General features: G+C 66.9%; 47 protein-coding genes and 3 pseudogenes (1 of these 50 running past the window's edge). 22 read left to right on the top strand and 28 right to left on the bottom strand.

The features are described 5' to 3' along the window. Both AC3ETA_RS39240 and AC3ETA_RS39235 read left to right on the top strand, forming a co-directional pair. Positions 1 to 6, top strand: partial view of a PIN domain-containing protein gene (locus tag AC3ETA_RS39240; protein WP_432197683.1) — the final stretch only. Its footprint begins 1,560 nt before the window's first position; only the last 6 of its 1,566 coding nucleotides appear in the window; the start codon falls outside the window, past its left edge; it ends in the stop codon at positions 4 to 6. 834 nt (positions 7 to 840) lie between these two features. Beyond that, positions 841 to 1,202 (top strand): annotated as a pseudogene (locus AC3ETA_RS39235) (helix-turn-helix domain-containing protein); the annotation flags it as partial. A gap of 58 nt (positions 1,203 to 1,260) precedes the next feature. Here AC3ETA_RS39235 and AC3ETA_RS39230 read toward each other — a convergent pair. Together AC3ETA_RS39230 and AC3ETA_RS39225 are read right to left on the bottom strand one after the other, a co-directional pair. Then, on the bottom strand, positions 1,261 to 1,830 hold the full coding sequence (locus AC3ETA_RS39230) for a peptide deformylase (protein ID WP_432197682.1): 570 nt from the start codon (positions 1,828 to 1,830) through the stop codon (positions 1,261 to 1,263). Further along, positions 1,827 to 2,798, bottom strand: coding sequence for a helix-turn-helix domain-containing protein (locus tag AC3ETA_RS39225; RefSeq protein ID WP_432197681.1), 972 nt, complete (start codon positions 2,796 to 2,798; stop codon positions 1,827 to 1,829). Before AC3ETA_RS39225 ends, AC3ETA_RS39230 begins: the two co-directional genes overlap by 4 nt. 144 nt (positions 2,799 to 2,942) lie before the next feature. Between AC3ETA_RS39225 and AC3ETA_RS39220 the strand changes: the two genes are divergently transcribed. The 4 genes from AC3ETA_RS39220 to AC3ETA_RS39205 are packed head-to-tail and all read left to right on the top strand — an operon-like array spanning position 2,943 to position 6,920. Further along, a complete protein-coding gene (locus AC3ETA_RS39220; protein WP_432197680.1) occupies positions 2,943 to 4,097 on the top strand; it encodes a glycosyltransferase in 1,155 nt (384 codons plus the stop codon). Then, positions 4,094 to 4,801 (top strand): hypothetical protein, encoded by a 708-nt coding sequence (locus AC3ETA_RS39215; RefSeq protein ID WP_432197679.1) that lies wholly within the window; start codon positions 4,094 to 4,096, stop codon positions 4,799 to 4,801. The genes AC3ETA_RS39220 and AC3ETA_RS39215 overlap by 4 nt, the downstream gene beginning before the upstream one ends. Beyond that, positions 4,798 to 6,015 carry a glycosyltransferase family protein gene (locus tag AC3ETA_RS39210; protein WP_432197678.1) on the top strand — a complete coding sequence of 406 codons (1,218 nt, stop codon included), beginning with the start codon at positions 4,798 to 4,800 and terminating at the stop codon, positions 6,013 to 6,015. The genes AC3ETA_RS39215 and AC3ETA_RS39210 overlap by 4 nt, the downstream gene beginning before the upstream one ends. After that, the gene (locus AC3ETA_RS39205) at positions 6,015 to 6,920 is read left to right on the top strand and encodes a glycosyltransferase family protein (RefSeq protein WP_432197677.1); all 906 of its coding nucleotides are present in this window, start codon (positions 6,015 to 6,017) and stop codon (positions 6,918 to 6,920) included. The genes AC3ETA_RS39210 and AC3ETA_RS39205 overlap by 1 nt, the downstream gene beginning before the upstream one ends. Here the strand turns inward: AC3ETA_RS39205 and AC3ETA_RS39200 are convergent. Then, positions 6,878 to 7,390, bottom strand: coding sequence for an ATP-binding protein (locus AC3ETA_RS39200; RefSeq protein WP_432197676.1), 513 nt, complete (start codon positions 7,388 to 7,390; stop codon positions 6,878 to 6,880). The two genes, AC3ETA_RS39205 and AC3ETA_RS39200, sit on opposite strands and share 43 nt — an antisense overlap. 101 nt (positions 7,391 to 7,491) lie before the next feature. On the opposite strand from AC3ETA_RS39200, the gene AC3ETA_RS39195 reads away from it, so the two are divergent. Then, positions 7,492 to 8,406, top strand: a complete 915-nt coding sequence (locus AC3ETA_RS39195) for an FkbM family methyltransferase (protein ID WP_432197675.1) — start codon at positions 7,492 to 7,494, stop codon at positions 8,404 to 8,406. 267 nt (positions 8,407 to 8,673) lie between these two features. Here the strand turns inward: AC3ETA_RS39195 and AC3ETA_RS39190 are convergent, their stop codons facing one another. Next, complete coding sequence (locus AC3ETA_RS39190) at positions 8,674 to 8,847, bottom strand: Tn3 family transposase (protein ID WP_432197674.1); 174 nt, start codon at positions 8,845 to 8,847, stop codon at positions 8,674 to 8,676. 208 nt (positions 8,848 to 9,055) lie between these two features. Between AC3ETA_RS39190 and AC3ETA_RS39185 the strand changes: the two genes are divergently transcribed. Beyond that, positions 9,056 to 9,280: a hypothetical protein gene (locus AC3ETA_RS39185; RefSeq protein ID WP_432197673.1), complete on the top strand. Its 225-nt coding sequence runs from the start codon at positions 9,056 to 9,058 to the stop codon at positions 9,278 to 9,280. An 18-nt stretch (positions 9,281 to 9,298) separates the two neighbouring features. Here the strand turns inward: AC3ETA_RS39185 and AC3ETA_RS39180 are convergent, their stop codons facing one another. From AC3ETA_RS39180 to AC3ETA_RS39170, 3 genes are all read right to left on the bottom strand, one after another. Then, on the bottom strand, positions 9,299 to 10,528 hold the full coding sequence (locus AC3ETA_RS39180) for a hypothetical protein (RefSeq protein ID WP_432197672.1): 1,230 nt from the start codon (positions 10,526 to 10,528) through the stop codon (positions 9,299 to 9,301). 253 nt (positions 10,529 to 10,781) lie between these two features. Then, the gene (locus AC3ETA_RS39175; RefSeq protein WP_432197671.1) at positions 10,782 to 11,555 is read right to left on the bottom strand and encodes a DUF6042 family protein; all 774 of its coding nucleotides are present in this window, start codon (positions 11,553 to 11,555) and stop codon (positions 10,782 to 10,784) included. A 385-nt stretch (positions 11,556 to 11,940) separates the two neighbouring features. Next, positions 11,941 to 12,504, bottom strand: a complete 564-nt coding sequence (locus AC3ETA_RS39170; protein ID WP_488187660.1) for a hypothetical protein — start codon at positions 12,502 to 12,504, stop codon at positions 11,941 to 11,943. A gap of 239 nt (positions 12,505 to 12,743) precedes the next feature. Between AC3ETA_RS39170 and AC3ETA_RS39165 the strand changes: the two genes are divergently transcribed. From AC3ETA_RS39165 to AC3ETA_RS39155, 3 genes are all read left to right on the top strand, one after another. Further along, on the top strand, positions 12,744 to 14,699 hold the full coding sequence (locus tag AC3ETA_RS39165; RefSeq protein ID WP_488187659.1) for a phosphorylase family protein: 1,956 nt from the start codon (positions 12,744 to 12,746) through the stop codon (positions 14,697 to 14,699). A gap of 128 nt (positions 14,700 to 14,827) precedes the next feature. Continuing rightward, positions 14,828 to 16,828 (top strand): WD40 repeat domain-containing serine/threonine protein kinase, encoded by a 2,001-nt coding sequence (locus AC3ETA_RS39160; RefSeq protein ID WP_432197668.1) that lies wholly within the window; start codon positions 14,828 to 14,830, stop codon positions 16,826 to 16,828. An 84-nt stretch (positions 16,829 to 16,912) separates the two neighbouring features. Further along, a complete protein-coding gene (locus AC3ETA_RS39155) occupies positions 16,913 to 18,100 on the top strand; it encodes an integrase core domain-containing protein (protein ID WP_432197667.1) in 1,188 nt (395 codons plus the stop codon). Positions 18,101 to 18,220: 120 nt separating this feature from the next. Here AC3ETA_RS39155 and AC3ETA_RS39150 read toward each other — a convergent pair whose 3' ends face one another. Further along, a complete protein-coding gene (locus tag AC3ETA_RS39150; protein ID WP_432197666.1) occupies positions 18,221 to 19,564 on the bottom strand; it encodes a hypothetical protein in 1,344 nt (447 codons plus the stop codon). 63 nt (positions 19,565 to 19,627) lie between these two features. After that, positions 19,628 to 20,023: a hypothetical protein gene (locus AC3ETA_RS39145; protein WP_432197665.1), complete on the bottom strand. Its 396-nt coding sequence runs from the start codon at positions 20,021 to 20,023 to the stop codon at positions 19,628 to 19,630. 469 nt (positions 20,024 to 20,492) lie between these two features. Here AC3ETA_RS39145 and AC3ETA_RS39140 point away from each other — a divergent pair, with 469 nt between their 5' ends. Together AC3ETA_RS39140 and AC3ETA_RS39135 are read left to right on the top strand one after the other, a co-directional pair. Beyond that, positions 20,493 to 21,896, top strand: coding sequence for a hypothetical protein (locus AC3ETA_RS39140; protein WP_432197664.1), 1,404 nt, complete (start codon positions 20,493 to 20,495; stop codon positions 21,894 to 21,896). A gap of 203 nt (positions 21,897 to 22,099) precedes the next feature. Further along, positions 22,100 to 23,800, top strand: coding sequence for a hypothetical protein (locus tag AC3ETA_RS39135; protein ID WP_432197663.1), 1,701 nt, complete (start codon positions 22,100 to 22,102; stop codon positions 23,798 to 23,800). A 95-nt stretch (positions 23,801 to 23,895) separates the two neighbouring features. Here the strand turns inward: AC3ETA_RS39135 and AC3ETA_RS39130 are convergent. Beyond that, positions 23,896 to 24,981: pseudogene (locus AC3ETA_RS39130) on the bottom strand (integrase core domain-containing protein). Here AC3ETA_RS39130 and AC3ETA_RS39125 point away from each other — a divergent pair. The 3 genes from AC3ETA_RS39125 to AC3ETA_RS39115 all read left to right on the top strand — a co-directional run bounded on the left by AC3ETA_RS39125 (position 24,969) and on the right by AC3ETA_RS39115 (position 28,296). After that, on the top strand, positions 24,969 to 25,526 hold the full coding sequence (locus AC3ETA_RS39125; RefSeq protein ID WP_432197662.1) for a hypothetical protein: 558 nt from the start codon (positions 24,969 to 24,971) through the stop codon (positions 25,524 to 25,526). The pseudogene AC3ETA_RS39130 and the gene AC3ETA_RS39125 sit on opposite strands and share 13 nt — an antisense overlap. A gap of 421 nt (positions 25,527 to 25,947) precedes the next feature. After that, the gene (locus tag AC3ETA_RS39120; RefSeq protein ID WP_432197661.1) at positions 25,948 to 27,633 is read left to right on the top strand and encodes a carbamoyltransferase C-terminal domain-containing protein; all 1,686 of its coding nucleotides are present in this window, start codon (positions 25,948 to 25,950) and stop codon (positions 27,631 to 27,633) included. Positions 27,634 to 27,636: 3 nt separating this feature from the next. Continuing rightward, complete coding sequence (locus AC3ETA_RS39115) at positions 27,637 to 28,296, top strand: uridine kinase family protein (protein WP_432197689.1); 660 nt, start codon at positions 27,637 to 27,639, stop codon at positions 28,294 to 28,296. Here the strand turns inward: AC3ETA_RS39115 and AC3ETA_RS39110 are convergent. Continuing rightward, positions 28,255 to 29,049: an HAD family hydrolase gene (locus AC3ETA_RS39110; protein ID WP_432197660.1), complete on the bottom strand. Its 795-nt coding sequence runs from the start codon at positions 29,047 to 29,049 to the stop codon at positions 28,255 to 28,257. The genes AC3ETA_RS39115 and AC3ETA_RS39110 overlap by 42 nt on opposite strands. A 191-nt stretch (positions 29,050 to 29,240) precedes the next feature. On the opposite strand from AC3ETA_RS39110, the gene AC3ETA_RS39105 reads away from it, so the two are divergent. Continuing rightward, a complete protein-coding gene (locus tag AC3ETA_RS39105; protein WP_432197659.1) occupies positions 29,241 to 29,918 on the top strand; it encodes a uridine kinase family protein in 678 nt (225 codons plus the stop codon). 68 nt (positions 29,919 to 29,986) lie between these two features. Continuing rightward, positions 29,987 to 31,786 carry a phosphorylase family protein gene (locus AC3ETA_RS39100; protein WP_432197658.1) on the top strand — a complete coding sequence of 600 codons (1,800 nt, stop codon included), beginning with the start codon at positions 29,987 to 29,989 and terminating at the stop codon, positions 31,784 to 31,786. A gap of 152 nt (positions 31,787 to 31,938) precedes the next feature. Here the strand turns inward: AC3ETA_RS39100 and AC3ETA_RS39095 are convergent, their stop codons facing one another. Then, complete coding sequence (locus AC3ETA_RS39095; RefSeq protein ID WP_432197657.1) at positions 31,939 to 33,240, bottom strand: ISAs1 family transposase; 1,302 nt, start codon at positions 33,238 to 33,240, stop codon at positions 31,939 to 31,941. A gap of 11 nt (positions 33,241 to 33,251) precedes the next feature. Then, positions 33,252 to 33,353, bottom strand: a pseudogene (locus AC3ETA_RS39090) (hypothetical protein); the annotation flags it as partial. Positions 33,354 to 33,618: 265 nt separating this feature from the next. Between AC3ETA_RS39090 and AC3ETA_RS39085 the strand changes: the two are divergent. Further along, positions 33,619 to 34,854, top strand: coding sequence for an IS110 family RNA-guided transposase (locus AC3ETA_RS39085; protein ID WP_432197656.1), 1,236 nt, complete (start codon positions 33,619 to 33,621; stop codon positions 34,852 to 34,854). On the opposite strand, the gene AC3ETA_RS39080 is transcribed toward AC3ETA_RS39085, so the two are convergent. The 10 genes from AC3ETA_RS39080 to AC3ETA_RS39035 all read right to left on the bottom strand — a co-directional run bounded on the left by AC3ETA_RS39080 (position 34,846) and on the right by AC3ETA_RS39035 (position 50,458). After that, complete coding sequence (locus tag AC3ETA_RS39080) at positions 34,846 to 35,169, bottom strand: hypothetical protein (protein WP_432197655.1); 324 nt, start codon at positions 35,167 to 35,169, stop codon at positions 34,846 to 34,848. The two genes, AC3ETA_RS39085 and AC3ETA_RS39080, sit on opposite strands and share 9 nt — an antisense overlap. A gap of 181 nt (positions 35,170 to 35,350) precedes the next feature. Continuing rightward, the gene (locus AC3ETA_RS39075) at positions 35,351 to 38,602 is read right to left on the bottom strand and encodes a trypsin-like peptidase domain-containing protein (RefSeq protein WP_432197654.1); all 3,252 of its coding nucleotides are present in this window, start codon (positions 38,600 to 38,602) and stop codon (positions 35,351 to 35,353) included. A gap of 43 nt (positions 38,603 to 38,645) precedes the next feature. After that, positions 38,646 to 38,981, bottom strand: coding sequence for a CU044_2847 family protein (locus AC3ETA_RS39070; protein ID WP_432197653.1), 336 nt, complete (start codon positions 38,979 to 38,981; stop codon positions 38,646 to 38,648). A 968-nt stretch (positions 38,982 to 39,949) separates the two neighbouring features. After that, a complete protein-coding gene (locus AC3ETA_RS39065; protein WP_432197652.1) occupies positions 39,950 to 43,747 on the bottom strand; it encodes an SGNH/GDSL hydrolase family protein in 3,798 nt (1,265 codons plus the stop codon). Between the two features lie 241 nt (positions 43,748 to 43,988). Then, complete coding sequence (locus AC3ETA_RS39060) at positions 43,989 to 45,248, bottom strand: ABC transporter permease (RefSeq protein ID WP_432197688.1); 1,260 nt, start codon at positions 45,246 to 45,248, stop codon at positions 43,989 to 43,991. Between the two features lie 209 nt (positions 45,249 to 45,457). Next, positions 45,458 to 46,258: an ABC transporter ATP-binding protein gene (locus AC3ETA_RS39055; RefSeq protein ID WP_432197651.1), complete on the bottom strand. Its 801-nt coding sequence runs from the start codon at positions 46,256 to 46,258 to the stop codon at positions 45,458 to 45,460. Beyond that, complete coding sequence (locus tag AC3ETA_RS39050) at positions 46,255 to 47,157, bottom strand: permuted SH3 domain-containing protein (RefSeq protein WP_488187658.1); 903 nt, start codon at positions 47,155 to 47,157, stop codon at positions 46,255 to 46,257. Before AC3ETA_RS39050 ends, AC3ETA_RS39055 begins: the two co-directional genes overlap by 4 nt. Positions 47,158 to 47,242: 85 nt before the next feature. Then, positions 47,243 to 48,163, bottom strand: a complete 921-nt coding sequence (locus AC3ETA_RS39045) for an IS3 family transposase (protein ID WP_432197649.1) — start codon at positions 48,161 to 48,163, stop codon at positions 47,243 to 47,245. Further along, positions 48,151 to 48,486: a transposase gene (locus tag AC3ETA_RS39040; protein WP_432197648.1), complete on the bottom strand. Its 336-nt coding sequence runs from the start codon at positions 48,484 to 48,486 to the stop codon at positions 48,151 to 48,153. The genes AC3ETA_RS39045 and AC3ETA_RS39040 overlap by 13 nt, the downstream gene beginning before the upstream one ends. Before the next feature lie 64 nt (positions 48,487 to 48,550). Further along, entirely contained in the window at positions 48,551 to 50,458 is a 1,908-nt protein-coding gene (locus AC3ETA_RS39035; RefSeq protein ID WP_432197647.1) for a hypothetical protein, read from the bottom strand. A gap of 135 nt (positions 50,459 to 50,593) precedes the next feature. Here AC3ETA_RS39035 and AC3ETA_RS39030 point away from each other — a divergent pair, with 135 nt between their 5' ends. Then, positions 50,594 to 50,770 (top strand): hypothetical protein, encoded by a 177-nt coding sequence (locus AC3ETA_RS39030; RefSeq protein WP_432197646.1) that lies wholly within the window; start codon positions 50,594 to 50,596, stop codon positions 50,768 to 50,770. Positions 50,771 to 50,911: 141 nt separating this feature from the next. Here the strand turns inward: AC3ETA_RS39030 and AC3ETA_RS39025 are convergent, their stop codons facing one another. The 4 genes from AC3ETA_RS39025 to AC3ETA_RS39010 form a co-directional block, all read right to left on the bottom strand. Continuing rightward, positions 50,912 to 51,145: a DUF6207 family protein gene (locus tag AC3ETA_RS39025; RefSeq protein WP_432197645.1), complete on the bottom strand. Its 234-nt coding sequence runs from the start codon at positions 51,143 to 51,145 to the stop codon at positions 50,912 to 50,914. A gap of 149 nt (positions 51,146 to 51,294) precedes the next feature. Continuing rightward, entirely contained in the window at positions 51,295 to 51,798 is a 504-nt protein-coding gene (locus AC3ETA_RS39020) for a hypothetical protein (protein ID WP_432197644.1), read from the bottom strand. Then, positions 51,780 to 52,760 (bottom strand): hypothetical protein, encoded by a 981-nt coding sequence (locus tag AC3ETA_RS39015; protein ID WP_432197643.1) that lies wholly within the window; start codon positions 52,758 to 52,760, stop codon positions 51,780 to 51,782. The genes AC3ETA_RS39020 and AC3ETA_RS39015 overlap by 19 nt, the downstream gene beginning before the upstream one ends. 298 nt (positions 52,761 to 53,058) lie before the next feature. Beyond that, complete coding sequence (locus AC3ETA_RS39010) at positions 53,059 to 53,418, bottom strand: hypothetical protein (protein WP_432197642.1); 360 nt, start codon at positions 53,416 to 53,418, stop codon at positions 53,059 to 53,061. 450 nt (positions 53,419 to 53,868) lie between these two features. On the opposite strand from AC3ETA_RS39010, the gene tap reads away from it, so the two are divergent. Continuing rightward, positions 53,869 to 56,115 carry a telomere-associated protein Tap gene (gene tap / locus AC3ETA_RS39005; protein WP_432197641.1) on the top strand — a complete coding sequence of 749 codons (2,247 nt, stop codon included), beginning with the start codon at positions 53,869 to 53,871 and terminating at the stop codon, positions 56,113 to 56,115. 3 nt (positions 56,116 to 56,118) lie between these two features. Then, a complete protein-coding gene (gene tpg / locus AC3ETA_RS39000; RefSeq protein WP_432197640.1) occupies positions 56,119 to 56,676 on the top strand; it encodes a telomere-protecting terminal protein Tpg in 558 nt (185 codons plus the stop codon). A gap of 132 nt (positions 56,677 to 56,808) precedes the next feature. Here the strand turns inward: tpg and AC3ETA_RS38995 are convergent. Then, the coding region (locus tag AC3ETA_RS38995) for a HEAT repeat domain-containing protein (RefSeq protein WP_432197639.1) at positions 56,809 to 57,671 on the bottom strand (863 nt) is incomplete at its 5' end.

Here is a 57,671-nt window from a genome sequence, read left to right as displayed (position 1 = left end):
GAGTAACCCAGGCGTACTGTCCTGGCCAGTCAGTCCAGGACAGTGATGCCGACGACCGGCATGCCGGACGCGAGGGCCAGGCCGATCCGAGCTGATCGTTTCCGGGGGCCAGGGTGATCGCCCCGCAATCACCCCTCGGCAGGGACCGTCGTCGCGGGCTGGTTGGTGTCGAGAGTCCTGTCTCTGTGATGTCCAGGCAGTCTCGGAGATCTAAGCGTCAAGGGGGCGGCAGCTAGGTGGACCATTCCCGCCCCTATCAGGCAAAAGGATCTTCCAACACTTTCATTCCTGTCGAAGGCATTCGGGAAGAAATGCGCATCGGGGACTCCTCGCGATGGAATCGCGGAAGCATGGCAACACTCCCGGCACCACCGCCCCATCCACCGCTGGCCCCGCAGCCACGCTCCGGCCCTCCGCCCAAGAACGACACACAGCGTTCGTCAAGGACCGTTTCCCGACCCGACCTCGCGACGCCTGCCGAGAGCTTGAGCAACTCACAGACTGCCGCCGTCGACACACTGTCGCCCTCCGTCCGATCCCCACACTGGCCGTCCAAGCCGGGAGCGCCGTTGCCGCTTCGATAGCCGCACACCGCGCAGGGCTGTCAGGCCGGTCAGCCCTGCCAGGCCAGTCTCACACAACGCCCCAGACCGCAGCCGCACAGCGCACGGATGCCGATGCCCTGCCCCGAGGACGCTTCGGCCCCCCGGAAAGCCGGACGACGGGCCGGCCGATCCAGTGTCGCCGTTCCGTGAACTGTGACCCCCTATCGGTCGATGAAAAGTCCCCCCTTCCGTGATCAAGTGATCAGGCTGGCTCCATGGGAGTCAGGTGGAAGAGGTGATCGGTGTGGAGGACTGGGCTGAGATCCGGCGGCTCCACCGTGCGGAGGGCATGTCGATCAAGGGGATCGCGCGGCATCTGGGGATTGCCCGGAACACCGTGCGGCGGACGGTGGCCAGCGATGATCCGCCGAAGTACCGGCGGGCGCCGAGAGGCTCGATCGTGGACGCGGTGGAGCCGGCGATCCGTGAACTGCTGGCGAAGTACCCGCGGATGCCCGCCACGGTGATCGCCGAGCGGATCGGGTGGGAACGGTCGGTGTCGGTGCTGAAGCGGCGGGTGCGGGAACTGCGGCCGGTCTATCTGCCGGACCTATCTCGCGGACGGCGTATCAGCCCGGCGAGCTGGCCCAGTGCGATCCAGGTGGCCGGGTCCTCGGCGTCTACGTCTTCCACGGTCGGCACGGCAGTTCCCGGGTCAGGAGTCGTACGCCCAGGACCGGCCGGTCTGCCTGTACTGCTCGACGGGGAGGGGGTCGACTCCGGGCCGCATGCGGTCCAGGTACAGATGGCCGTCAAGGTGGTCGATCTCGTGGGCGATGAGCCGGGCGAGGCCGCGTTCGTAGACTGTGGTGGCGGTGGGTCCGTCGAGCGTGGTGGTCTCGACGGTGATCCGCAGAGGGCGGGGGACCAGGCCTCGAACGTCGAAGAACGACAGGCACCCCTCGTACTGCTCGTCGCTCTCGTCGGAGGCGGCGGTGATGCGGGGGTTGAGCAGCACGATGGCGCCGGCGCCTTCGTCGGCGGGCTGGACGACGGCCGCCGCCCGGCCAATGCCGATCTGTGGGGCGGCGATCCCCATGCCCTTGGCGAAGGGGTGCACCTGGGCGATGCGCTCCATGGAGGCGAACAGCGCGTCCACGGCCTGTTCGGCGGCGTCGCGCTCGGCGGGGAGGCCGAAGGGACGAGCCGGCTCGGTCAGGATGGGGGCGCCGTGCTGGACGACGCCGAGGTTGCGCATCTGCTCGCTGGGCCGAACCTCGGTCACTTGAATTCCCCTTGATTCACGTCCTGTTCGGGCCGCGCCCGAAATCGCCATTCGAGACGATAGCGAGCGTGCTGGGCCGGGCGGGCGGTCGACCAGGTGAACAGGCGCACGCCGCCCTCCTCCCGCCTGCCGGGGGCGCTGGGCAGTGGGGACGCCTCGGCAGTCATCGAGGTCTCGGTTCCCCACACCACCGGATCGAGCGCGGCGGGGAAGGCCAGGACGACTTCCAGGTGCTCGGTGGGCAGCCGTACGGCGCGCTGGAACCATCTGCCCCATTTGGTGTCGCTGACGGTGTAGGCGTACTCGATCCACACCGAGTCACCGGGGTAGAGCGGGAAGCGGCCCTGGTCGTTGTCGAACAGCAGCCAGACCTCCTTGAAGGCGTCCCGGTCGTGTTTGGCCTGCCAGCGCATCGCCTCCCCACGGCAGGCCGCGGTGAGCGCGAGTTCGTCCCAGGTCAGCGGGTGGGCCCGGTAGTGGGCGTTGGAGCGTTCCGGGTCGCCGGGGTAGCGGTCGACGGAGATGCGGATCAGGTAGCGGGTGATCGGGGCGTCTCCGGTGTTGCGCAGCAGGCGGCGCATGGTGAGCCGGTAGAACTCGCCGTCGTAGTCGAGCCGGGCGGCGTCGTGCTCGACGACGATCGCCGAGCCGGTGGCGTACGGCTGCTCGGTCCGCCGCGTCGAGGGCACGGCTGCCGTCGCGGTGGTCTGGCGGGCGCGGGCCGCCTCGTACTCGCACCACCTGTGCCAGATCGCCTTGCCCGCGTTCAGCGTCTCGTCCGCAAGGCGCGCGAAGTCGGCGGTCGGGTTGTGGCGGCCGGACTCCATATGGCTGACGTAGGAGGGGTGGAAGCCCATCAGCTCGGCGAGGGCCTTCTTCGCCAGACCGCGCACCTCGCGCCAGTAGGCGACCTCGGCAGCGAAGTTCTGCGCCGCCTGTTCCACGGTGATCGCGTCCTGCGCGTCCATCAAAGCTCCCGCCCTGCCTGGGTGTTGAGTGCGTGAGTGAACCGTGAGTGAGGACAGTTCACCATTCTGTCGCCGTCCTCGCCGCCGGTTTCCTTCCCTCACCGGCCCGGTTCGACCCCCGCGGCCGGCGAGAGGGGATGCACAATGCGCCTGCTGTATCTGCTCAACGTCTCCAACCCGGACCGGTTGTCGGCGGACTCGGGCTTCACGTTCGCCGACCTGCTGGCCCCGGCCCTGACGGACGCCGGGGCGGAGGTGACCGTGGCGGCCCCGGTTCCCACGGGAGACCGGCGGGTGGGCTTCGAGCCCACGGTGTCGCCGGCCACGAAGTACCGGGCCCGCTTCGACCCCGGCGTGCGCGACCTCGCGGACCTGATCCGGCGTACGCGGCCGGAGGTGGTGGTGGCCAACCAGATCGAGGCGGCCCCCGCCATCCGCGCCGCGCTGCTCGAAGCCGGTACGGACGCGCGTCTCGCCGGGTACTGCCACTACCTGCCGTTCTCCTTCACCGGCGACGGGCGGCTGGTGGCGGACCCGTCGCTGGACGACGGCGGACTGGGGCCCGCCGTGATGCTCGCCTTCGCCGCCGGGCTCGCGGCGTGCGACCGCGTCCTCGTGCACTCCTCGACGTCCGCGTCCTGGACGACGGCGGTCGCCGCCCGGATGGGCGTGAACCTCACGGAGAAGCTGCACATCGTACCCGCCCCCCGCGACGGGCGTCTGGTGCGCGACCCCGCCGACGTCGCCGTACCGGAGGGCCGGGCGACCGGCGTCTACGGCCACCGGCTCTACGCCCACTACGGCACTGCCGACTTCACCTCTCTGGCCCGCCGCCTGGTCACAGAGGCGCCCGTCACGGTGACGGTGCTGGACCTGTTCGGTACCCGCAGCCCGGAGCGGGTCCGGCTGGACCCGAGTCCCGAGCGGCACCGCGACGAACTCGCCGCCCTCGACGGCGTCACCATCGCCTCCGACCGCGGCGACCGCGTCCAGTACCGCAACCTGCTGGCCGGCGCGCACTTCGGCATCGCGCCGTTCCGCGCGGGCTGTCCGTGGTCCATGAGCGTCATCGACTGCCAGGGCATGGGCCTGCCGGTCATCGCCCCGCGCACCGGGTGGCTGGCCGAGCACATCGACGAAGACCTCCTCTTCGACACCGCCGCCCAGGCCGTGGCCATCGCGACCCGGCTCGCCACCGACAGCGAGTTCTACCGGGTGCACGCCAAGCTCGCCCACGCCGCCACCGCCGACCTCACCCCCGCCCACGTGGCGGCCGGCTACCTGGAGGCCCTGCGGTGACCACACGATTCGACGCGGTGATGCTGTCGTACGACGAGCCGCTCGCGGACAAGCTCCACGCCCGCCTCCAGCGGGTGCTCGGCATCCGCGTGAAACGGCTGCACGGCGTTGAGGGGATGCGCCGGGCCTACCGGCTGGCCGCCGAGGTCGTCGACCGAGAACAGTTCCTGCTGGCCGACGGGGACTTCGTCCTCGCCGCCGAGTTCGCTCTTCCCGCTGTCGAGCCGCTGGCGGAAGGGGTGTCGATGCGGGTGTGGCGGGCCCGCAATCCGCTCAACGGGCTGATCTACGGCTACGGCGGGCTCAAGCTGATCCGCCGATCGGCGCTGCGGGAGATCGGCGACGCGGTCGACGTACTGGCCGCGCTGCCCGGACGGACCGAGTTCACCGCCGACATCGCCGGAACCACCCGGATCAACCAGAGCCCGTATCACGCCTGGAAGGCGGGTTTCCGGGAGTGCGCGATGCTCTCGCGCGGCAGCGAGTACGGCATGGACGACGCCGAGGCGGCCGACCGGATCGCCGCGTGGACCGCGGGCGGCGAGGGCGCGTTCGCCGAGTTCGCGCTCTCCGGGGCCCGCGAGGGCGTCGCCTTCGCGCACGAAGCCGCCCGCGTCCGGGACGAGTTCGACCAGCTCAACAACCCCGGATGGCTGTTCGCGCGGTTCACCGCGGTCCACGGCGAACAGGCCATCGCCGGATGACCGCCCCGGCCGCCCTGGTGCTTGTCGAGCCCGGCGCCCACCGGCCGGGCGGACACCGCGATCACGCCCTGACCGCGCTGGCCGCCGCGCACGGCAACGCGGTGGTCATCGCCCCGTACGGCATCGCCGCAGGGACCGGCACCGCTCTGGAGGCGGCGGGGGCACGCCTCGCCGGCCCCGCCGGCGTGCTGCCCGTGCTGCTGGTGGTGGCCGGGACGTACACCGCGGCGCTCGCGGCGGCCGGGCAGCGCGCGTTAGCCTCCCGCCGCTGGCCCCTGGCTCTGCGCCGTCTCCCGCACCAGGTCACCCTGCTGTCCCGCTGCCTGGTCGAAGCCGCCTGCGTCCGCACCGGCCGCCGCCTCACCGGCGGCACCGGCACGGTGGTGGTCCTCAGCGCCAGCGAGGCCCTGCACGGCGCCGTCGGCCTGCTCGGCGGGCCGCACCTGCGGTTCGTGCACGAGCTGGTCACGACGGAGGACACCGCGCTCAGGACGCTCGGGCGCCTGACCCGCCGCGGCGAGCGGCGGACCAGGGCGCTCGCCCCCACCGGCGCCGTACGCGAGGACCTGGCGGCCCGCTTCCCCCACCTGCCGCTCCAGGTACGGCCGTTCGCCGTGGCGGACCCCGCTGACCGGCTCACCGACGCCGACCGCCGGCGGGCCCGGGAGAGCTTCGGCATCCCGCCCCACGAGGCTGCCGTGTGCCTGGTCGGCGGCTGGTGGCCCTACAAGGACACGGGCGTCGTCGACGCCGCCCTCGCCCGCCTCGACGTCCCCCTGCACGTGCTGGTGACCGGCGCCCCGCTCGACGACGACCGCCTCCGGGCGTGGGAGGCGATGCCGCACGTCCGCCTCCACACGCGTCCCGGGCCCGTCCCGGAAGCCGTGGTGCGGGAGGTGTACGCCGCATCCGACGCCGCCCTGGTCGCCCGCCGGCCCGGGGTGGCCAAGGAATCCGGGCTGGTGGTCGACGCCGTATGCCTGGGCCTCCCGCTGATCGTCTCCGACCACGACCCGGCGCTCACCAGGGCCCTGGCCGGGCACGACTGGGTCCGCCTCTTCCCGACCGGCGACGGCGCCGCCCTGGCCGACGTCCTGCGTGACCTGGCCTGGTTCCCGCTGCCTAGGCCCGCCGAGAGCGCGGCCGCGGACCTCGGCGTGCCCACGGCCGCCGGACAGGCCGCTTTCCTCACCGAGTTGAAGGAGTCGTGCTGATGCCCGCTTTGCCCCCGCTGGTCGCCGTCGTCGGCGCCGTCGAACCCGCCCTGCTCACCGCGTGGGTGAGCCACTACCGAGGGCTCGGGATCGAGCGGTTCCACCTCGCCTTCCACTTCCCCGACCACGTCACCCCGGACCAGCGTCACCAGGCGCAGGCCGCCTGCCGGGAACTGGGGATCGTGCCGGACGCCATCAGCACCGGACCGTGGCACGAGCACACGAACCCCCAGCTGCGGGACGCCCTGCGCGAGCGCGCTGGGACGGGCTGGCACCTGCTCGCCGACTCCGACGAGTTCCACGCCTACCCCGCCCCGCTGCACGAGGTCCTGGCCGAGGCGGAGCGGTCGGGCACCGGCACGGTGGGCGGGCTGATGCTCGACCGCCTGGCCGCCGACGGCGCCCTGAAGGGCTGGAACTTGGGCGACGGCGTTGAGGGTCTGGACTCGGCGTATCCGCTCGGCGGCTTCCTCACCCACCACCTGCTGCGCGGCGACCTCCGCAAGATCGTCCTCGCGCACTCCGGCGTCGCCGTGGCCTCCGGCAACCACCGCGCCGAGGGCCACCGCCCCGCCAACCGGCCACCGGTCGCCGTCCACCACTTCAAGTGGCGCGAAGGCGTACGGGCCGACGTCGAGCGGCGGGCCGAGCACTCCGCGACCGGGGCGTGGAAGACGGCCTCACCGGCCCGGCTCGCCGAAGCCCGCCGCCTGCTGGACCACCTTCGGCGCCACGACGGCCGGATCGCCGTCGACTCCCCGCGGCTCGGCCTGCGGCCCGTCTCGCTCCACGCCGTTCCCGGCTGGTGGGCCGTGGAGGCGACACGGCTGGTCGCCACGTGGCGGCCCCCGACACCGGCGGGTCAGAACGAGCCGGGCTCGATGATCTCCTCGCCCTCGTCGTGAGGGGGCTCGAACCGGGCATAGAAGTCGTCCAGCGCCGACTCGGTGACGGTCAGCGCGTTGGCGTCCTCCCGCTCGTTGCGCTCGGCAAGGCGCCGCAGCAGCTCCTCACGGGGGACGGGGAAGTACAGCAGCCGCGGGCGCCCGCCGGCCTCCTCGACGAGCTTCTTCCACTCGTCGCGGGCGGCACGGGTCCACAGTCCGTGGTCCAGCACGACGTCCTGCCCGGCACCAACCCGCTCGACCAGCTCTTCGCGGACCTCGGCGACCACCGGTGTCTCCAGGGCGAAGTAGTCCCGCTCCGGGTAGTCCACGCCGTAGCGGCCGTGCCGGGCGTGCACCCGCTCGTCCACGGACAGCCGCACCGCCCCGGACGGCTCCAGCCGCCGCCTGGCGTACGTGGTCTTGCCCGACCCGGTCAGCCCGACCAGCAGATACACCACCGGCCCGCTCTGGCGGCCTACCGCCTTCACCCGCACTCCTCCTCCACCCGCTGGGACTCCTGCGCCCAGCCTGCCACCCTCCGCCCCGCCGCGCGGCTTGATCGGCCGCACCCTCACCCGGGAGACCATCCGTGATCCCTCCACCCCTGTCGCGTGCCCTGCGCGCGTACGTGCGGTACGCGCCCGGCCGTCTCGGCAAACCCTGGCTGGCCGCCCGCCTGAGCGACCACCTCAAGCACCACCCGCTCACCGCGACCGCCCGCACCCGCAACAGCGCGGTCTTCCCCGTGCTGACCAGCGACGTCATCCAGCGCTACCTGTGGCTGTTCGGCGCATGGGAGCCGCACCTGACCGCCTGGATGCGCGCCCGCCTCGCCCCCGGCGACCTGGTGGTGGACGCGGGCGCGCACACCGGCTACTTCACGGTGCTGGCCTCCCGGCTCGTCGGGCCCGCCGGCCGCGTCGTCGCCATCGAGCCGTCACCCGTCTTCCACCAGGCGCTGACCGCGAACCTCGCGGCCAACGGGTGCCACAACGTCCGCACCGTCAACGCCGCCGTCTCCGACACCCCAAGGCGGATGACCTTCTACCTGGAGCGCTCCACCAACCTCGGCGGCACCACCGCCGTCCGCCCGCGCACCGTGGAAGCCTCCTTCGAAGCCGATGCGGCACCGCTGCCGCACCTGCTCACCGAGGAGGAACTCGCCGCCGCCCGCCTGGTCAAGCTCGACGTCGAGGGCGGCGAGGCCGCGGCCGTGCGCGGGCTGGCCCCGCTCCTGCCCCGGCTGCGCGACGACGCCGAGCTGGTCGTCGAGGTCACCCCCAGGCTGCTGGCCAAGCAGGGCCAGGCCGTCTACGACGTCCTCGGCCCCTTGCGCGAGCACGGCTTCCACGTCTACCGGCTGGCCAACGACTACGCCGCGGCCAGCTACCCGGCCGCCCTCGCACAGCCCGCACCGGCGGTGCGGTGGCACGGGCCCGTCACGGAAATGAGCGACCTGGTTCTCTCCCGCACCGACGCCGCCACCCTGCCACCTGGGCCTTGAGCCGCACACCGTACGCTCCGGGCGCCCGCCCGAAGCGTCGGTCCTGGTGACCTGCGCGTTTGTCACCGGTCCCAGTCGTAGGCTTCGTCGTCCTCCCATCCGGCGTCGCGGTTGTCATCGAGGAGGCCATTCACCTCGTCCTCGGTGAGCTGGGATTCGCGGGTGTCGTCCATGACGCTCATGACGCCGACCCGGCCGGACGGGCGGCGCCGCCGCCCGCGCCACGCGGGCCGGGCAGGGTGGGCAGGGTGAGACCGAGCCGGTTGTTCATGCCCAGCTCGAACCGAACCGGTTGATGTGCTCGGTCAGGTACGGCGAGATCTCGGCCAGGTCCAGCGGGTCGATCTCCCATCCCTCGGCCTGGAGCTGCCGCACCACGTCGGCGATGTCCAGGGTGTTATGGAAGATCACGAGGTTGGCCAGCAGCGAGGTGAACTTCACTCCCGACGTACACCGCCGCCTCGTACACCGCCCAGGTGGGGCGGTCGGTGTCGGCGGTGGCGTACGAAGGCCTTCCGAGTGGGCGGGGTCCTCGGTCTCCTCGGCGGCGGTGAGATCGCCGACTCCGGCATGCAGCATGCCGGACTCGTGGGCCTACCGGCCGCTGGCTGCAGTGGCTCGCCCAGGACTGCCCCGACATGGCGGTGGCGTGCTCGATGGCAGCCTGGGCGGAGGTGAGGAGCTTGGCGGCGGCGGTGTGGTCGCCGTCGGCGGCTGTCGCGCGGGCGTAAGTGTTGCGGTAGTACGCGAGCGCCTTGGGGTTGGTCAGCTTCCTGCCTCGCTGCTCGCAGGCTTCGGCGAGCCGTACGGCGGTGGGCATGTGGCCGAGGTCGACGGCATGGTCCGCGAGCTTGTGGACGGGGTTCATGCCTGACCGTTGACCGCGCACCCCTCAGCCGCCGGAGCCGGCCGGGCGGAGGTGGAAGGGGAGGAAGGCCAGCTTGACCTCGCGGGAGGGGTCACCATCGATGTGGAAGACGAAGTCGTGGCGGGTGCCGAACTCGTCGGTCGAGCCCCGCCGCTTGAAGTTGGGGTGCTCCTCCAGCTTCTCCAATACCTTGTTGACGACCTCCGAGAACGCCTTCTCCCGGACGAACAACAGCACGGCCGCCTTGGTGTCCCGCCAGGTCAGATAACCAAGCAACTGGTCCAGCGTGTTCGTGATGGTCTTCGGCCCCCTCCAGAACTTGCACTCGCCGATGAACACGTTCCCGTCCATGACCCGGATGAGGATGTCCGTCTTGCCCTTGAAGTTGAACACCTCGCCCGCGGCGGCGCCCTCGAACTGACCGTTCAGCGCCAGGAGCAACAGGTCCCGGATCTTCCCCTCGTCGAGTTCCTCGGCCAGCGAGGGCGAACGCTCCAGCTGGTTGCGGGCGTTCTTCAGAACGCGAAGGGCCTCCTCGTAGTCCGCGTCGGCGAGAACCGGCTCGGGCTCGAAGGAAGTCCCTGTCGGCGCTTCAGAAGGCTTGGGGCCGATCCTCTTACGGACCAACGGGACCTCGTAGGCCTTTGCGTCGGCCCGCTTCCGGATCGGAAAGCCGAGTGCCCCTTCGAGATTCCGGCTGGCAAGGACGGCCTGCTTGCGAGCCCGAACCTGCTCCGGGATCACACGTTCGACCCGCGCGTTGTAACCGTGGATCTCTCCCCGCGCCCAGTCGAGCCATGTCGTGATCTCGTTGATCTTCAGGTCCAGGGCCCGGCCTACGAAGTCTTGATCTGTACTCTCGCCGGACCAGGTCACCTTGACTTCGGTGTCGGTCACCGTCCCCTGCGGTGGCTGATCGTTGTAGGTGTTGGGCTGGAGCGTGAAGACAACGCGGCTTCCGGTGTAGGGAATCAGCAGCGTGATCGTGTTGTGCCGGACCCGAAACGCGTCGTGGCCGTAGCGCTCGATGACCCCGTAGCCCTCCTTCAACGGCTCGATCTCGACGCCCTTCAGGTCGAGCGAGGGCACCTCGATGCGGAAGTCGTTCGTCAGCTCCTCGACGAGGTCGGCCTCCGGCGTCGTCAGGAGCTTCTCGGTGTCCCACGCGTCGATCGACGGGGTGATCTTTCCGAGATTCTGGCTCAGGTGATCACGAAGGTGCCCATGGTTGAACAGGCTGCCATTCTGGTGCATTCCCCAAGTCTGCGGCATGGCACTGACAAGCGGCCGCCGTCCTCCTGCTCACGACAGCAGCACCTCCCGGCCCGTCGCTCGATGGCCAAGCGACATGCTCCCGGTCGCGCCGAGGGCTCGTGAACCCGACCGAACATCAGCGTCGGTGTCGGTTGAGCCGACGCCGATCCTCGATGCTCGAGATCCTTGTATCCGCCCTTGGGGCGCGCGAGCTCGGTGGGGGCCTGCTCTCGCGACGCGATCGAGGTGTCATTCAGGGCGCCGTTGGCCCTGCGCTTAGGTGCATCCGGTTCTCGTAGAGGTGATCCCAGTTCATGACCAGGCGGAAGCGCCGGTGCGCCTCCAGCCGTTCCACGTCGGCCTGTTCCTGTCCCCGATACACCTGAGCGTCCCCGGCCTGGACGAGCTCCGTAAGGGCGAGACGCACATCGTCGGCGTCCCGGCCGGTGGCAGCCGCCAGGCGGTCCAGGGAGGTGAGGACCTCTTGCGGCTCTGCCAGATCGTCGACGAGGTAGTTGATGAGGGTGTCGACGAGCGGTCCGGTGCGCATCGTCCAGCGGATCCCATCGAGGCGCTGGGTGAGTTCGGCGTCCAGAGGCAACAGATCACCGGGCAGCGGCAGCGCGGCGGGCATCGACCACCGAGTGCCGTCCGGCGTCTCCTCGCGGCTCGCCAGACCCCACGTCAGGTAGAGCTCGGACAGGTCCCGCACGGTCTGGGGCACTGGGAAGCCGGCGGCCGTGAGCATGGCGCCGAACGTCTCCGAGCGCTTCGCCTCGTTCGCGTCGCGCCCCTCCGGACCTTCCTCGTAGTCCCACTCCTCGTCGGGCCATGAGAACGTGAGCGCGCCGTCGAGGTCGCCGCCGATCATGTCCCAGCGGCCATCGAAGATCTCCTGCAGGAGGTCGTCCAGGGAGCCGATGAAATCGGGCTGGCTCGCGGTCCCGATCAGCATCGTCAGCGGGAAGCCCTGACGGGGCAGGACATGCTCCCAGCCCGACGCCCACCAGTCGTTGTGCATCGCCATGTCCCGGCACGGCCCAGGCACAGACGGGGTGTCAGTCATCCGGTCAACTCTTCCTCGAAAAGGGCGGTCAGACTGACGAGTACCGATACGCGGCCTGACCAGCAGCGACGAGTTTCCGAACGGCACAGGCGCGGCTCTTCTTGTCGACGTAGATCCGTGCCTCCGGGATGCCTGCCGCACCGAGAGCGTCGAGTTGGCGTTCCAGGCCTTGTATGGTGGTGGAGACCCTGAGCGTACGCGAGTTCGATTCCCTGGGCGGGATGCCGCTGTCGATGTCCGAAGTCGTCTGCACGGGTGACCAGCGCGTTCGTAGTTGAGTGCACGGGAAGTTCGGACGAGCGCGGCCCCGCGGCGGCCCGATGTCGCTTTCCCGCGGCGCGACGGGTCAGGACTCCCGGAGGGGAGGGCGGCTCCTCCCCAGGTCGGCGTACACCACGATCTGCCAGGCCAGGACAGCGATGCCCAGTGCCTCCAGGACAGATATGGTGATCAGTGCCGTACCTCCTGGAGTTCCCGCCCAGTACACGATGAGGGCGGCCAGGGGAGCACCACAGAACGCGATCAGGTCCACGCCGAGCTGTATCTGCTTGCGGACCGTACGGCGGCGATCCGAGCGGTGGGCCGACTCCCAGCCGAACACCGGCTCTCTGTCGCTCCGCAGTTCCGCGAGCCGCGGCCCGACCTGTTCGCGTATGTAGCGTCCGATGGCCGAGATCTTCTCGTCGTTCATCAAGTAGGTCCACCCAAGCAACAGGGAGACCGGTGGCAGGAGAAGTAACGCGGCGCGTGTTTCGGGATTCAACGAGAGCGCCACGACGGCGGCCATGGACGCGAGCGTGGCGTAGAGCAGATTGTCCCGAAAACCGATCCGGGCCTTCTGCTCGTCCTTGATGTGCTCGTACTCCAGCACGAGGAGCTGTTCCATGGAAATTTTCGGATCGTTCGACATGCTCTCCCCCTTGGCATGGTCGGAACCAGGCGCGCGTTCCCCCGTCACCCGGCCCGCCGCCACGAGGAAGATGCCCGGGTGGGCCGACCCGCACACGCACTGAGCGGACGTCAGCACGACTCGGTCGACTCCCTCGTGCGGGGCGCCACTTCGGTCGTCCCGTCTCGTTCATCACCGAGCCGCCGCGGCCCTATGATGAGCCGGGAATCAGACACACCGGTGTATGAGGGACGGTCTCCATGGCGGACGTCGTACCCGACGTGGTGTCTCCCTCCTTCGCACAGTGCCGGGAAGCCGCTCAGCGGCTGCGTTCCGCGGAGCACGGCAGGGCGGCCGTAGCGGCGGTTCGGAGCCGAGGCGTATGTGGCATCGTGCGATCTCGTGGACCGCTCGCCCTCATGCTGTACGCGGGAGCTCGCGAGGGCAGGCTGATCTGGCGGGACCCTCGCGGCTTCGCGCTCTTGGAGGCCCCCCTGCTGTCGCGGCGTCGACCGCTCGGCGGAGGTTTCCGTTCCGCTGCCCTTCGGCTGGCGGACCGCCATTGGGACCTGTTGGTCTTCGCCGCGCCCCTGTTCCTGCTGATAACGACCGCCTTGGGCCTCCTGCCGTTTCCCTCTGCAGGGCGTGCGGTCCTCCTGCTGGCACTCGCCGCCATTGTGTACGTCGCCCTCTGGCTGACCGGCCTTGCCGTGATGTCGGTCGTGTGGTTCTGGCGTACCTTTTGGGCCTTCGCCCGTGCGACCGGCGAAGTCGCTGAATCGCTCTCCGGTGTGCACTGGACCGTTTCGTTGTGCCACGAGGAAGAGGCGGAGCGGGCGGACGAGTTGTTACGGCGAGCCACGGGACGGCTTGCTCAGCTCGTCGCTCTGCGCGCGGGAGCGGCCGCTGCGGACCTCGGGTACCGGGTCAGCCGGGGCGAGCTCACTGAGACGCTCGTCCTGGTGCGACGCGGGATCACCACCGATGCCGTGCGCAGTCACGTCGACGCCTGGGACAGCGCCGTCGGCCCGCGCGACGACGGGGTGGAGGTCGTGATGATCCAGCCGGCATCGAGGGCTCCGGACCCGGCGGATCGCCGGGTGGTCACCGGTCGCTTTCTGCTCCTGTATCTGGCCGCGATGCTGGTGATGGTGCCCGCCGAGGCGCTGATCGTCATGGGCCAGGAGGCCGCAGCCTGCCCGAACAGTGTGTGTGAGGGAAGACCGGCGACATACCTGGACGCTCTGCGCTGGTTGAGTCAGCGCCTGCTGCTCACTGATCCACCGGATCTTTCTCCGGCGACAGGGGCGGCCGCGGCGATCGGGTGGCTCGCCAGCCTCATGGCGCTGATGGTCCTTCCGGTGGCTTACGTAGCCGGTCGCAACCAGATACGAGCCCACACGATCAGAATCGAACCGTACCGGCGTTTGAGGAGCCTGATGGAGAAGCGCACCAGACTGTTGATCCTCGTCGTGACCTCGGGCGAACGCGATGCCGTTTTCCGGGCCGTGACGGAGATCAACGGGAAGAAGCCGACCGCCCAGTTCCTCGGCGACCGAACCGTCTTCGATCTCGGCGTCATCAGCGAGGTCGAAATCCACCTCGTGCAGAGTGAGCAGGCAGCGGGTGGCCCTGCGGGAGCGGCCCTGGTGACTTCTTCGGTGATCGACCGGCTGGCCCCCGACTTCCTTGTCATGGCGGGGATCTGCTGTGGACTGCGACCCAAGGAACAGAAGCTCGGGGACATCGTCGTCTCCAGTCAGTTGCGGCTCATGGATCACCGGAAGATCACGGGCAAGCAGGGCGGCGATCCCTTGGTCATCCTGCGCGGCGACAAGGTCACTCCCTCCAGCTTGCTGCTCGACCGCCTGCGCGCGGCGGAAGTCGACTGGGCCGGAGCCCCAGTCCACTACGGCCTCATGCTCTCCTCCAGCGTCCTGATCAACTCGGCTTCGGTCCGCGACCAGTTGGTGCGGCTCGAACCGGACGGGCGCGGCGCGGAGATGGAGGGTGGCGGCGTGTACGCGGCCGCTGCCAAGGGCAGGACCGACTGGATCCTGGTGAAGGCGATTTCCGACTGGGGCATCCGCAAGAACGACGACGCGCACCCGTTGGCGGCTCGTAACGCCGCCGAGTTCGTAGTGCACATGATCCGCGGCGGGGCCCTGGACCGACGGACGTGGCAGACCTCCGCCGCATCCGGCCCTTCGGAGTGACCGGAAGGGCGCCGGGTGCCGAAGGAGACCGGGCGTCCTGCGCGTTGTCACCGGCTTCGCAGTGACCTGCGGGCTGATTATCGCCAACTCCGCTATGGATCTCAGGGGCGTGGCCTACAGTCATCGCCATGGCAGGGGCAAGGGGGCGTCTGATCGGCGGCCGATACCGGTTGGACGAGACCATCGGCCAAGGCGGCATGGGCCGCGTATGGCGCAGCTACGACGAAACGCTGAACCGGTACGTCGCGGTCAAAGAAGTCCTCCTGCCCGAGGGCCTTCCCGCCGCGGAGCGCGAGCAACTGTTGCAACGAACCCTGCGGGAAGCCCAGGTGGCCGCCAAACTCAACCACCCCGGCATCATCACCGTTCACGACGTGGTGAGGGACAGCGGGGAACCCTGGATCGTCATGGAACTCGTCGCGGGCGAATCGCTGGCAAGCCTGATCGAGCGTGATGGCCGCCTGCCGTGGCCGCACGTCGTGGCGCTGGCAGCCAGCATGGCAGACGCACTCGCGCATGCCCATGCGTCCGGGGTCGTGCATCGCGACCTGAAGCCCGACAATGTGCTGACCGTGGGACGTCGTACGATCATCACCGACTTCGGCATTGCACGCGTGCTGGACGGTTCTGCGGGGACCCGTCTCACCAGCACCGGGATCGTGGTCGGCACACCGCAGTACATGCCGCCCGAACAGCTTGAGGGGGCGGACGCCGCGGCCCCGGGCGATCTGTGGTCTCTTGGGGCCACGCTGTACACCGCTGTCGAAGGCCACGCGCCCTTCGACGGGTCAGGCTTGATGGCCCTTTTCCACGCCATCCTCAGCAAGCCTCTCCCCCCGCCTTCGCATGCCGGAGAGCTCGCCCCTCTGCTGCACGAACTGATGTCCAAGAATCCCGGCGAGCGGCCCACCGCAGCCGCACTCGTGGGACGGCTGGCCGACATCCCACGCCCCGCAGAGCCTCCGCGCAGTCGTCCGGCCGACCCGAACCGCGTCCACCTGCTCACCACTCGCTCCGCGCCCGCCGCTCAGCCGCGAGCACCGCACGCTCCCACCCGGCCGGACGCCCCGCCCGCCCCGCGGCGCGACACTGCCGGAGCAGGCCGAGTACAGCATCCGTCCGCGGCAACCACACCGTCACGTACGACCAACCGCCGCAATGTCCTCTTCGCGGGCGCCACCGCCCTGGTGGGGACAGCCGGTGGGGTCTGGGCGTGGAAAGCCGGTTCGTCCGAGACCTCGGACCGGCCGACCCTGGCGACTCTCACAGGGCACACGTACGTGATCAACTCGCTGGCCTTCAGCCCGGACGGGAAGACGCTCGCCACCGCGAGCGATGACAGCACAGTCCGTCTCTGGGACCCGGCGACGTACGAACACATCGGGACGCTCACAGGCCACACCGATATGGTCTTCTGCGTCGCCTTCCGTCCGGACGGCAGAACCATCGCCACAGCGAGCGCCGACAAGACCGTGCGCCTGTGGGACACGCGCTCACAGAAGAACATCGCCACGCTCGAGGGTCACACCGAACGGGCCAGGTCAGTGGCGTTCGACAGGGCGGGAGAGACGCTGGCCAGCGGAGGCCAGGACCAGACCGTGCGACTCTGGGACGTTGCCGCCAGGTCCTCCATCACCACGTTCACCGTTCCCGGAGGAGCTGTGCACTCGCTGACCTTCGACTCCGCCGGCAGCACTCTGGCCGCAAGCGCGGGATACGGCCCCGTTGCCCGAGTATGGAATCTGCCGTCGAAAAAGGGCATCGACATCTCCACCAACCACGGCACGACGCAGTCGATCGCCCTCAGCCCCGACGGGAAGACACTCGCTGCGTCCGAGCCGTATCGCACCGTGTCGCTGTGGGACCTCGAGACCCGAAAGCTCATCAAGACGCTGGCCGTCGAGCACACGGACTTTGTCAACATGGTGGCTTTCAGTCCTGACGGCAAGACGCTCGCCACTGCCAGTGATGACAAGAGCATCCGGCTCTGGGATGTCGTCACCCACACACGCATCGCCATCATGAGGGGCCACGACAGGCGAGTGCAATCAGTGGCTTTCAGCCCTGACGGGCAGCTCATGGCAAGTGGCAGCTTTGACAGGACCGTACGCCTCTGGAGTCTCAGCTGATCCACTTTGTGGAGTCCCCGGCGGACAGGGGCCCAGAAAGGGATGCGCGTCGTCCTACGGCGTTGCCCGGTCGCGCCGGCCGCGATGACCGACGCGGTCGGCGTCATCACCGGCGGCCTCACCATCGCGTACCGCTTCAGAACGGCTGCACAGCCCGTGATCTGGGGCGACGCCCCGCGGGCCGATCGGGCACCATCGGACCTTGTGCTCGTACGAATGCTCTACCTGATCGCCACACGGATCTTCGCGTGGCTGGTCCTGCTCTCCCGATCCTCTGCGGCGAAGGAGGCCGAGATACTGATCTTGCGACACGAAGTCGCGGTACTGCGCCGGCAGGTCGCGGCCCCCAAGCCCACCTGGCCCGACCGGGCACTGCTCACCGCCTTCGCCCGACTCCTCCCACAGGCGCTACGCCAGCATCGGATCGTTTCCCCGCGCACCCTCCTGGCCTGGCACCAGCGTCTGATCAAGGACAAGTGGACGCAACCCGCCCCTCCGGGACGCCCGCCGATACCCGACGAGCTGCGCGACCTGATCGTGCGGCTCGGTACCGAGAACCCACGATGGGGCTTCCGGCGCGTCCACGGCGAACTACGGCGCCTCGGCCACAAGGTCAGTCCGGCCACCGTCCGTCGCGTCCTTCGCGCCGCTGGCCTCGGACCGGCCCCACGCCGTCACCCGGCACGCGGCGAGTGGACCACCTTCCTCAAGACCCATGCCGACGGCTTGCTCGCCACCGACCTCTTCTATGTGGACACCATCGGCCTGCAGCGGCTATACGCCCTGTTCGTCATGGAGGTACGCACCCGCACGGTCCACATCCTCGGAGTCACCACGCACCCCACCGCAGCCTGGGCCACCCAGCAAGCCCGACAGCTCATGTGGCAACTCGGGCAACATGCCGACGACTTCACCCACCTGATCCGCGACCGTGACACGAAATTCAGCGCCGCCTTCGACGCCATCTTCGCCAGCGAAGACATCACCGTGACCAAGATCCCGCCGCGCAGCCCCAACTGCAACCCGCACGCGGAACGATTCGTACGCTCGGTCCGCGAAGAGTGCACCAACCGGCTCCTGATCTTTGATCGCGGCCACGCCGAGAAGATCCTCCACGACTACGCGAGGCACTTCAACGGTCATCGGCCCCATCAAAACCGCAACCAGCTCGCGCCTCTCGACGACCCGAACGTCGTCCCACTCCCGACGGCTCGGATCGAACGCCGACCAGCTGTGGCCGGACTCATCAACGAGTACCACCGAGCAGTCTGACGGCCCGACGAAAACCCAGCTCACGGCCTATGAACTCTTTTTGAAGCACTACGGGCCGACAGGCTGCGGTGCGACCCACACGGAAACGGTCACGGCTCGGGCCGGGACAGGCGCCGTGGGTCAGGGGCTCTTCGCCCGCAACTTGGCCAGTGTGGTGTTCATCGTCGCCACTTTGTCGTTGTACTCCGTTGCCGCCTCCTTGTACGCGTCGAGGGTCTGCTTCAGTGGTCTTCCGGCCCGAGCCGCGTCCAGCGCGGCCTCCGCCGCTGTGACGACATCCTCCTGCAACCTTCGCAGCCTGACCGCTCCGGTGTGGAGATCACTGGCTTCCGGTGTCTTGGCGCGGCCCGCCAGGTCCTCCACCTCGACCTCGGTACCGACCATGGACTTCCGCGCGTCCGCCAGGGTGGTCTCGGCCGTGTCCAGGCGCCCGTCAACGATGGCCTGCACCCCCTTGTTGACCTTCTCCACGGGCGGGTTGAGGATGCTGATGACTCCCTGGGAGTTCCGCAGCACCGGCTCCACGTTGGTGAACCATTCTAGGGTGTCGTTGAGTTGCTGTGGTGTCTCCGCGAAGCTGGGCGCGGGGGCATTCGCTCCGGCAGCGAGTAGTTGCAGCCGTTCCCGCTGCTCGTCGGGCACCTGATACCCGATTAGCCGGAAGTCGATCTTCAGCCCGGCGGCAGTGAGCCGGGTGCGGATTTCCCGCTCCACGAACGCGGTGTCGGGGTCGCAGGCGTCCTCCCCGTGACGAGTGACCACGATGATCCGGTTGACCTGCTTGGCTTCCTGCCCGAACGGTTCCGAGAAGTCCTCCACGGCCTCGACGATGCCCCGCATCAGGGTGGGCCTCCCGGTCCGCGACAGCGCACCGGCCGCTTCACTGATCTTTTGCCGGTTGCCGGTGCCGAAGTCGACGTGGCGGGTGGTGTTGTCCTTTGCGCCGCACTCGCCGCCGAAGGTGCGCAGGGCCATGGCCTCGCTGTCGCCGGAGTTCTCCAGCACGGTTCGCAGAGAGTCGGTGACGCTCGCCACACCCTCGGCGCCATCGGCGATGTCGACGAGGAACTCCGTCTTGTACGTCGGTGCGTACTCCGGCAGCACCTTCTCGACCACGATCCATGCGGAGCCCGCCAGCAGTCCCAGCAACGTGGTGAGGATGAGCGTGATCCGCAGGCTGCGGGGGATGCTGAGGATAAAGCGGTTGACCTGGCGACCGTAGTCACCGATCAGTACGCCCCGCGCCTGGCTCAGGTCGTACGAGGCGGCCCGGCCCGCTCGAACACCCTGCCTTCCCTTCCCTCTTTTCCGCCCGCGCTCTCTCCCACCGGCCCTGGCGCGTGCCACGAGAACACCGGAGTCTCTCGCCTCGACCTCACCGGAGTCGTTCTCCTCCTTGCTCCGGTGTTCTTCGCTATAGACGCTGCCCCGTACGTCATCGAGACTTTCGGGGTTCCTCGTCACCTGCCCAGCCTTCTCGGTCTCCCCGCGGGGGCCGCTGTGTCGTTCCACGGTGCGCCAGGTGCGCTAGGAGGAGAAGTTGTTGGTCTGGTTGGCGTGGTGCCCCACGACCACGCCCTTGGCCTCCCGCAGATCCGTCAGATACGAGCCGATGGACCCGGAGCTGGCAGGGTGGGTCGTGGCCAGCACCCGGCGCGCCGCCTCGATCAGCTCCGTGTCAGTGCCTGCCCCTGCCAGGTCCAGCGCCCGTGCAAGTCGCTCGTGTTGGCCGGCCGGGTCCCGCAGGTACGCCTCCAGCGCAGCCGTGTCCGTCTTGGCCTCGGCCGCGGTTCCGCCTCTTGATTCGCGGACGCGCGCCAAACGGTTCCGTACAGCTGCGCACAGCACTCGGCTCGACTCCTGGACCGTCGCCGACGACGTACCGGCGACCAGGGCGGTCAGAATGACCGTAACGGGATCCATGGTCCCCCCCCAAAAAAAGATCAGTTTTCCCTGTGTGGTCGTGTGATACTGCAATTCGAAAGTATATGGCACATCCCTTTCGGGCCCTCAAGGCGAGAACCCGGAAATCATTCTTCTTCGCAGAGGGAACAGAAGATCTGTTCGATGCTTTCGAATTTGTTCGAGCGTTGCGCCTCGTGTCCTCCGTGCGGAATTCCGGGCTCCGCACCCGGGAGGTCCGCGGGTCGTTCTGCGGGTCTCCCTGGATTTCGTGGATCGCTTAAAGATCTTGCACGTTGGTAGATGATGGTCGAGGTGGCGAGACCGCGCGCCTGGCAAATCCGGGACAGCGATATCCGTTGACCGGCAATCTGTCACAGCGGCAGGTCATCCACGGGGAGACCCAATTCGGCCGGATGGGACTGCCACCGCGTTCGTCGGCCGGTCACGTCCTGCGCCGCGTAACCCGCATGGCGAAAGGAGCCATACCATGCCGCTCGCGTCACTACTGCGCCGACGCCGGTTGCTGATTCCGGCCGTCCTCGGGGCAGTCCTGGCCGTGACCGCCACAACTGCGGCGTTGACGCTGTTCCTGACGGGTGGCGGGCCGGAGCACCGCGCGGTGTTCCTCGTCGATGCCTCCACGGTGGCTGCACCGAAGGCGGGGGATGTCTACGATTTCGCCGACGTCACGGACGGTGTCGCCGCGGCGGCCCTCAACGCCGCCGATGGCGATGCCCTCTCCCTGCGCCGGTTCGGCGGCGCCTGCGGTACACCCGGCAACACGGCCCAAGTTGTCGCCGACGCCACGGGAAACGGCCGTCCCATCGCCGACGCGGCGAGTGACCTCCGGCCGACCGGGCAGGCCACTCTTCACAGCGGAATCCTCGCCGCCATCGACGACCTCAGCGGAAGCGACGCCACCCACAACCGCATCATCGTCATCACCGCCCACGGCACCGACGCATGCACAGACGACCACGAGTCCTTCGAGCGTGACGTCACCCGTCTGCTCGACTCTGGCAACGCCTCACTCGACTTCCGCTACGTCGGCTACCGCCTCGCCGGCGAGGACCGGGATGCTCTCGCACTGACCGCCGCTGCGACCGACGCCCCGGATCCCGTCCAGACCGACACCGCCGAGGATCTCGCCATCACACTAAAGGAGTTCACCGTTCCCAGCTCCTACGAGGCGGTTCTCGCCGAAGTGCCGAGGCAGACCGCCTCCGTGACGGCCTGCACGACGGGGGAAAACCACATGGGCAGGGAGATCGGCCCGGTGCCCTCCGCTCTTGTGCTGCCTGAGGGCTTCGCCCTTCCCAGCGGCACCGCACTCTATGGATACGGCGATGGAGGCTTCCTCGTTGGACCGTCGGAGGCACGGTGCACAATGCTGGCGATCGGTGCGGCGCCGGGCACCTCGATCGAGGTCTCGGCCGCGGACGGCGCCCGGACCAACCTCCAATTCGGTGGGTCGGCTCATCTGCATCCCTCGGCCGCCTGCGCCGCTTTCGGAGGCATCGCGCCCGAGCTGGAAGAGAAGCTGGAGGACACACACTGGGAGGGGTACTGCAAGGCCGACGGCAGTACCAAGAACGTCCCCACCGGCACCCCGGGCCTCTACATCGGGGTTAAGCAGTGGGAGCGGGAGGCCGGAGATCCGGGAACGTTGCTTCCCGAAGGCTCCGCGTCCTTCTCGCTCTCGATCGCTGACCTGCAAGAAGGGATCGCGACGCGCAGTTTTTCATGCGAAGCCGGCAAGGACGCCCTCGATCTCTGTACGGCGGCATTCACTTACCAATTCCTCCGACTCGCGGAAGATCGCGGGACATCCGCCGAGGAAGCCGACCGGGTGAGTGGGGAGATCGCCGCGATCATCTCCAACGCGGTCTAACCGGACGAGAACCGTGACTTCTGCACGCGGAGTGCATGGGGAGCCAGCAACCGTCAGTGGGAAGAAGGATCTCTTTGGAACGACCGACGAACCGGCCAGGACGCCCGAGGGGGACCACCATGGACACCACGACAACCACCACTGCGCAACCGAGCCGATCCCGATGGCGACGATGGGCCGTGCCGGCTACGGCACTCGCCATCGTGGCAGCCACCACGGCGCTGTTCCTGACGGGTGGCGGGTCCGGGCCGGAGCACCGCGCGGTGTTCCTCGTCGATGCCTCCACGGTGGCTGCACCGAAGGCGGGGGATGTCTACGATTTCGCCGACGTCACGGACGGTGTCGCCGCGGCGGCCCTCAACGCCGCCGATGGCGATGCCCTCTCCCTGCGCCGGTTCGGCGGCGCCTGCGGTACACCCGGCAACACGGCCCAAGTTGTCGCCGACGCCACGGGAAACGGCCGTCCCATCGCCGACGCGGCGAGTGACCTCCGGCCGACCGGGCAGGCCACTCTTCACAGCGGAATCCTCGCCGCCATCGACGACCTCAGCGGAAGCGACGCCACCCACAACCGCATCATCGTCATCACCGCCCACGGCACCGACGCATGCACCGAGGACACCTTGGAGTTCGCGAAGAAGCTGCGTGAGAGGCTGGACAGCTCCGGGCTGGAGCTGGACTTCAGGTTCGTCGGCCACCGCGTGCCGAAGGCGGAGCAGCGTGACCTCCTCCAGACCGCCGCCGCTGGCGACGCCCCCGAGCCGGTATTCACCGACACCTCGAAGGAACTGGCCAGCACGCTCCAGGAGTTCGTACTGCCCTCGTCCTACGAGGCGTTGCCCGTCGAGGTTCCCGATTCGGATGCCGATGATGTCTTTCGTCCGGTTGCCTGGACAACTACGAAGGAGGTGCGTCTCCTTGAGGACCCGGAATCGGAACCGCGGACTCTGGCGTCCCTGGACTCGTCGGCAAACCCCGGGGCGGTGGCCTGGTCGGAGGATCGGAGCCAGATCGCCTGGACCGAGATCTCGGAGGCCGGTACTGCGGAGTCGCTGATCGGCCACGTTCCCGAAGGGGTGATCCGCCTGCGGAACCTGGCCGACGACACCATCCGCACCTGGAATTGCGAGTACTGCGGCATCGCCTTCGTCGGCGATCGGCTGATTTCCACCGGGCCCGGCGCCATCGGCCTTCGGGCGTACCCAGCCGACGGCGGCACGCCTGCGCAGTGGAGGGCCGAAGGGCTGCCGGCCGTGCCGTCCGAGAAGATTCACGGCCCCGTGTACACCCTGTTCTCCCACCGACAAGGAGGGGAGCTGGTCACCTACGTACGTCCGCTGTACGACGACAGCTCGGCCCACAGCGTGTACCGCCTCATGGCCGATGGAACCGCACGGGGAGTGCTGCCCCGCTCTCTCGCGGACGACTTCCAGGCCGTCGACCGCGATGGCGCACGTATGATCGTCAGCTCGGTGGTTGTCGGCCGTGGCGCTGCCGGTCACTGCGAACCGATGAGTCGGCGGACCACGGTCCTCACCCCGGATTCGGGGGAGGAGTCGGCGGCGGTGGCTCCGGGAGCCGGCTGGGCGCCCTTTGACGCTTGGTTCACCGCCGACGGGACCGCCCACGTCTCCTATCTGCCCTACCGGACACGGCGCATCGCCACCGGATACTGCGACTTCGTTCGCAGCGAGAACCCACGCGTATACGCTCTGGAGAAGGGGGCCGAGGAGTGGGTGGCCGTCACGGATGCCGAACGTCGGGTCCGGGACGTCGGTGGCGGATGGCAGGTCGAAACCGTGCTGGGCGACGGCGGTGCGGTGACCCTCACGCTCACCGGAGAGGGCGCGGAACGCACGCTCGGCCGCGCCGTCGTCAAGCTGTTCCCCTCCTCCGCATTCTGAACACCACCTGCGCCGATGCTGCGCTGGATCAGGAACGGCGTTGTCAAGTTGTTGATGCGGTGAACCTGTGCCGTTCGGAAACTCGTCGCTGCTGGTCAGGCCGCGTATCTGTACTCGTTGATCACGCCGCCGAGCATTCGGGGGCGTAGGAGCCGGTGAGCGGTCGGAGCGGTCAGGGGCGCTGGGTGTTCTCAGGCGAGCGGAGGGAGCTGTCCCCTGGCCTGGTGTGGGCGATGACCGTTGTAGTGCCGGGCATAGGCATCGAGGACCTGCCGAGCGTGCGTCTCGTTCCATATCAGCAAGTGGTCGAGGGCCTCGCGGCGCAGGGTGCCGATAACCCGTTCGCAGTGCGCGTTCATCCGGGGAGCCCGAGGCGCGGTCCGCACGGCCTCGATGCTGTCGGCCGCGAAGACCGCGTCGAAGGACTTGGTGTACTTTCCGTCCCGGTCGCGGAGCAGGAAACGCAGCGACTCGACCCGCACACCCAACTCGACGGAAAGATTTCTCGCCTGCTGCACCGTCCACGCCCCCGTGGGATGGGCGGTCACGCCAGCGATGTGCAGCCGGCGTGTGCCGTGCTCGAGGAACACCAGCGCGTACACCCGGCGCAGGTCGACCAAATCGATGTGCAGGAAGTCGCAGGCGATGATCCCTTCAGCCTGCGCGGTCAGGAACTCACGCCACGTCGGCCCGCTGCGTCTCGAGGCCGGATCGATGCCGGCCGCCGTCAGGATCTCCCAGACCGTCGTCGAGCCGACCAAATGCCCGAGCCGAGCCAGTTCGCCCTGGATCCGACGGCAGCCCCACCGCGGATTCTCCTTGGCCAGCCGCACCACCAGCGCCTTCACCGCTCTCGCCGTCGACGGTCTGCCAGACCTGGTCCGGCGCTTGCTGAAGTCCCACTTCCGGGCGATCAGCCTGCGGCGCCACGCCAACAGCGTCGCGGGCGTCACCGGGAACACCTGCGCCCACCAGCGCCGCGGGATCAGCGAGGACAGTGCCGCGAACCACAGCCGATCCGCCGGCCCGTACCGCACCGGTGCCGACAGCTGTCTGCGCAGCACCGCATTCTCGTGGCGCAACACCAGCAATTCCGCGTCCTTGGCCATGTCCCGGCGCAGCAGCACCACCGGGACCGCGAGCAGCTTGCGTACCACCCGATACACCAGTGAAACGATCACCCGGGCAGGATTCCAGCAGACCGCGATACCGCGCCAGACCGCCTCCGAGCAGCAGCGATGAGTTTCCGAACGGCACAAGCTCCAAACTGCGCGGCTTCTTCGAGGAGCACGCCATCGGCTACGTCTTCGCCGTCGGCACCAACTTCCAGGTGCCCACCGGCGTCGGGCCGATGCGGGCCGACCTGCTGACGGCACGGAAGATCCCCAAGCGGGCGTGGAACCGACCCTCGTGCGGACAGGGCGCCAAAGGGCCACGCGTCTATGACTGGGCCCTGATCGCCACGGCCAGCCCACGGCACCATCTCCTGGTCCGCCGCTCCCTCGCCGACCCCACCGACCTGGCCTTCTTCTACGCCTACGTACCACCCGGCCGGTCGATGGCACTGGCCGATCTCGTCAAGATCGCCGGGATCAGATGGGCGGTCGAGGAGGACTTCGCCAACGGCAAGGACGCCGTCGGCCTCGACCACACGCAGGCCCGCCGCTACCGTCCTGGCGCCGACACGTCGTGCTCGCGATGGCCGCCCTCGCCCTGCTCGCCGTGATCGACAGCCTGGACCGACGCACCCATCCCGAACCGATCCTGCCTGCCGACGGCAAGCGGCCCCGCCGGAGCACTTCAGCCAGATCGCCCTGACCGTCACCGAGGCCCGCCGTCTGTTCCAACTGTTCACTGCCCTGCTGCGGGACCTGCCCACCGCCGTCGCCACCCGCCAGATGGCCTTCCACCTGCAATGGTCCAGCTGGCGACGCCGCCACCAAGCCCGCTCCCGCTGGCACCACTACAAGCGCCGCCTGGCCGCCCTTGCCTGATTCCACACCGCGACGTCAGATCACGAAGTGCGACTGGAGTACTGGCCAAGAGAGCACGCCGCGTTTCCCGGCACCGGTCCGATGGGGAGTAAATGTTCGATCAGGAGCGCCCGGTTGGTGATCACGTAATCGACGAAAGGGTCGTGGGGTCGTATGGCAAGCACGGTCGGTTCGCAGATCGTTCTCGGGCTAAATGAAAACCATGATGCTTCAGCCGCCATCCTGACCGCAGATGGGCGATGCGCAGCGATAGCGACCGAGAGGATCAGCAGACGAAAGCATGACGACCAAAACCTGATGCCCGCAGTGCACTATGTTACAACCGCGCTTGATGTGCCAAATGATGCCGTGACCGATGTCGTGCGGTGCATGAGCCCCATCTCGGAACCTCATGAAGGCGCTTCCCTGCGAACGCACACACTTGAACGCACCTTTCCGGGTGCACGCGTACATAACTGCCACAGTCAGCATCTCCTTCACGCCATGAGCGCCTTCTATGCCAGTACATTCACTGAAGCGGTAGTAGTGGTGGTCGACGGGGCCGGGTCAGAAACGGACCGGGCCGGGGCGCCCTCGGATGAAACACTGGAAGGACCGCTCTTCGAATGCGCGTCTATCTATCATTTCACCCATAACGATATCAGGAAACTGTACTCGGAAGTCACCACCCACCATCCGTATGAGCCGCAACGTGAGAAGATCGGGCTGGGACGTCTTTACAGCTACGCCAGTAAACATATCTTCCAAAATCGATATGACGCTGGCAAGGTCATGGCTCTGGCGGCGTTCGGCGAGAGGCAGAATCTTCCTTCATTCCTGTTGCCCGGTCCTCATGTTGCGATTAATCAGCAAGCACTTGCGATGTTCGAGCCGCCTCTGGCCGGTGGTCGAGATGCAATGGCTCATGCCGATCTCGCCGCTCGGGTGCAGTTCGACACGACACAGGGGCTCCTGCGATACGCGCAACTTGCTGCCGAGATGACAGGACTACGCAACGCATGTTTTGCGGGCGGCGTATTTCTAAACTGCCCGGCAAATTCCGCTATCGTCGCTTCCGGCCTTTTTGGCTCGCACTACTTCTTCCCCGCGGCAACGGATGATGGAGTAGCATTGGGAGCCTCCTATTTTGGCATGCGTGAGAGGCCGGTGATCGCCAAGGAGCTCTCACCTTTCCTTGGGCGAAGTTACACAGATCAGGACATAGAAGCAGCTCTTCAAGCAATTCCAGACTATTTCACTAAAAGACGCCTCGAAAATGAGAGCGAAGTTGTCTCACTTGCCGCAGCCCGCCTGGCAGAGGGGCGAGTGATCGGATGGTTTCAGGGTGGATCTGAATTCGGACCGCGCGCCCTTGGCAATCGCAGCATCCTCGCAAATCCGGCAATCCCGGGAATGCGTGACCATATCAACCGCTCGATCAAAGGTAGAGAGACGTTCAGGCCACTGGCACCCCTCGTCCGGCAGGAGACGGTTCATCAATATTTTGAGGTCGCTCCCTGGTTCCGAAGCCCGTACATGCTCCTCACCGCCAGATGCCGCGACAGTCTTGCCTCACTAGCTCCCGAGGTCCTTCACGAGGACGGTTCTGCCAGGGTCCAGACAGTCACCCAGGACGACAATGAATTGATTCACCGACTACTCGAAGCTTTTCAACAGAAGGCAGGCATGGGTGTGTTGATCAATACGAGTCTCAACGGTCCCGAGGAGCCAATAGTGGAAACCCCAGGCGATGCGGTTCGCTTGTTCCTCTCGAAGCCATTAAACGATCTCTTCATCGGAGGTTTCGTCATCTCGCGCCCTGCCGATGCCGGCCAACCCTTACCATCTACCGGCTTTTGAGTGATGAACATGTATGAGGCAGCTCGATACCTGGCTCATGCCATCGAGCGTGGCAGCAACCTGAACCAGGGCGCGCACCATGTAGCCATAGGCGGGCCATCGGCTATTGGCAAGTCAACGCTCGCGCGGGCCGTCAAAGAGATACTCGTGGTCGACTCGACCGCAAAAGTTTCCCTACTTGAACTCGATGGCTTCATGATGTCGCGGTCGGTGCGAAGAAAATTACACCTCAGCGGGTACGACCCTACGGCGCACGATCTGGCAACCGCCAGCAGAGTGATCGATGACTTACTCGGTGGTCGCGAGGCAAATGTGCCAATATATGACCACCGGACGGGCGCTCATGCGTTCATGCATCGTATGGCTCCGGTGCAAGTGCTTGTCGTAGAAGGAGTTCAGGCACTTCATCACAAGCTTCTACGGGCAGACACGATTCGCATTGAGATCACTGCCTCGCTTCTGGTCCGAATCTTTCTGAGGTGGAAGGACGACGTCCGTCGTCGGAACATAAGTTGGCCGCGGGCAGCGGTTCATACAATCCGCGAGACGTGGGCCCACCACTTGCAGAGCAAAAAGCGGGCAGGAGATTCCCCTGCCATCACGATTCGCCGCCTTCTATTTTCACGGTACAGAGTCGTTATGGATAAGCGTGCCAGAAGTTAGTTCCGGAAGGGAGGGATATTGGATCACTTTCAAGACGTCGGCGAGATTCGAGAGAAAGTAGTCCGGTTGCGTGATGCTGAGAGCTCTCCGCGCTTCATCACGGGCCTTAAGCAAGTCCGATGTCACGTTTGGATGTTGCTTTGTTCGGGTTAGCATCCCCGAGCGACATCCAGCAAGTCGTGCGGCCGCTACGTCGCTTTCGCGGTCTCCGACCATCAAGGACTCGTTCGGCGATGCCTTTGCCTGGCGCATTAGTAGATCGATCATCGCAGGACTAGGTTTCGCGCGAATTCCGTCAGAAGGTTCGATTTGGATTAGCTGCGAGTCGAATAATTGATAGATGCCAGCCAGCTTCAGTTTCTTGAGCTGCCTATCTCGATTGCCGTTCGAGGAAACAGCTACGCGAATTCCGCGGTCGAGGGCTCGGCTTAGAACTTCGAGCGCAATTTCAGCTCGACATGCCTTCCAGTAGCCTCTCCAAAAATGCTCGACCATTACCTCGGCCTGGGCATTACATGTGACGCCGAAGTGTCGCTCCAGTTCGTACTTGAGCGCCTGCATGAATACCGACGACGGTTCGCCGAAACCTACCGTTGCAAGAGCGCGCCAAGCTTCCTTCATAAGGTCGGCTTCGACCTCGTCGAAGCCAAGCGCCTCGGCAACATCGTCCTGACCGCAGGTAACCATCACCGCAGTGTCGATGAGAGTGCCGTCGACGTCAAAGATGATCAGTGTCCAACCGGACCGGCCCATGAAGCCTCACAAGATTAAAGTCGGACACGCTAGCATACCAAGATCTGACCCCTTGTCAGGCCGCAGCTAGTTGGAAGGAACCGCCCTGACCGCACGTGAGGCCCCTGGTTGCGCTTGCGGTTACTGCACTGACAGAAGGGCACAACTTAACATGCGATGAGAGATGATGCCGGGCGGACGGGAGAGGGACTGTGTCGAAGCTGAGGCAGCACGAGGTGGTGGCGTTACTTGCTCAGCGAGTCGGCGACCTCCAGCGAAGCGGAGGGACCGTCGTCATCGCGTTCGGCGGTGAGGGTAACTGCCACAAGACCACCATCACCCTCCTGCTCTGTGAGTACTTAGCCCGGAGTGGAATCAATGCAACTTTTCTTGAAATAGATTCCTTTGCGCGTGATCGTGGTGAGCGGTTCCGTGAGGGGATAAGCGGGTACGATCCTCACTCGTTCGATTCAGCCTCATTTCATCGCGCACTGATGCTGCTCGCGGATGGAAAGCCAGTCGCTGTCCCCTACTACGACCACCAGACTGGCAGATCCTGCTTGAACGCCACGTGCGAAGAACACCCTCATGAAGTCCAGCCCGGAAGGGTAGTGGTGGCCGTGGGATTATTTTTCACCATCCAGCCTGACGCTTTGCGGCCAGAGCTACGAATCTTCTTCCGTTCACGAGGAAGAGGAAAGCTCATTTCTCGACTACGTCGCGACATACGTAACCGCGGCTACCCGCCAACGACCGCGTTGATCAACTATGTGCGCATGCGCCGAGATTATCGGCGTTGGATGCAGCCGGCAATCACTGATTGTGATTGGGTGATCGACGTTGATGGGTCCACCTACAAGCTCCGTTTCCGGCGGGGAGCGATGGCATGATGCGACCCTCAGAAGTCATACAGGACTGTCAAGCAGCAGTGGACAGTCACAGCCTCCGATTCCTAGTTGTGGGTGATCTGCTGGTCGACCGTACCTACAAAATCCGCCGTGTGCGTCGCCCCACTAGCCTGTCGGCAGGAGAGTTCTTCCGTAAGGAATCGGTACAGGTGAGCCTTGGCGGGGCTCCGACTCTTGCCCGTGTCCTTCGGTGCTTCGGCGAAACCACGCTGGTAGTGCCGGCAGCAACCCGTGGGGAACTTGCCGATTTCGTGAGCGACACTCTTGAAGGAGAATCGAAACTCGAGCGCCTACGCATCGAAGCGATCCCTTGTCATAGATGGCCGGTCGCAGAGGTGACTCGGTTCATCGAGAATGACTTTAAAGGGCAACCACATTTACTGTATCGCGTCGAGGAGCAGCCGGACGCGCCACTCGACAAAACTGATTTGGAACTACTCGCACGCACCTTGCGACAATCTTCCTACAATGTCGTCGTTGTGTCGGATTACGGCCGCGGATTTGTCAGCCCAGAAGTTTGTGAATTACTGTCCGAGGTTGACGCTCCCGTCATTTTGGACCCCAGCGATAGTTGGCAACATTACTTCACCATCCCTTCCATTCACACCATCATTTCTCGCAGAGATCAAATCGAGTCACTACTCGTCAATTTCGGTGTAACGCAGCCTCAAGCCCGCTCCTCTGTTGATGAGGTCCGCGCCGCAAAGTTCGTCCTGAGCACCATGAGTGGCGTCGGCAACTTGGTACTGAAGGATTACGGAGATTCTGACGCGTCAATATACTCGCGCTCTATTTCTGGTAACAAAATCAAGCGCGACACCTTCAGGAAGTCGCAACACGGATTGTCGACCAGGCTTGGGGGAGGTACGGCATTCACGGCTTACTATGCTGTCGGAATATCGATCGGCCTGGACGTAACTGATGCAGCACTGCTCGCGCAGTCCGGAGCCCTGGCGATGTCTCTAATCGCAGAAAACAGGCTTCCACTCCCAGATGACCTGACTGTAAATTCTCAGCAAATCGACGGTCTTATAAGTCGGGTCGACAGCAACTCCTTCGAGTTGGCTGAAACCATGAGTGAGGAACCTCCTACGGACATCCTTTTGCATGTCACTACCGACGTTGAGCGGGCCGCCGTGATCGCAGCCCTTCTCAAAGCGCAGTGGCGCCAAGTGGCACCACAGGTGACTCCAACGTTCTCAGCTCTGCGTTTTGAATCCACGTCTGGCCGTAGGGTTGCACTGACACATTCTGACATGGGCAGTGGCGGGCCGGGGGGATCGTTCGCGGTCGTCTCCACTGCACTGTCGGCTCTACGTCCCAGATTTGCGATCCTGACTGGAATTGCTTTCGGGTTCGAGAGCGAGGTGAATATCGGAGAAATCATCGTTGCCACTCACGTCGTTCCCTATGAGCTCCAACGATTAGGTACTTCGAAGTATGGCACTGCCGAGATTCGCCATCGGGGTACTCCTCTGGCTGTCCGACCCCAGGTGATCGAAGGTCTCAGGGTGATTCTTGACGGCTTATCCACTGAAAGTCGGGTGTTGTTCGGCCAAATTCTCTCCGGCGAGAAACTCATCGACAACCGAGCCTTCCGGAGCCAACTTCATGAGGCGTTTCCCGGAGCGAAGGGAGGTGAAATGGAGGGATACGGATTCGCGGCAGCATGCGTTCGGCACGATATTGACTGGTTCTTCGTAAAGGCGGTCTGCGACTTCGCAGACGGAGAGAAGTCCTTCGATGGGCAAAGTCGTCAGAGTAAAGCGGCTGCAGCGGCCTCGGAGTTCTGCGTACGAGTTATTCCGTCGCTGCTGAAGGCTGTCCGACCCCCAACGTCGCTTGGATAGTCCAAGATCGTCTAAGATCTCGATCTCGTGCCGAGCGGTCGGATAGCTGGTGAGACGTACCCCAGGGCTCCGTCGTTCTCGTGGTCGGTCCGACGTAGTCGTTGTGGGCCTGATGCCAGGGCTCCGTCATTCTCGCGATCGGTGCGGAATGATCACGTGAGTCCGAGGGTCGCCAGTGGCCGGTTCATGTCCCGTCCGTGGTGGCGCAGGCCCTCGGCGATGTTGTTCTGACCCTCAAGCCGGAGTGCGCCGATGGCCAGGTTCCGCAGGGAGGCCATCGTCCGGGGCGCACTGCCGGTCCGCACCCGGGAGGCGTCCTCACCGAACGTCACGTCCCTGACATGGTGCTCACGATTTTCGATGGCCCAGTGCCCGCGTACGCGTTTCGCCAGGTCAGCGGGGATCGCTTGATGAACCATCAGGCTGGTGACCGCGTAGACGCGTTCGAGTGAGACTTTGCCGGTGCATACCGTGCGGCGTCGTCGGACGATTTGCAGTGCCTGGCCGGCGTGCGGGAACGGCAGGTGCGGCACGGTGACGGCCTTCAGACGGCGGATCTCGTCGCGGCCGTGGGCGGTGGTGCGGGTGCGGTCCATCAGCGGCACCTCCTTCCAGGGAAGCTCCTTCACGAGCGCGTGCACGGTCGGGTGGTTGCCCTTGAGCACGGCGATATAGTGCGCGTTCTTCTCCTCGACCAGGAACTTCGCGTGGTCGGTCTGGGTCAGCAGCGCGTCGAAGGTCACCACCGCGCCGGTCAGGTCCAGTGGTTCCAGCAGCGGCCGGAACGCGGTGATCTCGTTGCTCTTGGCTTCGGTCTCGCGCTGGGCGAGCACGATGCCGTCACCGCGCAGCGCCGAGATCAGGTGGACACGGCGGCCGTCGGCGCGGATGGCGCCGCGCAGGGATTTTCCGTCCACCGCGACCGCCTCCCGGGCTGGGCGGGATGGCGGCTGTGTGTCCTGGCCGGGGGCGCGCAAGGTGTCTGCACGGGCGGTGAGCCAGCCGCCGATCGCCGCGTCGAGCGCGTCGCCGTCGATACGCTGCAGTACTCGGCGCACGGTTGCTTCGCTGGGAGCCCGGTAGGGCCGGTCCGGATCGCGCAGTGTGGCCCCGCAGTGGAGAAGGAGCTGGTCAGGGGCGTCGGCGGCCCACTCGGTGATGGCGGCGAGGGACTTCGCTCCGGCCAGGACCGAGCAGGCGGCCAGGGCCAGGACATACGACAGTGGGTGGCGCCGGCCTCGCCGACTGCGTGGGTCGGGCAGCCTGCGCAGCCGGTCCAGCAGACCGGGCAGTTCATCGCAGAGAGCCGGATCGGATCCGGCGAGTTGGCCCAGCCCGGCGGGGATGGGCCCAGTGCGGGGATGGGTCCATGCACGGTCACGTCCTCGGTCGCGTAGGTCAGCCGTGTCAGTTTGGGAGTTCCGGCTTCCGTCACGGCGTCGAGCAGGCCCCACTTTTGCAAGAGTGCGACGCCCGGCTGATGTATGTAGAGGGTGGACATGGTGTCGGAAGGAAAGGAAGCCCGATCGATGAGGAGAATTCGGTAACCCATCCGAGACAACAGCATGGCCGTGGCGGCGCCGGCGCACCGTGCGCCTACCACGATCGCATCGTACATAAATGCTCCCCCATTACCTTCTTGGTGGCCCCGCAACGGGGCGCCCGGCCTCCGGAGCTGGCATGACTTTCTCCCCCTGTCGATCGCATGGCCTGGGGGGTGGTATCACCGGCTCCGGAGGCATCGACAGACCGCTGATTAGGGGCATGACCACCGGCTTGTCCGCAGGTCGGGAGGGTCTTCGTAATGTGGATGTGGCGATCGGTGCCGTGGGATGGCCGGGCAGGAGCACGACCGGAGGACGCACGTGATCGACGTCAGCGACATCGGCGCCTTCCTCGGCCTGGACGTCGGCAAGGGCGAACACCACGCCACCGCCGTCACCCCGGCCGGGAAGAAGGCCTTCGACAAGCGCCTGCCCAACAGCGAACCCAGGCTTCGCGAGGTCTTCGGCAAGCTCCAGGCCAAGCACGGGACTGTGCTCGTCGTGGTCGACCAGCCGGCCTCCATCGGCGCCCTGCCACTGGCGGTGGCCAGGGACATGGGCTGCCCGGTCGCCTATCTGCCCGGACTGACGATGCGGCGGATCGCCGATCTCTATCCGGGTGAGGCCAAGACCGATGCCCGCGACGCCTTCGTCATCGCGGACGCGGCCCGCGTCATGCCCCACACGCTCCGCTCGGTCGTACTCGAAGACGAGACTATCGCCGAACTGGAGATGATCGTCGGCTTCGATGACGACCTCGCCGGCGAAGCAACCCGCGTCAGCAACCGGCTCCGGGGCCTGCTCACGCAGATCCATCCACACCTGGAGCGTGTCCTCGGCCCGCGCGTCCAGCACCCGGCCGTGCTCACGCTGCTGGAACGGTTCGGGTCCCCGGCCCAGATCCGCAAGGCCGGACGCCGCAGGCTCGTGACACTGCTGCGTCCGAAGGCACCGCGGATGGCCGAGCGACTGGTCGAGGACATATTCACCGCGCTGGACGAACAGACCGTCGTCGTCCCGGGAACGGACGCAGCCGCGCTGATCGTCCCCAGCCTGGCCGGATCACTGACCGCCGTCCTCGACCAGCGCAAACTCCTCGCGGCCAGGATCGAGGAACTGCTGGAGAGCCACCCTCTTTCGAAGGTCCTGACGTCTATGCCGGGGATCGGCGTCAGGACCGGAGCACGGATCCTCATCGACGTCGGCGACGGCAGTTCGTTCCCGTCCGCCGCCCACCTCGCCGCCTACGCAGGCCTCGCCCCGGCGACCCGCAGCTCGGGTTCCTCGATCCGCGGCGAGCAACCCTCCCGGAGAGGAAACAAGCAGCTCAAACGGGCCTTCTTCCTCTCCGCGTTCGCCGCCCTGGCCGACCCAGCCTCCCGCACCTACTACGACAAGAAGATCAGCCAGGGCAAGCACCACACCCAAGCCCTCCTCTGCCTCGCCAGACGACGAGCCGACGTCCTCTTCGCGATGCTCCGCGACGGAACCTTCTACGAACCCCAACCCGACCCATCAGCGTGAAGCATCGAGGGCTCGCCTGGCCTCAGCCCACAGGCCATCGAACTCCTTCGCGGAGATCTCGGCCGCCTGGGGCTGCTCCTGCCAGCCCTCCAGGCTGCCTTCGGCCAGGACGCCGTACTGCCGTTCATAACGGCCCATCGCCGCGAGATCCGCATGATCACGCAGGTGCAGCACCTCTTCCAAGGAGGCCGCCGTCACCGGCCGCAAGTCCTTCCCTCGGACCTCGATCTGACGCGCTGCCCAGCCCTCGTCATCGGCCTCGAAATACAGCCACAGGTCTTCGTCCTCGTAGTAGGTGCGGAACCAGGTCGTCATGCCGCCATCCTCACCCACCAGGCACCTCCACCACCTTGACCAAACCCATAGGGGCACCCCCCGAGCCCGTGGAGCCCGGCGCACCCCCAGCGTCACGCGACGGCCCACCTCGAACGACCCGAGGATATTACGGGCGAACTGCCGAGCAGGTCAGCCACCGAATCCCGCTAACGAATCGAGGTTAGAGCAAGTCAAGTTTGCCCATGTATCTCTCCCAGGCGTCGGCCACCTGTTCCGCCTCTGTGCCAATTTCCAGGTCCACGCGAATCACGTTGGCAAGCTTGATGTGGTTACGTAGGCCGTTCGTTCCCATCCAGTCTCGGATGAATGCAACGTCAGGCAAAAAAGCTGCGAAGATCGGGCCAAGACTCCGCATGTCAATCGTGGTTTTGCTATTGCGTAGCACCTTGGCGATCTCGATTACTGGTTCAGGGAACCAGCGGATCTCGACCCGCGACCCACTCGAGACTGCCAGCGATTGGCGAGTTGCCTTGTCGTATGTCTGGAACAAGTGGTTGTGCGTCATGTATCTGCCGAGGCGAGGTGAGCCGGTCCGCGCGCCCGCCCGGGCGTCACCAACGAAGGACTCGCCGAGAGGGATGAAAGGAATCCGGTCATCAGCAAACTGGTACTCGTAGGCGGACCTGCCTGCTGCTTGCGATCGAGAACGATGCCGTTGGCGCGGAGATTGCAGAGTGGAGTCGCCCCTCCTCTGCGCTTGGTTCTGCTTTTTGTCGCCCTTGCTGAATTCCCCGGCTTCTATCACTTCCCTCACGCCTCGTTGGCCGCGCAAGAGAATACCAATGATTTCTGCAGCGGCTTGGGAACCGTCCGTGCTACGTTCGACACCCAGGCAACCAGTCAGGAATAGGCACAATAGAGCGATTCCTGCCGAACCATCGTCCGAGAGGCGCACCTGTTCGGCGAGGGCCGCCGGGCTTAGCTCGGTCCATGCTCCGCCGTCGACGACACGCATGAACGGGAGCAGGATCTCCCATCCGTGCATCGGATTCCGGTTTCGAACATCCTTCGTGGTCATCGCGAGCTCTAGGTCACGCAGGAGCCCCGGGGAGGCCAATAGGCTGTCCGCCACCCGCCACGACACTAGTCCCGTGAGTTCCTCCAGCAGGGCAGCAACGGCTGGATCGTCGTCTGGACCGCGCAGTAGTTTGACGAAGTTCGCCACCTCATCGTTCGCCAGGGCATCGTACTCAGCCACGGCCATGGCACCGGACTTCACCCGGCGGAGGGCCTCTTCCGCTACCAGAAACTCCTGGAATGACCTATGCGCGAATCGGATGCGGTCGCCATACCGCCGGTCGAGAGGGGAAGCTGCCACCAGGTCTCGCCTCGTCACGGAGATGTCCCGACCGGCCGCGTACGGCGCGACCAGTTCGTCGGGCAACTGGTCTGCGGTCAGGATTCCAGTGCTGCGCCGCTTTTCCCACATCCAGAATGCGATCCGCGCGAGGAAATCACGCCGGACCGCACGGTTGAACGCCAGCCGATGCTTCTTACTCTCCTCTCGCAGCATCACCTCCGTGATCATCTGATTCACGAAGGTGTCGTACAGTGTCTCCAGGTCCAGGTCTTCGATGTCGCCGGTGTAGTCGGGGAGGATATCTGCGAGCATGCGCAGCTGGACTGGCCGCCGACAGATATCGCGTAAATCCGGTGACTTTATTTGCTGCCATATTCGCTTAATGTCGAAGGGGCGCCCGTTGATCGACTCCACATAGAGAAGATATCGCTCGAGAAACTGAAAAATCTGGGAATTATCCAAAGGTGCGAGCTCGATCTCGAAGTAGTCCGCGCTCGCTGGTTCATGAACCTTAGAGAGCCTTCCTGGAATTTTCCCATGCAGCGCTTCGGCCTGCTCCTCATCGTTCTCGAATGCAGTGGGGCGCCCGAGCAAGATGACCTTGGCCTTCTCGCCGACCAAGCGCCCGAACTGGGTGAGATTGAACTTAAATTCTGGCCAGGTAACCAGGTGTTTCATTTCGTCAAAGCCATCGAAGATAACAACGAACTTTCCGCGCCGGTTTAGTTCCAGGAACTTGGGAAAAGAGTATCCTGGCACCTGGTTGACCGCAGTGAAGTGCGCTCCGATGAGCCCTTCGAGGCTCTGCTCGGATGAGACCTCGCCAAGCTTGATCAGGACGGGAACGCGGGCGAGATCATTCTTGGCAGCCCGTGCCGCGAGGACCGATGTTAGCCGGATCGCGAACGAGGATTTCCCCAGCCCGTAGGAGCCGAGCACGGCTAGCGGGCGATCGAGTGGAACGGTGGAATTTGGGTCGTCGCCGATCCATCTGAGGACCTCAGTCTCCAAGTCCGTGCCATTGTGCGTGACCGGCTCGATGTAGTAGCTGGCAAGGCCGTCGGGAGAATCACTGAACAACTGCGCCGCAGTGCGCAGGTAGCCGCGCAGGTTCAGGCCGCTGGAGACTAAGGAGTCCAGCGTGCGAACTATCAGCCCAGGCCGAGAGGCCCCGAACCTCACGGCCTGCACCGACGGGGGCACCTTGGTCACGACGAGCAGTTCGTTGATCGCTCCGGTGGACCACAGCTCCTCGTACCTGAGCCACAGGAGTGCCAGATCTTCTTCAGATAGCGGATGTCCACTGGCAATGCAGGCGACGCCGACCAGACAGTCCTGGTGATACCGGGTAGTGCGGCCGATCAGGTCGAATTCCTTGCCCTGAATCACCTCGTCCGATTCCACGTCGTAGCCGTCGATGTCCAAGCACTCCTCGACAAGACGGCGGAACTCCGCCTTGCTGACCTGCCTGGTGGCCGGAGTCTCCTCCTGGACGCTAACCGTCGGCAGCTCCGATGGCGGCATGACCTGCTTGAGCAACTGCATGAGGTGCTCGGTTCGGGCCACCCATACCGAGTCCCGCAGCCAGTCGTCCTGTGAGTTATATCGGGATGACACGATCCCTAGCAGGAGGCCGTCATCGGACCGGCGCACAGGCGCGCCGCTCATGCCTCGCATGACAGCTTTGGACTCCAGTCGACCAAGGTGGGCGACGCCGGCGCGCTGGGCGCTACCCTGCCATTCGCCAGCGGCATCAAGCCACTCGTACTTGTGCTTGTCGGGGATGTCGGCCACACCAGTGACGATTACCTTAGTGAAGGGCAAAACGGAGTCGGAGAGGACGACACCAGTGATCGGCTCAAAGCACTCCCGGTTCGCTCGGAGGATCGCCAAGTCGCTGATTTGGTCCTTTGCGAGAACGGTCGCGCTGACTGGCGCCTCCGCGCCGTCTAGCACGCCGACCTCGACGTTGTCGCCCACCTCGGCAGATAAATCGTCGAGAACATGGCTTGCCGTCACCACGATGAGCGGTGCTACCGCGAAGCAAGTGGCTGTCGGTCTGCCGTCTTCTCCGAAGATCCCGCCCACCTGGTTTCTGATACGAGAACTCATGGGTCGTTTCTTTCAGATTGGACGGCAAGGGTCGCTGACGGGATCAGAGTGTGGCAGGCGACATGTCGTAGCTCAGGTGCACGACGATGGATGCCTCGACACCTCCGCCAGCAACAACGACTCCACCCTGAGCCGTGAAAGCAAGCCCAAGCTCAACCTCGATGCCGGTCGGGGTCGCCGCCGCCCTCGCTAACCGTCCTGCAGTCTCTGAGACGCTCTTGGCTACCGCCTCAATGGCATCTCCCGCCTGCTGCAAAGCATCGACTGCGCGATCCCGAAGCCGGTTGCCGGCACTTGTCTCCTCGGAACCGGCCGGAACTACAGTGCTGACCAGGACCTTCTGGTCCCCGAACGTAAGTTCTGTGAGCACGCTATTCATGGAAGGAACGCTAGCGACAAAAACCAATTGGGGCAGCTGAACGGAAAAATCAACGGCCAGGTGGGCAGGCGGTAGGGTCCAAGCGGCGGAGCCGCATGGCTCGCCCACCGCCCCCGGAATCACCTGCCAGTACCCCCTTGCACCGCACTCTTCGTGCAGGTAGGGGCCGTTGACACCCGCCGCGGCGATGCTTCCTTGCGGCGATCCCTATTACCGGTGTCGGCGAAGCCGAGGGTGAGGATCAGGACGGCGAGCACGGTCGGGCAGCCGCCGGTCACAGAGCGCACCGGGGAGTTGGTCATGCCTGGTCAGGTGGGATTGATGCTGACCGGGAAGCGTCGTCCTTGGTGGTCCGCCCTTGGCGCCCTCCTGGAAGGGAAAGAGCAGCAGTAGGCGCGTGAGGTGGAAATGTCGAAGCATCTGGTGTCCTCGTTGGTCGCGAAGAACTCGACGAGGCTGGTCAGTGACCGGTCCGACGGCTCGTAGGAGACGAGGGGTGCCGTAGTTCCGCTGGGCGATGGCTCGCGTCCGCGCCTGGCTCGGCTAGCTGTTCCGCGCCTCGTCCTGCACGTCGTCCTCGTACGACTCCGCATGCATCGTTATCTGCTCCAGCGCCTCTTTCTCATGGCGCTCATTGGCGCTGTTTTGGCGGCTGGGCCACGATCATGAGCGTTCCCGCGGCGAGCAGCTCGGCCGGTCCCGAGAGCCGGCCGCAGTCGGTTTCACCAAGGGAATGCGCTCGAGTTCTGGAAGGAGAGCATGGCCCAGACGACCAGGGGGAGCACGACTATGAGTACGAGCCAGGCGAAAACCTTTGCCCAGCCTGCGGTCTTCCCACGGTTCTCGGTCGGCATGCTGGCTCACAACCTCTTCATGGCGCGATGGAAGATCTCACGGGCGAGCAGGACCGCACCCCGAGCCCTCGCTTGGGGTGCGGTCCTGACTCGTGGTTCTGGTGTCATGGCCGCCTAGAGTTTGCCGACCGCGCGGCGGAACGCCGCGGCGTAGGCGGAGGTGCCGACGCCGTTCGGATGATAGCTCTCGCGGCTGATGCACCAGGAGTCCGTGCTGAGGCACCGGAAGTCGCCATCACCCACCGGAGCCGTCACGATCTTGTTGATGCCCTCGTTGTCGTCGCAGGCCCGCTTACCCTCGAAGTCGCTGTCCGGGGATTCGAAGCTGACTGGCAGCCCCTGTTGCTTGAGCGAGGCCACGAGTTCCTGCTGCTTGGTCTCCATGTAGTCGGCCATCGCGTTGACCCTCACCATGCCGACGCCACCGACGCCGCTCACACAGACAGTGACGTTCTCGTTGAAGATCCTGGGGTAGCCGAGCAGGATAATCTTGGCATTGGGAGCCTCATCGTGAATCTCGTTCAGGACTCCCTTGACCCCGGGTTTTTCATTGGGTACGCCGAACACGGCGTCGTCGATGTCGTTGTGGACGTCATCCTCCGACGGGCACCCCGTGGTGGCACACTTCTGCATCACCTGCGGGAAGCCCGCGTCGTTGCCGCCGATAGTGAGCGCCACGATGTCGGTGTCGTCACTGAGGACACCGACATCGGCCTGGAACCTTTCATGGAAGTTTCCGTCAAAGCCCCATGTCTCGTTCCCATTGCCATCGACCGGTGTGCCCGAGTGCACCTGCCAGGCGCGCGCGCCGGAGCAGGAGACGTTCTGGAAGTCCAGCGACGCTGAGAACAAGTCACTCAGCTCGCCGATGGTGGAGGAGCGGTTCGGCAGTGTCGTCTTGCGGGCCCAGGAGTTGTCGCTGCGGCGGCACGCGTTCCAGCTGTTCTCCCCGTAGTCCCGGTCGGATTCGGCGCTGTATCCGCCAGCGCCCTCGCCCGAGGCGTACGAGTCTCCCATCTGGACGATCATCTGGGGCTTGGCCGACAGCGGCTGGAAGGCGACGGCGTCCCACGCCACGTCCTCGTCGGCGGTGCCATCCTCGGTGGTGTTCGTCAGGGTCACGCGCGGTGTTCCGGTGAAGTTGTAGACGCCCAGCTCCACCCAGGTGTTCTCGCTGTGGTGGGTGTTGATGTAGCGGTCACGTGGTAGGCCACCCGCGACGCCCTCGATGGTGTAGTGGGCCTGCTGGGTGTGGGCTCCGGTGTCCGGCATGTGCGCGAAGACACGGGTCCATTGGTTCAGGTTCTGGCCCAGGGACCAGGTGCCATCGATGGTCATCCGGCCGCCGGTGCCGCCGAGAGCGGCGGTGTCGCGGGTGTGGGTGTACCAGAAGTGGCCGCCGTAGCCGCCGCCGATCTGGTGCAGATCGCCCTTGGCCTCGTACAGGTTCTCGGCGTCGGAGTAGAAGGAGAACTGGAAGCTTCCCTTCGAGACGACCGTGCCGCAGTCGCTCCAGGTGGGCTTGTCGGCCGCGATCGCCTCGACGACCAGGGCCCCGATCGGCAGCCCGGTGTTAGAGCATTCGGGGTCGCCGTACTGGAGGCGGTAGCCGCGTCCGGGCTCGTTGATGAGCGTCTGGTACTTGATGTTCTCGTTCCCGCAGTCGAGGGGGCAGTTGTCCTTCCAGGTCACGTTCGACCCGCGCCACCAGTACTGCGTGTAGCACTCCTCTGTCTGGCAGTCCGGCGGGTTGTCGGCGTCGCAGCCGTTGGTGGAGTTGCAGAACGCGTCCAGCGGCGGCTTGACGTTGCTGCGCTGACCCTCGCTGATCCACCAGGCAGGGCGGAAGCCGGCCGAGGAGAAGCCGCTTTCGCCGGGCCAATCCTGCCGTCCGGAGGTGGCGTAGGAGTAGCCGGAGTCGATGGACCAGGCGGCCCAGCCCATCACCTTCTCCTCGTACGGCCAGTCCTGCGGGTGCGCCGCGTCATGGTTGGCGTCCGGGTCGAGCGAGGTGTCCATGAAGGCCAGCCGGGAGGGCGGGTAGAGCGGGTTGGCCGGGTTGTTGTACCAGCCAAGACCCCAGGGCTCGCCCGGGAGGCCGGCCGGGTTGAAGCCGAGGTTGTAGTTCCACAGGGCGGCGAACCAGTTCTCCGGCTTGGACGGGTCGTCGTCGTTGATGGTGATGGTCTGCCCCGGAGTGTGGATCTCGTTCCACTTGTCCGCGAGGATGTACATGGAAGCGGCGATGTTGACCGTGTAGTCGAGAGCGACGGCTCGCTGCACGTTCGGGTCCAGAGCGACTTCGTCGTCCTTCTCGTGTCCGGCCATGCGCATGCCGTCGGTGACCTGACCGACGCCGTAACCGCAGTCGGACTCGTCCCAGTTGATCTTCCAGTACTCGTCAGAGGTGCTGCCCTTGTGGCCGTAGAAACCGGCCACGGCCGCGAGCGGGTTGCCCATCTGCCCCGGTACCGCGCCCGACTCGGCCTGCCACAGGTTCGACTCCTGGGCGAGCACGCCCAGCATGACTTGAGCCGGGATGCGTCCGCCGCCCTCCAGTGTCGGCGCCGGGAACAGCCCCTGCGGGTCGATCGTGCCGAGTCCGGCCTGGGAGCGCCAGCCGCCCTGAGTGATCCGGCCCGCCCGCAGCTCATCGCGGATGGCCATGTCCACGGCCCATTCGACCTGGTTCGGCGTGGGCTGAAGCGCCATGCTGTTCACGTCGTTGCGGGGTACGGAACACCAGCGGTCGGTGTCGACCGGGTTGGTGGAGACGGCGGCGACCGCGGCGGTGCGGGTCAGTTGGGTGTGTTTCCCACCGTCGCTGTCATCGCCGTCGGCTTCGGTGAGTGCGGGCGAGAGGGTGTCGGTGCCGGATCCGCTGTCCTGCTCCGGCACGGACTGGGTGATCGTCTTCCCGGTCGTCGTCGCCGTGGCCGTCAGCGTCAGCGGCTCCTCGGCGCCCGACTGTGGCGGCTGTGCACTGCCGTCCTGCGGCGCCGGCTCGGATCTTGTGAAGCCCTTGCCCGCGCCCTTGATCCGCTCCAGACCGGCGCGAACTGCAGGCGAGACGACCGGGTCCACGGCCAGCCGGCCGTGGCTGGATACGTTGGCGTCGGCCGGCGCGTCGAGGCGGGTCACGCCGGTTCCCTCGGTCTTCGGCGTACCGGTGGGGTGGCCGGTGAGGAATACCCGTCCGGTGCCGCCCTGTTGCAGGGCGAGGTCGCCGAGCTTGCCCGAGGCGAAGGCCGAGGGGCGCCCCTGTCCGCGCCACAGCTTGGCGTGGGCCGTGTCGTCGTTCTCGCGGTCGAGGAAGGCGACCTGATCCTTGTCCGCCACCCGGATATCGAAAGGCACGTTCTCCGTGTCGGCTAGGTTCTTGACCTTCCCCGACCGGCCGATGTGTACCAGGTGGTTGCCGCGCGCGGCCACTGCGCCGTCCGTGACCGGGACGGCCGAGGTGACCTGCCCGACGGCGACCGTGTCGGCAACGGTGTCACCGGAGGTGTTGACGGTGACGATACGGCTCTTGTCGTCCCGGAAGGACGTGAAGGCGGCCGTGTGCGTGTCCGGGTTGCAGGCCGGGTCGAAGTAGGCCAGGGAAGCCGTGACGGGCAGCTTCGTCACCTGCCCCGACTCCAGGTCGACGACGGCGGTGAACGCACCGCCCAGCATCAGGTCCTGGTGGTTGGTGAAGGTGCGGGGGGCGTAGGCGACCGCGACGTGCGAGCGGTCCATCACGCACATGTTGCCGATCCAGGTGTCCGCCGGCATGCCCGGTTCGGCGAGGACGGCGGCGGTCTTCCACGCGTACGCGTCGGCGCTGTCCGCGGTGAGGATGTGCAGGCCGTCGGTGTCGGCCGCGGAGGTGACGGCTCGGTCCGGCGAGGCCTTCCAGCCTTTGCCGAGCATCCTGCCCGGATCGTCGACCTGGCCCGAAGGCGTCGGTGTGGGCTCTTCGGCGGTGCGGCCGGGTTGGGGTGCCGCGGTCGCGGGCCCGGCGGCCTGTAGGAGGCCGCCGGTAAGCGCGGCGCACGCCGCCACGGCGACCCAGCCTCTTCTGTATCGGCTTCTTCGTCTCAAGGGTTCTCCAAGGTCGGGAAGAGCAGCTGACTGGACGGACTCCGCAGCCGCACCGGTGACGGGCATCGGCTTAGCGGCGGAGGGCTTCGGCGGGCTCGACGCGGGCGGCGCGCCAGGCCGGGTAGAGGCCGGCGAGTAGGCCGGTGGCCAGCCCGATGGCTGGGGCGAGAGTGACTACGAGGGGCGGGATGACGGGGGTCCACTGGCGGGTGACGGCCACGACGAGGACGGTGAGCGTGCCCAGGGTGGTGCCGATCACTCCGCCCAGCGTGCCGAGGGCCGCGGATTCGGTGAGGAACTGTGCGGTGATGTGCCGACCCTGCGCGCCGAGTGCCCGACGCAGTCCGATTTCCCCGGTTCGCTCCAGTACCGCGACCAGGGTGGTGTTGGCGATGCCGACGGCTCCGATGACCAGGCAGATCGCGGCCAGCAGCAGGAAGAGCTGGTTCAGGTCTGAGGTGACAGAGGCACGCAGCGTCCGGGGATCGGGCGGGGGTATGGCTTTGAAGTACTCCGGGTGGTCGGGGCGCAGCGCGAGCGGCGCTTCTGCGGCGATCTGGGCGGCGGCTCCGATGCGGGTGGAGATGAGCATCTGCGCACGGGGGCTGGTGGGCGGCCCCCAGATCTGCTCGGCGGTGGTGCGCGGGACGACGACGGACAGCAGCAGGTCCGCCTTGCGCTGGACGTCGTCGACGATGCCGACGACGGAGAACGGCACATCGCCGATGAAGATCGCGGGCCGGGTGTCCAGCGTCGTGATGCCGAGCCGCGCGGCGAGCGCGGATCCGATCACGGCGACCCGGCTGCCGGCGCGGTCGTGATATGCGTCGAAGGCGCGGCCGAGCCTGATGTGTGGGCGAGCAGCAGTGATCACGCCCGGCGAGGCTGCCACGACCGGTGTCTGCTCACCTGCCGCAGCGTCTCCGACGGGAGCCGCACGTACGGTGAGGGTGCCCTCGGACGGGCTGACAGTCCAGTAGACGCCCGCCGCCTCCACTCCGTTGAGGGCCTCGATGCGTGCGTCGGCGTCCGTGGGAAACGCCTGTGGCGTCAGATCCGGTTGCTCTCCGCCGGTGTCCTCCACGGACACTTCGGTTGCGGTGAGCAGGTTGAACCGGGTGTCGATCTGCGAGGACGCCGTGGAGGTCAGACCCAGGATCGCCACGAACGCCCCCACCCCCAGCACGGTTCCCAGCGCGGTCAGTACGGAACGCGCCGACCGTTGCAGCAGCCCGGCGAGTGCCTCGCTCAGCAGGTCGCGCGGAGCAAGGCGGGAAGGCGAGACTGGGATGCCGGGCCTCGCCCGGAGCCCCGCGCGACGAAGGCGTATGCGATGGGTGAATCGGGCGCGGGGTACGACACGCTCCGGGTGCCTGCGGCGTTTGCGACGCGCCGGAACGGAGCCACGTGCGATTGTCCGGCCAGGGGTACCGCCAGGGGCGGAACCATGGTGCTCTACGACTGCGGATGTCGCGTCCCGGACGCTCTCCGGCTCTTCCACCAGCCCGGCCTGCGCCGAGTCGTCGCTCGGCACGGCGCTCATCGTGGGCCTCCCGCAAGGCGGTCGCCCGGCGCAGGAGCGGGCTCGTCGTGGGGCGGTGGGCTGGGAAGTGCGCCGTCGTGGAGCACGCCATCGCGAATGGTCAGCGTCCGCTCCGCGCAGGCGGCGACTGTGGGGTCGTGGGTGATAACGACCACGGTCAGGCCGTCGGCGTGCAACTCGTCGAGGGTCGCAAGCGCGGTGGCAGCCGTGACGCTGTCCAGATTGCCTGTGGGCTCGTCGCACAGCAGCAGCGAGGGCCGAGCGGCCACCGCGCGTGCGATCGCCACGCGTTGGCGCTCGCCACCCGACAGCCGGGCGGGTGTTGCATCGATCCGGTGCCCCAAGCCCACGCGTATCAAGGCCTCACGGGCCCGCTGACCGCGCTCGGCGCGCGGGATCCCGTTGTAGACCATCGCCAGCAACACGTTCTCCTGCGCCGAACGATGCGGCAGCAGATGAAATGACTGGAACACGAAGCCGATGCGCCGCCCGCGCAGGGCAGCCCGCCCGGCGTCTCTCAGTGACGCGACGTCCACGCCGTCGAACAAGTACTGGCCCGCTGTGGGCGCGTCCAAGAGCCCAGCGATATTGAGAAAGGTCGACTTCCCAGATCCAGAGGGCCCCACGACGGCGACGTACTCGCCACGCTCGATGCTCAGGTCGCAGGGCTTGAAGGCGGCTACCGGGGGAGGCCCCGGATAGGTCAGGCCCGCGCCCCTGAACTCAATCAGAGGGGAGGCGGTCTCAGCGGCCGGCACGGTCGGCGACTCGTCGGGGACAGGCATGGTTCGAGTCATCCCGCCGCTCCTGCGGTGGCCGCGACCGGAGGACTCGCGGCGGCCGGTGCCTCCTCCTGCCGTATCCCGACCACCACTCGGTCGCCCGCCTTCACAGCGCCCGTTGTGCGCGGCCGGATCTCCGCGGAGCCGTCCCCTGAGATCCCCAAAGTGACCTCGACGCGCCTGTCCCGACCGCGCTGACGGACCGTCACCACGGTCTTACCGTCGGCGCTGGCCGAGACCGCAGACACCGGGACCACCAGCACCTTGCCCCGCGAGGACGCCGACTGCACGCTCAGCCGCACATCCTGCCCGGTCAGATCGCCCCCGAGCGGATGGTCAGGGCGTACCACGACGGCGTAGGTCCCCGAGCTCCCCGCCTGCGCCGCAGCCCCTTGCTCGGGATCACTCGACTCCACGGCCGGTGTATCGGACACCGAGGACACCACGCCAGCCGCTGTCGTTCCGGTGACCTCGGAAAGGATCTGCACCTTCTGGCCAGAGTGCACCAGCCCCTTCTGATACGGGGCCAGGCTTCCCTTCACGACCAGCGCCCCCGCGGACACTGTCATGAGTTTCCCGGAGACCGTCGATCCCACCGACACGGCAAGAGACTCCACTCGGGCCGGAAACCCCCTCAGGTAGACGACCTCCGACACGGGCAACCTCGGCCCGTCCGCGGCCCGGATGGCGGCCAGCTCGTCACGCGCCTTGGCGAGGTCCTCCGCAGCTCGGTCCACCTCACGGCTTCCTCCGGCTGCGCTACTGCCCTCCCCCGCAGCCGCAGTCCCCGTGCTACTGCTCCCGCCTGCCTGCGATGCGGCGGCCTCCTTAGCGTCCTGCCAAGCCCGCTCCGCCTCTGTCACCGCGTCCTGCGCGGCCTTCACTTTGTCGGCGCCGCCCTCTTCGGCCGGCACCGGGTCGTAGCCGAGCGATGTGTAGAACGCGTCCAGTGCGACCTTCGTTCCGGCACTGTCAATCCCCTCGCAGCGTGGAGACGATCTATGCGGCCAGTCCCTCGGCGAGGGTGGCTCGGTAGTCACGTTCGTAGTCGATCGGGCTCTTGAACCCGCACACGCTGTGTAGCCGCCTGGCGTTGTAGAAGTCGGTGATCCAGGTGGCGATCCTGATCCGGGCCTCGGTGCGGGTGGCGAAGGTGTGCCGGTGGACGTACTCGACCTTGAGTACGCTGTTGAACGCCTCGCTCACGGCATTGTCGAAACAAGATCCAACTCTGCCCATGGACTGGGTGATGCCCAGCTTGCGGCAGGCCCGCTGGAACTTCCGGGAGCAGTACTCGCTGCCCCTGTCCGTGTGCATGATCACGCCGTGGACGTCGCCTCCACGGGTAGCCGCGGCCATGTTGAGTGAGGCCACCACCAACTCGGTGTCGTGCCGCTCGCCCATCGCGTAACCGAGCAGGCGGCGGGAGAACAGGTCGATCACGGTAGCGAGGTAGAGCTTGCCCTCGCCGGTGTCGATCTCGGTCATGTCGCCTGCCCAGACGAGGTCGGGCTCCTCGGCGGTGAAGTCCCGGCGTACGAAGTCCGGGGCCGCGGGCCGCTTGCCCGGCCTGGTCAGTGACCGGCGCCGGCGGACCTTCCGTCCGGCCAGCCCGAGCTCGGCCATCAGCTTCGCGACGGTGTTCACCGATACCCGCCAGCCTCGGCGGATCAGCTCGATGAACACCTTCGGTGAGCCGTAGGTGCCCCCGGAGCCGCGGAAGATCTCCTCGATCTCCTCCGCCAGGTGCTGCCGTCGCGTCTCCCGCGCGGTGGGCGGGCGGTCGCGCCACTTGTAAAACCACGACTCCGACACCCCCAACGCCCGGCAGGCGGTGCGGAATGGAACCTTCTGCTCGGCCTTGCAGCTGCTGATCACCCCGACCGCAACGGCCGGGTCCCCGTCAGCTACTTCACCCACAAGGCCACGAATCGCTTGCACACATCACGCTCCATCTCCAGCTCGCGGATGCGCTTGTCCTTCTCCCGGGCCTCGGCCCGCAGCCGCTCGAGCTCCGCCCGCTCACTCTCCCGCAGCCGGCCACCGGAAGGAGACGGCTCTGCCGCCGGCCGGTCCGACGACGGCGACCCGTTACGCCGCGCCCGCGACACCCAGCTGTGCAGTGTCCCGGAATGGATGCCCAGATCCGCAGCCACCTCCGGGACCGGCTTCCCGCTCTCCGTCACGATCCGTACCGCCCCCTCGCGGAACTCCGCATCGTAGAGGCGCTTCTTGGATGCCATGACCCCAACTATCCCTCCGGTCACGGTCTCCACAGTAGGAGGGGAACCTCAGGGCACGGTAACTCTATGCCCGGCGCAGTACCCTGCTCGCTCCTGCTGCAACCGTCGTGGCCAGGAGCCAGCCCGTGCCAATCAGTGCGACCGCACCCCACTGCATGATGCCAGTCGGAGCGTAGGAGCCTTCCTGTCCCAGGTCTACGAGGGGCAGTAACAGGTCGAGGGTGTAGATCGCCGCCTGGAACGGTGGTGCCTCGCCGTCACCCACGGTGGTAGGTGGCCAGGCGGTGAAGAGAGCAGTTCCGGTAGTCAGGAGACACAGCAGCAACCACACAGCACGAAGAGGGCGGTAGCCATAGCCCACCGTCGCGTCCTGGAGCAGGCTCCACAACCTGGCCACGGGCGACAGCGTGCGCCGCATGCTGCGCTGCTTGGCGACCAGGAGCGTGCGGGCATCGGCGTCGCGGCCTTGCCGTTGGTAGGTAGCGGCGAGCTGCTCGTATGGCTGGGGTACGAATCCGGCAGGATCCCTGCGCAGCCAGGGTAGGCGTGCCTCGGCCGGGAGTGTGGGGTGCAGGCTGTCGTAGACGGCGCCGTCGAGGACCAGTCCAGCAGGCCAGGCGGTAGGGGTGTCCCGCAGCAGCCCGATTCGGCTGTGCTGTAGAACGACCAGACCCGCCGGTGCTTCGCGTAGTCGAAGCGAGAGGCTGCTTGCAGACGATCCATCGAAGCTCATCGCCCACTCGTCGGCGGATGTGTCGATGACTGCGTCATCAAGGCTGACACGGCTGCGGACCGTGACGCTGTTGAGGGAGATCCTGCCGTGCGCGGTGAAGCCGTCACGCAGGTTGAACACACCACCTGTCTCGACCCCGTTGCCGCGCAGAGCAGGGTGTCGGTTGTCGAGGGAGTTCAGTTCGGCGCCGTCGAAGAGGACAGAGCCGCCGATGCGGGAGTCCCGCATGTCGATCATGCCGTGGGCGACGAAGCCTCCGCGGCAATCGATGTCGCCGCCGACGCGCAGTCGGGATGCGTTCAAGGCGGCGTCTGCGGTCGGACTGCTGGCGGAGATATCGAAACGGGCGCCCTTGAGGACCACGCTGCCACGCACGGCGGTGTCCCGGAGATCGATAGGGCCCCGCACCTCCAGACCACGCTCGGCCTGGAGGTCACCGCCGATCTCGGCGCAGGCCAGGTTCAGGGTGTAGGCGCCTGCTCCTGGGCCGGGCCCGTCCAGCTGGCAGTCGCTCATGTTGACGGAACCGCCGATGGAAGCACCGTAGAGGTTGATCTGGCCTGAGCCAGAGAAGCCGGAGTCGAGGTACAGACCACCGCCCACGGTCAGTGCGGGCGCCTGCAGGCAGCCTGCGTCGCCGCCGATGCAGGTACCTCGAAAGGCCAGGGCGTCCTGTATCCGGGCACTGTTCAGGAACACCGGGCCTGTGCAAACCAGTCCTGGGGCCAAGAGGTCCTCACCCACGTCCACGGACTGAGCGTCGATCGCGGCCTCACCAGGGGCTGGACGTACGGCAGTGTCCTTCAGGGACAGCCAGTTTCCGGCAGTGAGGGAACGTAGGTCGACTGTGCCAGTGACAGTACAGGCGGTGACCTCGCACTCCAGAGTGACGCGGGCACCGACCATGCTCAACCCCGGCATTGTGCAGGAAATGAGCTGAAAGGCAGCGTCAAGGTGCGCGTTGTCCAGTCGGGGAACATCATCGAAGCGGCACCGGTCCAAGCGGATCGAGCCAGTGACCGTCACCTCGGCGAGGTCCAACTCGCCGGTGACGTGTGCACCACGTAGCCGCAAGCGAGCCTGGCAGCCGGGTCGGGATGAAGGCGCGGCGATCAGAAGGTGGCGAAGCGCACTGCCGCGCACCTCTGCCACTTCCTCGCACCACTCGCCGACCCGGTAGGCCTCCCACATCTGCCGCTCCTGCGGGCTCCATCCTTCCGGCGGGTCGTCCTGCGCCACTGCGGCATCCCTCCCTCCTTGTCCGGCTACAGCGCTCCGAGCAGATGTTCGCTACCCGACACTCGTGACGGCCATGCTTGACGGCTCAAGCCCCAGAGGCAGACAAGGGCGGAGCCATCGCTCAACACGCTGAACTTGACGGAGAAGGCGAAGCCGCTGCGAGGGGCCTACAAAGCGGGCCGGGTCTGGGCGAAGATCAGGCACGCGGACACAGTCGACGCGGCCGTGGTCGGGTTCACCGGCAGCGCCCTGCACCCGAAGGCGCTCGCCGTACAGCTGCCCGACGGACGGGGGCGCTGTCCCAACGGCTGACCACGGCCCTGTCCTCCGTCGCGGCCCCGCGCCTGGTCCCCCAGGCCGGGCGGGCGTTCGCGAAGGCCGGCGACTCCTACACGCCCGCCGTCGGCGGCGTAGCGGTGGAGGTCGTGGCGGGCACGACCCGGCACGCCGTCGTCACTGTGATGCGGCTGCGCTGACCGGCGGCAGAGCTTCGTCCGGCGCGGCCAGACTGAGCGGCTGGCGCAGGTCCAAGTAGCAGCGCAGCCGTACACCGGGCTCGCCAGCGTCCCGCGTCGTGTGCTGTGCGGGCGCCGTCGCCCACCGGTCGGCGAGCAACTGCTGGAAGGCCAGAGCGGTGGCGTCGTCGGCGGCCGCGACGTCGACGACGACCAGGCCCGGCTCACTCACGTGCACCTCGTTGATCGGGTCCATGTACGGCGCTACGCCCGGGCGCCCAGGAGGGTTCCGCCCCTGCCCTGTCTTCACCCGCCCGAGTGGCGGTCCGATGGGAGCGACCCGTACCAGCGCAACCCGCGTCGCCGCCGCCGTTGAACTTGTCACGGACAGCCAGAAACCAGATTCCCCCGCTCCGACGCAGTTGTTGGAACCGGCGGCGCAAGGTCACGGACGCAAATTGGCGCCAGGAGACCGCTGGTGGAGGGGGTCACGAGGTCGGCGAGGATCTTGCGGGCGTCGGCTGCTGTATCTGGAGAGGCGGTCTGAGCCCAGACCATGAACCGGGGCGCCAGCTGGGGATCGGCGCTGAAATGGCACTGCAGGCAGCTCGGATTGTTCCCTTCCACGGCTTGTTCGTACGCCTCGGTCGCTTCACGTCCGATCAAGTTGAGCAGAGCGTGGCGGCTACCAGCCAGCTGCACGTGGCTCTGTTCTCGGGCAATGACTGTGCTGTGGTGGACGCTGCCCAGTTGAAAGCTGCCGATTTTGAACGACAGGTGAGTCTCCTGGAGGGCGTGGGGCCGGAGCCAGCGGGCGTTAGAGAAGCACTTCACCTCAGCCGAGGCAACGGTGTCAGGTGTGCCAGTCACCAGCATGATGTCCACGTCGCGGCAGCGGAGGCGCGCCGGGTAAGCGCATCGCGCAGCTCGCCCGGCGTCAAGGGCTGGCCGCAGCGCGCGAGATACCGGGCCGCGAGCTGCTCGCGGGTGGGATAGGCCGGGGGCTCCACCACCACGAGGGAGTCACGCAGCGTCTGGCGCTCGGTCATCGCGGCGCCGGCCTGCTCCAGCAGCGGCATCATCACCTCCCCCACCCTCGCGAGGCGCTGCCGCCAGTTGTCGCGGGTCAGGTAGCCGCTTCGGTAGCACCATGCCAGCAGCCCGGCCGCGGCAGCCGCGGCCGGCAGCGGGTGACGTCGGGCGAGTACGAGCAGGCGGTGAACACACGCGCCGAACAGCTGCAGGGCCACGTCGATGACGACCAGTGCGTCCGCTTCGTTGGCCTCGATGTTGGCCATGCGCAGCAGGCTCTGGACGACGGGGATCCATTCGATGACGGCGAACTCGAAGCGGGAGAAGACGCTGTCCTCAGTGACGATGACGCATGGCCCCAGGAACTCCGCGAGCGCCATGGTGGGGGCGTCATCTGGGTCTCCCTGGTACCACTTCGGCATCTCCGGGTCGGTGTGCAGGATGCGTCGGGTCCGTGGAGACAGGTGATCACGGATTTCCAGATCGACCACGCGAAGGGCCGGAAAGATCTGGGCTTCGAGAAGACGGCGTACGTGACGCTCCGCCACCTGGTAGTCGTCCGCCAGCCGCGGCAGGTGCTTGTCGATCTCGCCGGGAACGTGTGCCGCGATGTAGGGAGTCGAGCGTCCGGTGCCGGCGAGCGCCGTCACCTTGTCGTGCTGGTATCCGTTCTTGACCAGCCAGCAGGCGTGGGCCAGCAGCGCGTTGGTGTCGAGGACGGGCAGCAGCATCGGCCTATCCAGCACCATCGGGTTGAACGCCGACCCGGTGCGGACCGGCAGCGGCGGTGCCGCGGTGGCACGATCGAGCGTCATGGATCAAGTGTGGTCGCCGCCACTGACATCCGTGCGGGATTTTCGAGCCCGGCCCCGGTACGCGCCGTCAGGTCCGCCGGCTGACCGGTCCGTGGAGGCGTCCGGGCTCTTGAGCGTCGCCCAGGTCCGATTCCGCCTGTGCGGCCGCTGCCTCGCTGCTTCGGCTGCGGCCTCCTCACGGGCGACGTCGTCGGCGTGGCAGGTCCCGCACCCGCTCAGGTCCCCGCCTGTCACTGGCTTCTACCCGGTGGTTGGGGATGCCGGTGTCCCGGACCAGCGAAGGGTGATGCCAGTGTCGCTACGAACATCCGGTTTGTTCACAAGCCGCTGACAGACGTACGGGCTGCCTCGATGAACGCTTCCAGGCGGTACCGGAAGCGTTCCTGTGATGCGTCGAAGCGTTCACACGTGTCTGTGGTTCATCCTGGGAAACGCGGCCCAGGGCCGAGTTGGTCTCCGATGCTGCTTCCAGCACGCCTCGGGCGGCCTGGGCAACGATTTCAGGACCTTCCAGCACGATGACGCGTACGCAGCGCATGAGCGGATCGAAGGCATCGCGCAGTTGCGTGCGGAGTTCCTCGATGCGCTCCAGTCGGTCTGCCTGATCGGTGAGTTGGACGTACGCGTCGCCGACTCTCCAGTACAACTCGCCGGTCACGTGCGCCTGCTCCATCAGGTCCAGGTGCGTTGCGGCGGCTGCTGCGCACCCGGTCGCGGTGCTGTGCCTGTATTGACGTCTCCGCCTGGACTCTTGCCGCCCGTGCGTTCCCGAGAGTGGTCACCCAGCTCGCCAGGACCGCTGTACCGCCGGTGAAGACGGCGACCCACACTGCGCTGTCCCCCACGATGTCCCAGTGTCGACGAGCGGCTTCGGCCTGTCGAGACTGCCTCCGACCGCCCTCTTCCCGTCCGGAGCCAGGCTGCGGTCGCGCTACCGACGACCGGTGAGACCCGGCTGTGCATCCCCACGCGCGGCCGACACCGCCACCCGGGCGGATGACGAAGTACCCCGGGAGAACTCTCGGAGAGGCTAACGTACGCGCCATGCACGCATAACGTACGCGATACGTACGCTTCACGAAGTAGGCTGTCGGCCAGGAGGTGCCGCATGTCCGAGTTGTTCGACCGGGTCGACGCGCTGATCGCGTCCCGCGCCCCGCTGCCACCGCCGGCGGAACGCAAGCGGCTGCGCCAGGCGCACGGCTTCACCCTGGACGAGGTGGCGAAGGCTCTGCAGGTGCGGCGGGCCACCGTCAGCGGCTGGGAGTCCGGCAAGACGGAACCCAGGCCCCCCGAGCGCGACGCGTACGCACGGCTGCTCAACAAGCTGGCGGAGCTCTACCCCGCTGACGCAGGCACCCCGGCGCCCGCCAAGGACACGGGCGCTGGCGAGGCGTTCACGAGCGCACCCGTCCAGGCGACGGAAGCGCGGAGTCCATCCACGGCCCCGGCGTCCGAGTCTGCGGCCATGGCTGTCTGCGAGAACACCCCGCCCCGCCCCTCAACCAACTCGGCTGCTCCGGCTGCCGCGTCGCGTCCGGCGCGCACCGCCCTGCCGTCATCGACGTCGCGCCAGCCGGGTGCGAGGAAGACGGCCCCGGCGAACACCCCGGCCGACCGCGCGGACCCGCGTTTCGTCAACGGGCCGCTCGCGGTCGTCGACGTCGACGCTGACGGCCAGGCTCTGGCGTACTGCGTCGGCGGCCTGGTCCTGGACGTGCCCGCCAGGAGCATCCCGTCCCTGGTCGACTGGACCTTGAAGGATGCCAGGCTCGGGCAGCCGAAGTTGTCCGGGCCGGGCAAGGACGGTGACCCGCTGCTCGTGCTGACCGAGTCCGCGTGCGAGCGCTACGGCCTGCCCATCACCCTCACCGACGAAGAGCGCCTGGCCGGGCGGCTGCCGGAGGGGCACAAGGTCATCAAGCAACTAGCGCGGCAGGACTGGAAGTTGACCGGGCGCGGGTTCGGGCCGTGGGCGCGGATCTACCGCCCGGCGCAGGGCGCGGAACGCTCTTGCGTGCAGCTGTGCATCCCGTCGTGGCACGCGCTCGACGCCCGCCACTGGGACGACGCCGCGCAGCTCCCGCCGGCCGAACTCGCCCAGTTGCTCGGCACGTACGCGGTCCGGGTGATGACGCCGCGCGGGTCGACCGCGGTGACCGGTCTGGAGCTGATGACCGCCTTCCACCCGCCGACCCGGGCGAGCGAGCCGGATGAGAACGGCAGGCGGCACAGCGAGCACAACCCCGGCAGCCTGGGCAAGGACCCGGTCGACCCGGCGCCGTGCGAGGTTCCCGACGGGCACCCGCTGCTGAAGGATCTGCCCCGCTTCCACCGGCGCACCCCGGCTGAAACGCTGATGGAGGAGGTGTTCGACTGGGCGCGGCCGCTCACCGACGCCGAATGCGAGAAGCGGTACCTGGTCGGCATCGACGTCAACATGGCCTTCGCCGCCGGGGCCAACGGCCTGGTCGTCGGCCTCGGTGCGCCGACGAACGTGAAGAAGCCGGTGTTCGATGCGAAGCTGCCCGGCTCGTGGCTGGTCGACCTGTCCCACGTCGACCTGTCCAGGGTGAAGGCAGGCAAGGGGTGGGTCCAGCTGGACGCCGACCTTATGCCCAGCCCGTTCACGCCATCCGGCGAGCGGCCGACGGGACCGGCCTGGTACGAGACCAGGAGCGTCGCCTACGCGGTGGAACTCGGCTACGACGTCGCCCCGCTCGAGGCGAACGTCCGCTACGAGACCGGCCGCTACCTGGACTCCTGGTACAACCGGCTGCGCGACGCGTACCTCGCCACGATGGCCGACCTCGGGGTGCCCGCCGACCTTCCCCCGCAGGAGTTCCTCAAGGCGATGGACGGCTACAAGGAGCGCGATGCGCAGCTCGCGATCGTCGTGTCCGCCATCAAGGCCACGGTGAAAGGGGCCATCGGCAAGCTGAGGGAACGGCCGCGGGGCGGCGGCTGGAAGCCCGGCCAGCCGTGGCCGGCCCTGGCCCGGCCGACGTGGCGCCCGGACATCCGCGCCGCCATCATCTCCCGCGCGCGCATCAACATGCACCGCAAGATCGTCAAGCACGCGGCGTTCACCGGCCAGTACCCGGTCGCCATCAACTCGGACTGCGCCGTGTACGCCTCCGACGGCCCCTCCCCGCTGGACTTCCTGCCCTACCGGGACGGCAAGCCGCTTCCCGGCGGCTGGCGGCTCGGCGTGAACCCCGGGATGGTCAAGTGGGAGGGCACCCAGACCGTACTGTGGGGCGAGGGCGTACGCGAGCAGTTCAACGCGCCGGACCTCAACCTCGCCCGGTACATCAAGGACGGGCAGGTCACCAACAAGGACACCGGGGAGTAGCCGATGAGCGTGTTCGGCGACGGCCTGGACAACGCGGTGCACAAGGCATTCACCCGCCCAGCGCCCAAGTCGGCCGGGCCGCAGATGCGATACCTGGTCAAGCAGCTCAAGGGCACGAGGGCGGTCGCCGACCTGCTCGGGATCTCCCAGCGCCAGGTGGAGCGCTACGTGGCGGGCCAGGCCAAGAAGCCCCGCCCTGCCCTCGCCGCCCGCCTGGAACGCGAGGTCACGGCACGGTGGCAGCCTCAGATCCGGGCCACGGCGCGACAGAAGGCGGCGACCACCGGCGGCATCGTCATCGACACCCGCGCCCGCATCGGCTACACCGCCCCGGTCGGCACGACCGACGAGGCCCGTCTGCGGCACCTCACGGTGGCGCTGCCACCGCAGTACGCCGCCCGCCTCTTCGAAGCCCAAGAGGCCGGCGCCACCGACCAGCACTTGCAGGAAATCGCCGCCGAAGCACTCAAGGAGGTCTACTTCCAGGACAACGGCCGCCGCGCCGGCCAGCTGGAGGAAGTCCGCTTCACAGACATCGAGCACCTCGCCTTCGAGCTGTAGGTGCCCCTGTACAACCACCTCGTCGAAGGCGCGGCTGAGCCGAAGCACGGTAGTTGTCACCAAGGCAGGCGTGCTGTCACCAGGGCCACCGGACGGCGAGTGCTGAGCAGCGTTCTGGACCGCGGTGCAGTCTCAGCTGTCCACCCCGGCTTCCCACTTGCGCCGGCGCAGCACGTGGTCGCTGAAGAGGTGTCGGCTCCGGTCGAGCAGTTCCCCCACCTCCGCGTCGCCTCGCTGCCCGTCCGGCGACGGATGCCAGCGCTGCACTGATTGCGCGGCCCAGGTGCGCAGCTTGATATCCGGGTCCTCGAACAGACCGACCGCCGCCCGTAGCGCCACGATGCCGCCGCGTGCGTCGAGCAGCCGGAACGCACCGACGCGGACGTGCCGCGGCCGCTCGGAGCTGGTGCGCTCCAATAGCCAGTCGGCGGGCAGTTCCTTGGCCGAGGGCAGCAGGGCGGCGGCGGTCTCGCGGACGACCCCGGCGGCAGGGTCGTCGAGGAGCGGCCGCAACTGTTTCGCATCCGCGCAGTCCAGTGTCCGCAGCCCTGCCACCGCTCGCGCCCGCACCCCGGGCGCCGGGTGCGCGAGCAGAGGCCGCAGCAGCCCGGCGTCCGCGCGGTTCCCGCACTCGGCCAGCCCGATGACCGCACCGGGCGGCAACTCGGGGTCGTCCGGTGCCGTGCACCGCTCCCGGTACCAGGCCGGCGGGTCACCTCCCTGCTGTCGTACGACATACCGGGCGCAAGCACGCACGAGCGCGGAACGGTCGCTGAGAAACGGCTCCGCCTGCTTTGACCGCCCCGCCCGTCTCAGCGCGGTGACGCCGGCCGAACGGGTACGCGGGTTGCGTGCGGACAGTAGTAGAGGCAGCACACCCTCGTAGGCATCCTGATCCCCCAGAGCCGTGAGCGCCGCTGTGGCACACAGGTCCTGGACCACGGTGTCCTGGTCCCCGGCGGCCGCGCGGGCCAGCTCGGCGGGACGAAGCAACT

The organism is Streptomyces sp. bgisy027 (assembly GCF_057710365.1).
The sequence above is the reverse complement of the archived record's forward strand: the minus strand, read 5'-3'. Positions and strand labels throughout refer to the sequence as shown.

Excerpts from the sequence above, each read along its gene's own strand:
- AC3ETA_RS39225 (WP_432197681.1), bottom strand. The coding sequence starts at position 2,798 with ATGGACGCGCAGGACGCGATCACCGTGGAACAGGCGGCGCAGAACTTC.
- AC3ETA_RS39220 (WP_432197680.1), top strand. The coding sequence starts at position 2,943 with ATGCGCCTGCTGTATCTGCTCAACGTCTCCAACCCGGACCGGTTGTCG.
- AC3ETA_RS39210 (WP_432197678.1), top strand. The coding sequence starts at position 4,798 with ATGACCGCCCCGGCCGCCCTGGTGCTTGTCGAGCCCGGCGCCCACCGG.
- AC3ETA_RS39205 (WP_432197677.1), top strand. The coding sequence starts at position 6,015 with ATGCCCGCTTTGCCCCCGCTGGTCGCCGTCGTCGGCGCCGTCGAACCC.
- AC3ETA_RS39180 (WP_432197672.1), bottom strand. The coding sequence starts at position 10,528 with ATGCACCAGAATGGCAGCCTGTTCAACCATGGGCACCTTCGTGATCAC.
- AC3ETA_RS39175 (WP_432197671.1), bottom strand. The coding sequence starts at position 11,555 with ATGGCGATGCACAACGACTGGTGGGCGTCGGGCTGGGAGCATGTCCTG.
- AC3ETA_RS39170 (WP_488187660.1), bottom strand. The coding sequence starts at position 12,504 with ATGTCGAACGATCCGAAAATTTCCATGGAACAGCTCCTCGTGCTGGAG.
- AC3ETA_RS39165 (WP_488187659.1), top strand. The coding sequence starts at position 12,744 with ATGGCGGACGTCGTACCCGACGTGGTGTCTCCCTCCTTCGCACAGTGC.
- AC3ETA_RS39160 (WP_432197668.1), top strand. The coding sequence starts at position 14,828 with ATGGCAGGGGCAAGGGGGCGTCTGATCGGCGGCCGATACCGGTTGGAC.
- AC3ETA_RS39155 (WP_432197667.1), top strand. The coding sequence starts at position 16,913 with ATGACCGACGCGGTCGGCGTCATCACCGGCGGCCTCACCATCGCGTAC.
- AC3ETA_RS39145 (WP_432197665.1), bottom strand. The coding sequence starts at position 20,023 with ATGGATCCCGTTACGGTCATTCTGACCGCCCTGGTCGCCGGTACGTCG.
- AC3ETA_RS39140 (WP_432197664.1), top strand. The coding sequence starts at position 20,493 with ATGCCGCTCGCGTCACTACTGCGCCGACGCCGGTTGCTGATTCCGGCC.
- AC3ETA_RS39120 (WP_432197661.1), top strand. The coding sequence starts at position 25,948 with ATGGCAAGCACGGTCGGTTCGCAGATCGTTCTCGGGCTAAATGAAAAC.
- AC3ETA_RS39115 (WP_432197689.1), top strand. The coding sequence starts at position 27,637 with ATGAACATGTATGAGGCAGCTCGATACCTGGCTCATGCCATCGAGCGT.
- AC3ETA_RS39110 (WP_432197660.1), bottom strand. The coding sequence starts at position 29,049 with ATGGGCCGGTCCGGTTGGACACTGATCATCTTTGACGTCGACGGCACT.
- AC3ETA_RS39085 (WP_432197656.1), top strand. The coding sequence starts at position 33,619 with ATGGCCGGGCAGGAGCACGACCGGAGGACGCACGTGATCGACGTCAGC.
- AC3ETA_RS39080 (WP_432197655.1), bottom strand. The coding sequence starts at position 35,169 with ATGACGACCTGGTTCCGCACCTACTACGAGGACGAAGACCTGTGGCTG.
- AC3ETA_RS39075 (WP_432197654.1), bottom strand. The coding sequence starts at position 38,602 with ATGAGTTCTCGTATCAGAAACCAGGTGGGCGGGATCTTCGGAGAAGAC.
- AC3ETA_RS39070 (WP_432197653.1), bottom strand. The coding sequence starts at position 38,981 with ATGAATAGCGTGCTCACAGAACTTACGTTCGGGGACCAGAAGGTCCTG.
- AC3ETA_RS39065 (WP_432197652.1), bottom strand. The coding sequence starts at position 43,747 with ATGCTCGGCAAAGGCTGGAAGGCCTCGCCGGACCGAGCCGTCACCTCC.
- AC3ETA_RS39055 (WP_432197651.1), bottom strand. The coding sequence starts at position 46,258 with ATGACTCGAACCATGCCTGTCCCCGACGAGTCGCCGACCGTGCCGGCC.
- AC3ETA_RS39040 (WP_432197648.1), bottom strand. The coding sequence starts at position 48,486 with ATGGCATCCAAGAAGCGCCTCTACGATGCGGAGTTCCGCGAGGGGGCG.
- AC3ETA_RS39015 (WP_432197643.1), bottom strand. The coding sequence starts at position 52,760 with ATGACGCTCGATCGTGCCACCGCGGCACCGCCGCTGCCGGTCCGCACC.
- tap (WP_432197641.1), top strand. The coding sequence starts at position 53,869 with ATGTCCGAGTTGTTCGACCGGGTCGACGCGCTGATCGCGTCCCGCGCC.
- tpg (WP_432197640.1), top strand. The coding sequence starts at position 56,119 with ATGAGCGTGTTCGGCGACGGCCTGGACAACGCGGTGCACAAGGCATTC.